Raw genomic sequence first — 56016 nt, forward strand, 5'->3', positions numbered from 1 at the left:
GGGCCAAGATCTCGGCCAGCCCCGAACTGGTCAAGATCACGGCCATTGCCAACAGCCGGAAAGAAAAGGAAACGCTGGAACAGGAACTGACCCGCGCCGCGCCGCCCGGCCTGCGCATCGGGCTGGCGATCTCGGCGCCGCGTCCGGTAATCACGCCGTTTACCCTGCGCTATCTGGTCACGGACGAGGGCGGGCGGTTCGATGCCTGTTCGGCGCAGGATGAACAGGCCCGCGATGCCATCATCGCCGCCGCGCAACAGGCCGGGCTGACCGGGCCCTATTCCTGCACGATCGGGCTGGGCGTGCCTTCACCCCGTTGGGCCACCGCCGCCGCGCTGAGCATCAAGGCGCTGGCCGAAATCGGGCGCGGCTCGGTGACGCTGTCGGATGCCGACATCTCGTTGATCGCCGAACCCAGCACCGATCCGGCCTTGTTCGAGAGGGTCGTGGGCGAATTGGAAAACGCCCTGCCCGAGGTTTTCGCCCTGCATGCAGTGCTGCAGAAACCCGAAACCGACAAGCAGGACGGCCCGGTCGAATTCACCGCGACGCGCAGCCCGGAAGGCTTGGTGCAGCTGCGCGGGCGCCTTGGTGACGAACTGCAACGCGAGATGATCGACAGCTATGCTCGCGCTGCGTTCGGATCCGACGTGGTTCATACCGCCGCCCGCGTCGTCGACGGCCTGCCCCAATCCTGGCCCGTACGGGTCCTGGCCGGACTTGAAGCCCTGTCCTGGCTGAACAATGGCGTTCTTACAGTAACGCCAGACACGGTGGCGATTTCCGGTATGAGCCATGATGAGACTACACGGGCCCAGATCGCCGGCCTGCTGTCCGAGAAACTGGGCGAAGGGCAGGATTTCGACCTGTCGATCACCTATGAACCTGCCCCCGAGCCCGAAGACGCCCTGCCCGACCCCGAGGACTGCATCGCCCGCATCGCCCAGGTCCAGTCCGAGCGAAAGATCACATTCGAGCCGGGCTCGGCCACGGTCTCTGCCGACTCACGCGACAGTTTGAACCGGATCGCCGACATCCTGCGCGAATGCGGACCGATCCGAATGGAAATCCAGGGCCACACCGACAGTCAGGGCCGCGAGGAAATGAACCAGACTCTCAGCCAGGCACGCGCGCAGTCCATTCTGAACGAATTGCGCGCCCGGCGGGTGCCGACCTCGAGCTTTTCGGCCGTGGGGTACGGTGAAGCCCAGCCGATCGCAGACAACGGAACCGAAGAAGGCCGCGAAGAGAACCGCCGGATCGAGTTTCTCCTGATCAGGCCCGAACCGGTCGCCCCCGAGGAAACCGGGCTCGAGGCGCTGGAAACTCCGGCCGGGGCGGAAGCAACCGAGCAAGCGCAAGACAACGCACAAGAAAACGTGTCCGACACGGACGCAGAGGACCAGTAAGTTGAACAGAACCGAATTCATCATCGCCACCGCCCTGATCCTGTTCGCAGCCTTCTGCATGGGCTGGTTCGCGAACTGGCTGGTGCATCGTCTGACCCGGGTCCGGCAGAGCGACGTGGCTGATCTGGACCGCATGAGCCAGGAGTTGCACGAGGCCGAAGAAGCGCGCGATCAGGCCATCACCTATCTGCAGCAGCGCGAGGCGGAACTGACCAACCAACTGACCCAGACCGAGGCCGAGCTGGCCGCGGCCATGGACGGGCTGCGCGCCGCACGTGAGGAAGCCGAGGAATTGCGCGGCCGGATCAACAACGCCGACTGAGCGCCTACCAGCGCGACAGAGCGTCCTCGTCCTCGTCCTTGGCGGCAACCCAATCGGCCCCGGATGCAGTGATTTCCTTCTTCCAGAACGGGGCGCGGGATTTCAGGTAATCCATCAGGTATTCAGCGGCCTCGAACGCATCCTTGCGGTGCGGGGCTGCCGTTGCGACCATCATGATCCGGTCGCCCGGAGCCAGCCGCCCGTGGCGATGGATCACCAGCACGTCGCCCAGTGACCACCGGTTTTTCGCTTCCTCGGCGATCTTGGCGATGGCGCGTTCGGTCATCCCGGGATAGTGCTCGATCTCCATGCAGGCCAGATCGGTCTGCGCCAGATCACGCACGACGCCGGTAAAAGTGACGATGGCGCCATTGGCCGTGTCACCCGCGGCAAAGGCATTGGCCTCGGCCCCCAGATCGAACGGCTCTTGCTGGACGGAAATCCGCATCGCCCTACCCGCCGGTCATGGGTGGGAAAAAGGCCACTTCGCGGACACCGGTCAGGGGCGCGTCGAAATCCGACAGTTCCTGATCCAGCGCAACCCTCAGGGCCGACAGGTCGGCAAACGCCGCCGCATAGCGGTCTTCGCGGGCGCTGAGTTCCGCCACCAGATCGGACACCGTGGCGGCGCTGGTTTCGACCTTTTCCTTCGGCACGCCGATCCGCTCGCGGACCCAAGCGAAATACAAGACATCCATGCGTCAGCCCTCCTTCAAATAGGGCATGGCTTTACGTAGGTAGTCGTAGCCGGTGATCAATGTCAGCGTCGCCGCGACCCACAGCAGCCACAACCCGATGCGGCCCGACCAGAACATGCCATCCAGCTTCCATTGCAGGCCCGAGATGTCCTCGACCTGGCCCGACAGGATCTGGTCGATCAGGTCGGTATCCATGCCATAGGTAGACATGACGAAATAGTGCTCGAAAATGCCTTGCGAAAACAGCACGGCGATCGCCACCATCTGCGCGGTCGTCTTCCATTTGGCCAGCTTCGTGACCTTGAGAGTTCCGGCCACGTCGCCCAGATACTCACGCAGGCCCGAGACGAAGACCTCGCGGAACAGGATCACGGTGGCGGGCAGCACCAGCCAGGGCGTCCAGTGCTCGGTCGAATAGCCCACCAGGATCATTAGCGCGATCACCACCATCGCCTTGTCGGCGATCGGGTCCAGCATCGCGCCCATCTTGGTTTCCTGCTTCCACGCGCGCGCCAGATAGCCGTCGAACCAATCGGTTATGGCCGCCGACAGGAACAGGATCAGTGCGAACCAATCGGCATAGGGCCGCGTGAAATACAGAAACATCACCGCCAGGCCGGGCGCGGCCAGAAGGCGCAGCAAAGTCAGAATATTCGGCAGGTTCCACTTCATGCGCCGGACCCTACAACCATGGCCGGGAACAGAAAAGACGGCATGACAAAAAACTGCCAAGAACGCAGGTGTTTGGGCCACGTCAGATCATTCCGTCGCAGGCCGCCGATCGATGACCGTTTCCCCCTTGGCGCGGCGCGAAGAACGGGTCAGGTTGCGCGGGTATCGGCAGCCAGGAAAGATCCGCCCCGTGACCTCACATATCAGAACCGATGCGCGCGCCAACCTGACCGGCAGCGCCTGGATGATCGCGGCCATGGCTGGGTTCGCTCTGGAGGACGCGCTGTTGAAAAGTACAGCCAAAGTGCTGCCCATCTGGCAGGTTCTGGTGCTGTTCGGGCTGGGCGGGGCGCTGATTTTCGCCGGGGTCGCGTTGCTACAAGGGCGGCGGTTGCTGCACCCCGATGTCCTGTCCAAGCCGATGAAGATCCGAGTGCTGTTCGAAGTCTTCGGTCGCCTGTTCTATGTGTTGGCCATCGCCCTGACGCCGCTGTCCTCGGCCACGGTGATCCTGCAGGCCACGCCGCTGGTCGTGGTGGCGGGTGCCGCGTTGTTCTTCGGGGAAACCGTCGGCTGGCGACGCTGGAGCGCCATCATGGTCGGACTGATCGGAGTGGTGATCATCATCCAGCCAACCGGAGACAGTTTCTCGGCCCTGTCCATTCTTGCGTTGCTGGGAATGCTGGGCTTTGCCGGCCGCGATCTGGCCAGCCGCGCCGCCCCTGCCACGCTGGGGACCACCGTTCTTGGGTTTTACGGCTTTCTGTCAATTGTCGTTGCCGGTGGTCTGTACCTGGTTTTCGAGGGCGCCGCCGCGGTGCCGGTGGACGCCCAAACCGCCCTGCATCTGACCGGAGCCGTGGTGATGGGGGCGGTGGCCTATGCTTCGCTAATGCTGGCCATGCGGACGGGTGAAGTGTCGGCCGTGACCCCGTTTCGCTATACCCGCCTTCTGTTCGGCATCGGGCTGGGCGTGCTGATCTTTGACGAACGTCTGGACCAGGTCATGTGGCTGGGCAGCGCGCTGATCGTGGCCTCGGGGCTGTACATTCTGTGGCGCGGGCGCCAGCGGAATCAGCCTTTTTCGTGAAAGAAATCATAGACCTTCTGCGCCAGACCGGCCGAGATCCCGTCCACCGCCTTCAGATCCGCCAGATTGGCGCGGCTGACCGCCTTGGCGCTGCCGAAATGCGCCAGCAGTGCGCGTTTACGGGCCGCGCCCACGCCCGGGATTTCATCGAGCGGCGTCGCTCCCATCGCCTTGGCGCGTTTGGCGCGATGGGTGCCGATGGCAAAGCGGTGCGCCTCGTCCCGTAGCCGCTGAATGAAATACAGAACCGGGTCGTTGCGCTTCAGGGCAAAGGGGCGCTGGCCGATGCGGTGGAACTCTTCCTTGCCATGGTCGCGATCGACGCCCTTGGCGACACCGACCATTGGGATGTCCTCGACCCCATGCGCCTGCATGATCTCGTGCACGGCGCTCACCTGCCCCGCGCCCCCGTCGATCAGCAGCAGATCGGGCCACATGCCCTTGTCGCGGTCGGGGTCCTCTTTCAGCAGGCGGGTGAAGCGGCGGGTCAGCACCTCTTTCATCATGCCGAAATCGTCGCCCGGCGTCAGGTCGTCGCCGCGAATGTTGAACTTGCGATAGGCATTCTTGATGAACCCATCGGGACCGGCCACGATCATCGCACCCACCGCGTTGGTGCCTTGGATATGCGAGTTGTCATAGACCTCGATCCGGTTCGGCGGCGCGTCCAGATCAAAGGCCTCGGCCAGACCGCGCAGGAGCTTGGCCTGCGTCGCGCTTTCCGACATACGGCGGGCCAGCGCCTCGCGCGCGTTGCGCAGCGCGCCAGAGACCAGCTCGAGCTTTTCGCCCCGCTGCGGCACCAATATCTCGACCTTGCGGCCGGCCTTTTCGGACAGGGCCTGCTGCATCAGGTCCGCGTTTTCGATCCCGTCCGACAGGATCAGTTGGCGCGGCGGTTCCTTGTTGTCGTAGAACTGACCCAGAAAGGCCTCCATCACCTCGGCCGAGGAGACGTCGGGCCCGACCCTTGGATAGAAATCGCGGTTGCCCCAGTTCTGGTTGGCACGGATGAAGAACACCTGAACGCAGGCCTGACCGCTGTCCATGTAGAGGCCGATCACATCCGCCTCGGCCACACCGCGTGGGTTGATGCCCTGCGCCGTCTGTACCTGCGTCAGCGCGCGGATCCGGTCGCGCAGGGCGGCGGCACGCTCGAACTCCATCGCGTCCGAGGCCTCCTGCATCTGCGCGGCCAGTTCCTCTTGGATACGGGTCGAGCGTCCGGACAGGAACCGCTCGGCGTCGCGCACGCTTTCGGCATAGTCGGCCTGCGAAATCATGCCCACGCACGGCCCCGAACAGCGCTTGATCTGATAGAGCAGGCAGGGCCGGGTGCGACTGTCGAACATCGAATCCGAACAGTTGCGCAGCAGAAACGCCTTCTGCAGCTGGTTCAGCGTGCGGTTCACCGCGCCCGCGCTGGCGAAGGGGCCGAAATAGGCGCCCTTTTCCTTCTTGGCCCCGCGATGTTTCTTGATCTGCGGAAACGGGTGGTCCTTGGCGACGAGTATGTTGGGAAAGCTTTTGTCGTCGCGCAGCAGCACGTTGTATTTGGGCTTGAGCTGCTTGATCAGGTTCTGCTCCAGCAGCAGCGCCTCGGTCTCGGTCCGGGTGGTCAGGAACATCATCGACGCGGTCGAGGCGATCATCCGCTCGATCCGGGGCGAATGTCCCGGTCGGGTGTAGTTCGACACCCGCGCTCGCAGGTTGCGCGCCTTGCCGACATACAGAACCCGGCTGTCCGCATCCAGCATCCGATAGACACCCGGCGAACTGTCCAACGTCTTCACATAGCGCTGGATGCAGGCGTAACCCGTGATTTCAGGATCAGCTTGAGATCTGTTGTCCGCGGTCATGCTCATCAGATACGATTCTCTGCCCGTGGCTGCAATCTTGCGCGCCCCAGATCAAGAGAAAACAAATCCACGATTCCTGTGGATAACTGTGCGGACAAGTTTCCCTGAACTGGAATTCTTCCTTGAATCCTTGCGTTTTCTCCGCCTTGCACAAAAAATAGGCGGAATATCAAGCTATTGTTTTTGCATGAAATTTTTTTGACCGGCGTACAAGTGCATGAAAAAAAAGGCCTTTTTGTAACGGACATGTAACACGATCGCGAGCGGTGCAAAACTTGCACCGGATTCACCTATTCTACGCCCAGAACGTCCGGCGTCTGCCAGCCCAGATGCTGCCCGCCGTCGACGCACAATAACTGCCCCGTGACCGCATGCGCATCGAGGAAATAGCCGAGCGCGGCAGTGATGTCCGACGGGTTTGCCCCCCGTTCCAGAATGGTGTTCCTGCGCTGCGCCTGAAAATGTTCGGGGCTTTGTCGGTGGCCCTGCAAGGTCGGACCCGGCCCGATCGCATTGACGCGGATCGTCGGGGTCAGCGCCTGCGCCGCGGTGCGGGTCAGGGCCCACAACCCCATCTTGGCAATGGTGTATGACATGAATTCGGGCGTCAGCTTGCGCACCCGCATGTCGATCATGTTGACGACCAGACCAGTCGCCACCGGCTCGCCACTGTCGTCGATTGCGGGCTCGAGACCCTGCCGCGCCATGGCCTGTGTCAGCACGAAGGGGGCCCGCAGGTTGCTCTCCATGTGCCGGTCCCAACTTTGGCGCGTTGCGGTATGGATGTTGTCGTATTCAAAAATCGAGGCGTTGTTGACCAGGCAGGTGATCGGCCCGCCCAGCGCCTCGGCCGCGCGCGGCAACAGGGCCTCGACCTGGGACTCCTCCAGCAGATCGGCTTGCAACGCAGCCGACTTGCGGCCCTGGGATTCGATCTGGGACACGACCTCGGACGCCGCCCCTTGCGAGGTCGCGTAATGTACGGCCACATCCATGCCACGTTGCGCAAGATAAAGCGCCATCGCCCGCCCCAGGCGGGCACCCGCACCGGTCACCAATGCTCGGGTCATACGCAGCCTCCCCAGGTCAGATCACGCCAGCAGCGCCACGAGATAGGCCGCATAAAGAAACGTCAAGATAAAGCCCCAGGTGCGGGTAATGTCGCGCTTGAAAAACACGAACGGAACCAGCAGAAGCGACGCAGCCAGCATGACCCACAAGTCGAATCGCAGAAATTCGGGATCGACCGGGATGCGCCCGAACAGCGTAGCGATGCCGACGATGGCCAGCAGGTTGAACATGTTCGACCCAATCACGTTGCCCAGCGCAACATCCGCCTGCCGACGCAACGCCGCCATCACCGTCGTCGCCAGTTCCGGCAACGAGGTGCCGACGGCCACCAATGTCAGACCGATCACGGTTTCGCTGATACCATAGGTGCGGGCAATGATCGTGGCGTTGTCCACCAGCAGATGCGCCCCCATCGGCAGGCCGACCAGCCCCAGGATCAGGAACATCGCGACCTTCCAATAGGGCATGTCCGGGTCGGCCTCTTCCAGAAGCTCAATCTCTTCCTGCGCGGTGCAGGCGTTTCGATGAGCCCGCGCCTCGCGGAAGGCGTTCAGCAGTATCAGGGCCAGCCCCGCCAGCAGAATCGCGCCGCTGAACAGGGTGAACACGCCGCAGAAAGCAAGCCCGATGAAAAGAACCGAGGCCAGGATCATGTAGATGAAGTTCCTGCGGGTGTCGCATTCGCTGCTGTGGATGGTTGCCAACAGCGCCGGAATGCCCAGGACCAGCAGGATGTTGGCCGTGTTCGACCCCACCACATTGCCCAGCGCGATACCGGGCGCATGTTCCTGAACTGCCTTGATCGCGATCAGCAATTCGGGCGCCGAGGTACCGAAGGCCACGATCGTCAGGCTGACGATCAATGCCGGCACGCCCAGCCGCAGGCTGAGGTTCACCGCGCCACGCACCAGCGCGTCGCCCGCCAGCAAGAGGATCAACAGACCAAGGCCGGAAAGCAGCCACGCCGTCATCCACGGCCTCCTTTTTCACATGCACAGGGGCCTTTACCAATGCGGAACCGCCCGCACCGCGGGCATTTGGCCGAGCTCAGACGTCTCTGACCGGGAAAGCGCAGCTTACCGAACATCGCCAGCACGCCCATCGCGATCAGGAAAAGAGTGACAGCCTTGATGATCATGTCACATGCCGAAACGCGCGAAGGCCGCGCGCTCCTCGAGCATAGCCAGCGCGTCTTGGGCCATTTCCGCCCCGAAACGCGACCAGATCGGCCTACGCAGGCCATAGCGGCGGAACCAGACCTTGTCGCCGAACAGCTCCTGCATCTTGGGTTTCAGATGCGCGATGCCGTCGATCAGGCCCAGATCCTGCGCGCGCCGCGCCAGCCAGACCTCGCCGGTGAACAGATCGGCCGTTTCATCCAACCGATCGCCCCGGCGGGCTTTGACATGCGCGATGAAGTTGTGATGGATATCCTCGAGCAGCCCCTTCAGCCGCGCGACATCCTCGGGCTTTTCCGGGGCGAAAGGGTCCAGCATGGATTTCGACTGACCCGCCGTATGTACGCGCCGCTCGATGCCCTGACGCGCGATGAAGACATGCGCACCGAACCCCGAGGAAATCACCCCGATCGACCCCAGAACCGAGCTGTCGTCGGCCCAGATCCGGTCCGCCGAGGCCGCCAGCCAATAGCCACCCGAGGCCGCCACGTCCTCGACGAAGGCATGCACGGGCACGTTCAGCTCGTCGGCGAGCCGACGGATTCGCGCGCCGATCAGAGAACTTTGCACCGGAGATCCGCCGGGCGAGTTGATCTCGAGCGCGACGGCGGCAGGCTTGCCCTTGCGGAATGCCTTTTCAAGAACCGGCGCCAGCACGGTATCGCTCATCGAGGCGCGACCGGCCATGCCGATGGCGCCCGACAGACGGACCACGGCAACGACGGGGTGCTTTTTCAGAAACGGCAGGCTGAGTTTCATGGGTGCCGATGTAGAGTGCGCCCAACCCGTAAACAAGGGACCGGAACCGGCGGAAACGCGACGTGACTGAAATTCGCGGCCGTGATCGGCAAAAATGCAACGCCCTAGCTGCGGATGCGCCATCCGGTTTTGAAGATCCAGCCGATCACCGCAAGGCAGATGCCGGTAAAGGCAAGGATCGCCAGCAGGCTAAGCAGGATGGGCACGTCAGACAGCCCGTAGAACGACCAGCGAAAACCCGAAATCAAATAGACCACCGGATTGAACAGCGAGATCGTCTGCCACACCGGCGGCAGCATCGAGATCGAGTAGAACGTGCCGCCCAGAAAGATCAGCGGCGTCACCACCAGCTGCGGCACCAGCGACATCTGTTCGAAATTGCTGGCCCAGATACCCACGATGAAACCCAGCAGCGAAAAGCTGAGGCAGGACAGGATCAGGAAAGCGGCCATGGCAAAGGGGTGTTCAATGCGGATATCCACAAAGAAGGTCGCCGTGACCAGGATCACCAACCCCACGAACAGCGCCTTGGTGGCCGCCGCGCCGACATAGCCGATCACGATCTCGATGAAATTCACAGGGGCCGAAAGCAATTCATAGATCGTGCCCAGGAACTTGGGAAAATAGATGCCGAAGGACGCGTTCGAGATCGACAGCATCACCACCGACAGCATGATCAGCCCCGGCACGATGAAGGCGCCGTAGGATACGCCCTCGATCTCCTGGATCCGGCTGCCGATGGCGGTTCCGAATACCACGAAATAGAGCGAGGTGGACAGGACCGGCGACAGAAAGCTCTGCGCGAGGGTGCGGAAGAACCGGGCCATTTCGAACCGGTAGATGGCGGCGATGGCAGTCCAGTTCATGCGACGTCTCCGGACACGAGCGTGACGAATATCTCCTCGAGGCTCGATTGCCGGGTCTGCACGTCGCGAAGTATCAGCCCGGCCTCGGCCACGTCGTTCAACAGGGTGGTGATGCCGGTGCGTTCGGCATTGGTGTCATAGGTATAGATCAGCGCATCCCCCTGCCCGTTCAGCACCAGGTTGTGATGGGCCAATCTGTCGGGAATGGACGGGATCGTGCAGGTCAGCATGACCTCGATCTGCTTCTTGCCCATCTGCGCCATCAACGTCTTCTTGTCCTGAACCAGCAGCAGCTCACCCTTGTCGATCACGCCCACGCGGTCGGCGATGGCCTCCGCCTCTTCGATGTAGTGCGTGGTCAGGATGATGGTGACGCCGGCGGCCTTCAGCTCGTCGACGATGGCCCACATGTCCTTGCGCAGCTCGACATCCACGCCGGCAGTGGGTTCATCCAGAAACAACACTCGCGGCTCGTGCGCCAGCGCCTTGGCGATGAGCACCCGCCGCTTCATGCCGCCCGATAGTTCCTTGATCGCGTTCTTGCGCTTGTCCCACAGCGACAGCTTGCGCAGGATCTCCTCGATCCGGGCGCTGTCTTGGCCCAGGCCGAACAACCCGCGGGAAAAGCGGACGGTGTTCCAGACCTTCTCGAACGGCTCCAGCGCGATTTCCTGCGGCACAAGGCCGATCATCCGACGCGCGGCCCGGAAATCGGCCTGAATGTCGTGCCCGCCCACGGTGACGGTGCCAGAGGTCGGCGTGGTGATCCCGCAGATGGTCGAGATCAGCGTGGTCTTGCCGGCGCCGTTGGGCCCCAGAAGTGCCAGAATTTCGCCCTGCCGGATGTCCAGCGACACGCCCTTGAGCGCCTCGAAACCGTCATCATAGGTTTTGCGCAGATCCTTGATCGAAAGAATGGTCGTCATGCGTCTTTCCCGTTCCGGCGCAGACCCTAGCGCGCCGATCCTGTCCGGAACAGGCCAAATCCGCACAAGGGCATGCGCATCCGTGCAGACCTAGTCGCGCCCGGTCAGGCGGCCCAACCACCCTTTCTTTTCGGGTTCCGCCTCGGGGTCGGCACTCTCGTCCGGTTGGGCGGGGCCTTCGAAATGCTCCTGCAGGTTGGCGAAGAACTGGTCGGCCATCTTCTTGGCAAAGCCGTCGATCAAGCGGCTGCCCAGTTGCGCCAGCTTGCCGCCAACCTTGGCCTCGACGTCATAGGACAGAACGGTTCCGCCGCTGTCGCTGGGGGCGAAGGTCACCGTGGCGCCGCCCTTGGCAAAGCCCGCGGCCCCGCCCTTGCCTTCCCCCTCGATGGTCAGGCGCTGACCCTCGACCATGTCCGACATGGTCACCGTCCCCTTGAAGGTCGCCTTCACCGGGCCGACCTTCTGCACCACGGTGGCCTCGTACCCGTCGGACGGATTGCCGGTGACCTCTTGCGCGCCGGGGACGCAGGCTTTCAGGACCTCGGGGTCCAGCAGAGCCGCAAAGACATCCGCAGGCGCCGCCTGAATCTCGCGCGTGTCACTCATCTGCATGGGTGCGCCCCCTTTCTTGCCTGGCATGGTTCCCAAAAGACCTAGCCCCGAAAGACGGTAGCTTGCAACAGCCATCATGCGCGGGTGGCGCGGTGCGCCTGCCGCAGGTCGACCTGTGCCTGCAATTCGGCAACCCGCTTCTGGACCAGATCGACATGCAGCCGCGCGTCATACTGGCCCTGCCGGTAAGCGGCCGGCAATCGAAGCTCGGCCAGCCGTTCATCCAGTTCGTGCAGACGCGCCTGCATGTCCCCAAGCTGATCCGGCGACGGGTCGGCGGCAAGCTCAAGCTCGATCTGCCGGATTTCGGGGTAATGCTGCCAGACACGCCACCGTTGCAGATAGGCATAGGCCTTGGGCAGTACACGCACCAAAGGCACCACGATGAAAAAGAATGGCAGAAACAGCAGCAACACGCGGTTGACCTGGGCCGCGATCCAATAGGGCAGAAGATTGTGCCACGTGCTGGGACCTTCGTCGATCAACCTTCGCGCGGCACTACTGACCGGCAGGCCCGTTCCCTCGACTCCCGGAAATTCTCCTGCATCGGTGATGATGCCCCGCGCCCGATGCAACTCGATCGCGGCCATCGTCAGACGGTTGACCTGGGCGGGATGAATGTCGGCCTGCACGACCAATCGCGCTTGCAGCGCGATCAGCTTGACCGGCCGCGGCGGCAGGACCGGATCCAGTGACATTCCGCCGGCCGGAACCGTGACCACCGTCGCATAGGACAACCGGCGCGAGATCGCCTCGACATGCTCCAGTTCAAGCACCTTCAGCCCCGGCTCCTGATAGGCCGCTAGCAGGTAGGGCGCCTCGATCGGGGCAACGAAGACCGCGATATCCAACCTGTTGTCCAGCAAGGCCTCGGCAGCCTGATCATAATCGAGCGACACATGGATGTTGCCCGCCTCGGACAGGCCGACCACACGCTCGAAATCGCGAAAGGCATCGGCCGTGCCTGACCCGTCCGCGCCACGGTTGATACTAAGGTCTCGCCAAAGCGCCGGGTTGCTGGGAATACTGGCATCCGCGCGCGTCATGAATATCATCGGTTCGTAGAAAACCGTTCCGATTGCTTCGACCTTGTCGGGATCGACCACGATGCCGCCTTGCAGCAGCGCGGCATTTGCCTCGCCGCTTTCGATCAGACGGGCATTCTCGACCGAACCCGCAGTTTCCAGAATCTCCACCCGGATCTCGTCACGCGCCAGAATCTCGGCATAGTCCTGCGCGATCTGCTCATAGGCCCCGCCGCTCGGGCCTCCGGCCATCCGCAGGCTGCCCGGAGGGTGCAGATGCAGGACGATCGCGGTCAATGCCGCCGCCACCAGCGCCGCGCCGATCATGATCCAAAGCCGCATTCCAGCCCTCGCTCCACATCCCGCCGAAAACGCTAGGCCAGCCGACCCTGGCTTGCAAGCGCCCCGAAGACCGGGCCGTTCATCGGTTTTTTCACCCAACGCCACGTTTTCGGCACCCAGCCCTTGCATTCGCATGGCCAAGCCGAAAGCATCGCGAACCGGGAGGATACATATGCTCAACGGATTCCGCGTCGTCGAAATCGAGGGGCTTGGCCCCGGCCCGTTCGCCGCCATGCTGCTGGCGGATCTGGGGGCCGATGTCGTGACCATCCACCGCAAGGGGGGTGCCGTCACACCGGGCATGCCGGACCGATCCGTGCTGGACCGGGGCAAACGCTCGATCGCGCTCGACCTCAAGGACCCCGACGACCTCGAAATCGCCCGGCGCCTGATCGCATCCGCCGATGCGTTGATCGAGGGCTTCCGGCCCGGCGTGATGGAGAAGCTGGGCTTGGGGCCCGATACCTGCCACGCTCTGAACCCGGCGCTGGTCTATGGCCGCATGACTGGCTGGGGCCAGGACAGCCCGCTTTCCGACACCGCAGGACATGATCTGAACTACATCGCCCTGTCCGGAGCGCTCTGGTACGGCTCACCACCCGGCATCGAGCCGATGACCCCGGCCACGCTGGTCGGCGATATCGGCGGCGGCGCGATGTATTTGGTCACCGGCATACTGGCCGGGCTGCTAAACGCGCGCGCAACCGGCACGGGCACGGTCGTCGACGCCGCCATCTACGACGGGTCCGCGCATATGATGAACCTGCTGATGAGCCTGGGCCAGACCGGCAACCTGTCCGACACGCGCGGCCAGAGCCTGTTGGACGGCCCGCATTGGAGCCGCACCTACACCTGCGCGGATGGCGGCTTTGTTTCGGTCCAATGTCTCGAACCGAAATTCTATGCCCAATTCCTGGAAATCCTGGGCCTGTCCCACGACCCAGCATTCCAGCAACAATACGACAGCACACGCTGGCCAGACCTGACCCGGCATCTGGCGGAAATCTTCGCAACCAAACCGCGCGACCATTGGGCCAAACTGTTTGAAGGCTCAGACGCCTGTGTCGCCCCGGTGCTCAGCCCCGACGAGGCCGCAACCCATCCGATGAATACTGCCCGCCAAACCTGGCGCGCGGCAGACGGCACCTTGCAGGCCGCCGCCGCCCCGCGCTTCTCCACCCATCAATGGCAGCCGAAACCTAGCCCGGCCCGCGGCCAACACACGACCGAAATCCTGATCGAACTCCAAGGCTCCCAAAAGACCTGACACACCCTTCATCTGGCCGAAAGTATCCCGGGGGTGAATTGGCCAACGGCCAAGAGGGGGCTGGCCCCCTCGCACGCTGCCTACCCGCTGCGCACCGTGTCGATCATCAACTGCACATTTTCCGGGTCGGCATCCGGTGTTATCCCGTGACCCAGGTTGAAAATATGCGGCCCCTTGGAAAAGGCGCGCACAATGCGACGGGTCTCATCCACCAGCGCTTGCCCGCCGGTGACCATGTGCGACGAGGCCAGGTTGCCTTGCACGCAGCCATCTACCTGCACCTGTTCGGCCGCCCATTCCGGCGCAACCGAGTTGTCCAGCGCCACGCAATCGACGCCGGTGGCCTTCGCGAAACCGACATAACCCTCGCCCGCCTCACGCGGGAAACCGATAACCGGAATGCCCGGGTGGCGTTCCTTGAGCGCCTCGGTGATGATCCGGCACGGCTCGACCGCGTATTTGGTGAAAGCCTCACCTTTCAGCGACCCGGCCCAGCTGTCGAAAATCTTGACCACCTCGGCCCCCGCTTCGATCTGAGCCGACAGATATTCGATCGTGGCCGCCGTGATCCGGTCCATCAACGCCTCGAACAGCGCAGTGTTTTCCTCACGCAGGGCGTGGGCGGGACCCTGATCGGGGGTGCCACGCCCGGCGATCATATAGGTCGCAACGGTCCACGGGGCGCCGGCAAAGCCGATCAGCGTCGTCTCGGACGGCAGTTCGCGCGACAGGATACGCACGGTTTCATAGACGGGCGACAGGGTTTCGTGGATCGTATCAACGGGTTTCAAGGCGTCGAAATCCGATTGCTGCGTGATCGTCGACAGGCGCGGCCCTTCACCGGTGACGAACCAAAGATCGGCGCCCAGCGCCTGCGGCACCAGAAGGATGTCGGCAAAAAGGATCGCGGCATCGAACCCATAGCGGCGGATCGGCTGCAGCGTCACCTCGGCCGCCAGATCGGGGGTGTAGCACAGCGACAGGAAATCGCCCGCCTGTTCCCGCGTCGCGCGGTATTCGGGCAGATAGCGTCCGGCCTGTCGCATCATCCAGATCGGCGGCGTGTCCAGTACCTCGCCCGCCAGCGCCCGCAGCAGTTTCTTGTTCTCGGCCATGTCAGCCCCCACTATTCCGGTTCGCGCAACGGGTCCGCCTTCAGCGGCAAAATGTCAAGCGTGGCCCCCATTGTCAGGGCAATGTGACGCGACTAAAGCTGTGCCCATGACTTTGACCCTGCCCACCCCCGCATCGCCGCTGAAGATCGGCACCCGTGGTTCGCCGCTGGCGCTGGCCCAGGCCCATGAAACCCGTCAGCGGCTGTGCGATGCCTTCGACCTGCCCGAACAGGCATTCGAGATCGTGGTGATCAAGACCACTGGCGACAACCGCGCCATGATCGACGCGGACCGCCCATTGAAAGAGATCGGAAACAAGGGCCTGTTCACCAAGGAAATCGAAGAGGCGATGCTGGGTGGGGACATCGACATCGCCGTGCACTCGACCAAGGACATGCCCGTCGAACAGCCGCAGGGGCTGGTGCTAGACACGTTCCTGCCGCGCGAGGACGTGCGCGATGCCTTCATCTCGCCTCGCCTCAGCTCGATCCTTGACCTGCCCGAGGGCGCGGTCGTCGGCACCTCGTCGCTGCGGCGGCGGGCACAATTGTTGCACCGCCGACCCGATCTGAACGTGGTCGAATTCCGGGGCAACGTGCAGACCCGGCTGAAGAAGCTGGCCGATGGTGTGGCCCAATGCACGTTCCTGGCCATGGCCGGCCTCCGCCGCCTGAACATGCAGGACGTGCCTGCCACCGCGATCTCGCCGGACGACATGCTGCCGGCCATCGCGCAAGGCACGATCGGCATCGAACGCCGCGCGGACGACAGCCGGGCCGCCGCAATGCTGGAGGCCATCCATCACGCGGAAACCGCCCAACGCCTGACGGCGGAACGCGCCTTGCTGGCCGCCCTGGACGGGTCCTGCGAAACGCCAATCGCCGGCTTGGCCGAGATAGCGGATGGCCAGCTGCGTCTGCGCGGCGAAGTCCTGCGCCCCGACGGCTCCGAATCGATCTCCGAAACTTTGACCGGCGCCATCGAAGACGCGTTAGAGATGGGCCGCGCCATGGCAACCAGATTGCTTGGGCAAGCAGGGCCGGGCTTTTTCGATTGGCGCAAAATTTAGAAAAATTTCGGGAATGTGAACTGCTTCACTGTCGCGGAAGTTGATCCCCGGCATAACTGGTATACCGGATCGAGCAAGTCGCTGGTCTCGAATGTATCGAAGATTTTATTTCGTATTCTTTGTAGTTGGTATTCGAGGGGGCGAGACCGGATTGACGGCCTGATCGAGACGGACCGTTGCCAAAATGCTGGCAGCGGTCCGTCGACGACCGCACCAAAGGTACGACCAGATTGGTAACTGGTCGCAGACGGGAAAACTGGGCCGAATCGACCTCATTCGTCGCGCCTGTGTTTGACGTGGTTGAACTTTGCGGAGGAACGTTTTGCCATTGCGTGCAGCTTGTCCTCGTTCCGTCCGCCTTTTGGTTGGAGCAATCGCGGAAACAGACATCGTGCTCGCAACCTCTCAGCAACTGTTTCTGTTCGCGATTCATCCCTAACAAGCCAATGAGATGACACGAGTCATCCCGTCGAGTTTCTAACGTTCACAAAAAATGGATCTTTGCTGGAAAATCGCCTTGTATCCGGGTGTCGGGCAAGGATATACCCGCCAACGGAGACGTGGCCGAGTGGTCGAAGGCGCTCCCCTGCTAAGGGAGTAGGCGGGAAACCGTCTCGAGGGTTCGAATCCCTTCGTCTCCGCCACCCATCCTCACATTGAGATTTTCTCAAGCCTTTGTCTTTGAGTGTTTTTTTGCCATTCCGCAAAGTAGCCCGCTCTACTTTGGCCAATTCTGCTATACAAATCGCTTTACATTTTTTTTCTTTACATTGCTTGCCAGGCAGTGAAGTGACAATGGCTATCACAACCAGGGAAAAAAGCTTTCTTTATACAAAGGGGTTCGAGGGTCAGGGTTCATAACAATAGGTAACGGTCGCGGCCAGAGCGATGGCCGCGAGGAAAACCTTTGAACAGCAATCATAACGCGTCGCCAGTCCTTGAGTCTGCCTAACATGATCTCAATGCGGTTGCGTCGTTTGCAGCGGCGCTTGTCGTACTTGATCGGTTTCTTTCGCTGTTTCCGGCCAGGGATGCATGCGTGTATCCCTTTGTCTTTCAACGCTTCTTTGAACCAATCCGCGTCATAGCCGCGGTCGCCAAGCAACTAATCCACATTCGGCAGGCAGCTAAGCAGCGCCCGCGCGCCGACGTAGTCTCTGACTTGACCGATGGTGACGAACAGGTCAATTGGTCGTCCCTGGCTGTCGCAGATGGCATGCAGCTTGGTGTTCATGCCGCCCTTGGTTTGGCCCCTCTCGGCAGATTGCTTTGCAATCGCCTGCCGGAGAACGGATCAGGCGTCCACACCCTCCTTTTTGACGCCCATGCCGGTCGCGGTGCGGTGTGCCTTCAGATAGGTGGCATCGATCATCACGGTCTTCGTCTCGCCATGTTCGGCGGCCAGACCAGACATCATCCGGCCGAAGATGCCCTTGTCGCTCCTACGCTTCCAGCGATTGTAGAGTGTCTTGTGCGGACCATAAGCTGCAGGCGCATAGCGCCATCTTAACCCATTGCGATTGATGAAAATAATACCGCTTCACACACGCCGATCATCGACGCGGGGTTTGCCGTGGGGCTTCGGAAAGAGAGGCTCAAGACGCGCCATCTGCGCATCTGTCAGCCAGAAAAGATCAGACATGTTCACCGCTCGTTTTTGAACCATGAAACACGCCGTCACCCAGAACCCAAGGGGTCCTGACCCTAGCGACTGGAAAAGCGTTTTTACAGTAAGTTCAAATCAAGGTGTTCTGTTCAAAGAAGCATTGTCTTGCTGAGGTGCTCCCCGTTTCTTCGGTGTCAGAGAATTTCATCCTCATCGAACATCGGGTCGTCTTCCAATTGCGCGCTGAGGTCTTCTACCGACTCGCCAGCCTGCTCAACTGACTCAACACGGCCAAGGTGGAACACGGCGTCGCCTTCGTTGACCACGGGCATCACTGCCCGGCCGACAATCAGCCCGTCGAACGGGGCAAGTATTTCCATCTCCTGCTCTCCGAACGGGTCCGAGACCGACCCCATCAGGTCGCCCTTGCGCACCAGTTCACCGTCGGCTTTGTAGACGCGAAGGACGCCCCCCATCGGTGCGCGCAGCCATTTGCTGGAGTTGCAGAAATGCGGCTTGGCCTTGGGTTTTGAGATGCCTTTTACAGGAACCATCTTCATGTGCCGCATCACGCGCAGGATACCCGCGAGCCCCGCCCGTATCGACAGCTCGTCGAACCGCAGGCCTTCGCCGGCCTCGTAGAGCAGAACATCCGTTCCGGCGTCCTTGGCGGCGGCGCGCAGTGAACCATCGCGCAACGGTGATTTCATGACGATTGGCGCACCGAAAACCTCGGCCAGTTCCTTGGTGCGTGGGTTGTCCGGCGAGATCCGGATCTGCGGGTAATTCGTCCGATGGATCGCGGCCGAGTGCAGGTCGATCCCCAGATCGGATCGCGCCACGATCTCGGTCATGAAAAGATGCGCCAGCCGGGACGCAAGCGATCCATGTTCGCTGCCCGGAAAGACGCGGTTTAGGTCCCGCCGGTCGGGCAGGTAGCGCGAATGGCTGATGAACCCGAATGTGTTGACGATCGGAACCGCGATCAGCGTGCCCCTGAGCGTGGACAGGTTGGGCGCGCGCAACAGACGGCGAATGATCTCGACGCCGATAACCTCGTCTCCATGCACGCCGCCGCTGACGAACAGCGTGGGGCCATCATACCGGCCATGCACGACATGGGCCGACATGGTGATCGGCGTGTGATCCGACAGCACGCTGACCGGCAGATCCACGGTGAGCCGGGACCCCGGCGCCACCTTGGTTTTTCCGATCGTGAAATGAGGCCGCGTCTTCATGGATCAGCCTTTGCCTTTGGTCTTGGTCGCCCCGGCTTTGGCGTTCTTTTCAAGGAACTCGATCATTTTGCCGGCGATGTCTAGGCCGGTCGCCTTTTCAACGCCCTCCAGGCCGGGCGACGAGTTGACCTCCATCACCACCGGGCCGTGATTGGCGCGCAGCATGTCCACGCCGCAGGCGTTCAGGCCCATGGTCTTGGCGGCGCGCACGGCCGTGGCGCGTTCCTCGGGTGTCAGCTTGACCACCTGCGCCGATCCGCCTCGGTGCAGGTTCGAGCGGAAGTCGCCCTCGGCCCCGGTGCGCTTCATGGCGGCCACCACCTTGCCACCGATCACGATGGCACGAATATCGGTTCCGCCGGCCTCTTTGATGAATTCCTGCAGCATGATGTTCACGCCGGCGCCGCGAAACGCCTCGACCACGGATTTCGCCGACCGGTTGGTATCGGCCAGAACCACGCCGATGCCCTGGGTGCCTTCCAGCAGCTTGATCACGATCGGCGCGCCGCCGGCCAGCTTCAGCACCTCTTCCGTCTGTTTCGGGTCATGGGCGAAGGTGGTGACAGGCAGGCCGATACCGTCGCGCGCCAGCAGCTGCATCGAGCGCAGCTTGTCCCGCGACCGTCCGATCGCCACGCTTTCGTTCAGCGGGTAGACGCCCATCATCTCGAACTGGCGCAGCACGGCCGTGCCGTAGAACGTGACCGAGGCCCCGATCCGCGGGATCACCGCGTCATAGCCCGTGAGCTTCTGCCCGTTGTAGTAGATCTCGGGGCGGCGGCTGGCGATGTTCATGTAGCATCGCAGCGTGTCGATGATGTCCAGCTCGTGCCCGCGCTCTTCGGCGGCGGCCTTCAGGCGCTGGTGGGTATACAGTTTGGCATTGCGCGCCAGCATGGCAATTTTCATTGGCTTACCTTTACTCTGCGTTTCCTGGGTTTCTTGCGCAGCAGGTGCGCGCGATTGGTGTGCACGGCGATGGAATGTTGTTTCAGCGCCGCGCGGCCGACGATCATTTGAAACTTCATGTTGCTGCGGTCGGTCAAAGACACATCCAGCGGCCAGGTTTCATCGCCGACCCTGATGGTCGTCCGGATGACGATCCGGTTCTCGGGCACCCCGCTTGTGTTCTTGATGTCCCTCCTTTCCTTGATGGGCGCTTCGATCTTTACGAGGCCGTCGCCAGCCGTGTCCTCGGTCAGAAACGACACCCATTGATGGCCGTCGCGCAGAAACCGTTTGATCTCCATCGCGTGCAGGGCCGAGGTCAGCGCCCCGGTGTCGATCTTGGCCTTGATGTTGTTCAGCGGCAGGTCGGGTAGATCGACGTATTCCATCCAACCTATGATCCGCGTCGTATTGTCCATGGTCCCGTCCTGTTTCTGTTTCATGTGTCACACCAACCACGGCATCAGCAATGTCGCCAGGCTGAGCACGAAGAAGAACCCGGCCATGTCGGTGATCGTGGTCAGCAGCGGCCCGCTGGCGGCAGCCGGGTCCTGACCCAGACGCTTGAGCAGCAACGGGACCACGCCGCCGATCGACACGGCCAGCATCGTGTTCAGGGCCAGCGCGACGCCGATCACGATCCCCAGCGCAGGGTTGCCCTTCCAAAGCCACGCGACCACCCCGATCAGGATCCCCAGCGCGATTCCGTTGATGACCCCGACCGAGATTTCCTTGACCCAGACCCTAAAGGCATCCATCGGGCGCACCAGGCCAAGGCTGAGTTCGCGCATGGTGACGCCCACCGCCTGGTTGCCGGAACAGCCGCTCATGTCCGAGACCATCGGCAGGAAGATAGCCAGCGCGATGACGGCCGCCAGGGTTTCCTCGTAGGCTGAGATCACGCTGGCCGCGATGATGTTCAGCCCGATATTCGCGGTCAGCCATGCCAGACGGCGGCGCGACCGCAGCATCAGCGGCATCGAGCGCAGCTCGTCGCCCACCACACCCTGACGCTTCAGGCTTTCGCTTTCCGACCGTTCGCGGATCGCGTCGGCTACCGCCGTCCGCGACACCACCCCGACCAGGACGCCGTTTTCATCGACGACCGGCACGCCCAGGAACGGGTGCTCGTCAAACACGTCCTCAAGCTGGTCCAGCGGTGCATCCAAAGGAACCGTCAAGGGCGGCACCATGATCGTGGTCAGCTTGTCGCTTCGCTTCGCCGTCAGCAGGCTGCGCAGCGAGACCACACCGACCGCGCGCCCGTCCGCATCGACGATATACGGGTGCTGACCACGATACCGCTCGAAATCCTCATCGTCCGATGCCAACTGGCGCAGAACGTTGCCGACGGTCTGATCGTCGCGGAACTTGAACACCTCGGACATCATGAGGCCGCCCGCGGTGTCGTCGTCATAGGCGCTCAGGCGACGGACATCGGCGGCCTCTTCCTCGTCCATTTCTGACAGGATGGCCTCGGCGTCCTCTTCTTCCAGTTCGCCGATCACGTCGGCCTGGATGTCGGAATCCAGCTGCTCGATGATCTCGGCCGCACGATCCGGTTCCAGCCGTTCGACCAGTTCGACGGCCATCTCGTTGGGGGCTTCCTCGATCAGGTCGGCTGCCAGTTCGACCGGTAGGATCTGCAGAACCGTATCCCGCTCCACCGGCGTCAACTGCAACAGCTCGCGCAGCGCCTCGCTGCTGGTCAGCGGGTCCAGCAAGGCAACAAGATCTTCGGCGCGCGCTTCATCCGCCGCGGCCTTGATCCGCTGGGACAGATCTTCGGGTTCCAGAACGGTTTCTGTTGAATCGGTCATCGTCTCGTTGCCTCGCCTGTTGCGCCCGATGTATATTGGTGATAATTTTTTGTCTATAGGCAAAAAATTATGGCTTAATGGCATGAAGGAACTGGAACAGGTCGCAGAAAAGCTGGCTGAACTCTATGGGCGGGAATTCGGCGGAAAATCTTCGGGTCGATACCGGATTCCGCAAAAACTGCTGCGGGAGTTGTGCGGGCGTCGACGTCTTTACGAGGACGACGTGACGGCGTTGTCTCGCGCATTGCTCGAGAAGGGTTATGTACTGATTGATATGGACAGCTTTTTCGTGGTCATGAGTGCGAATTCGTTTGTCAACTACAGGCGGGTGGGCAAGGACGTGTTGCACGGATCGGTTCCACCCGAATGACGGCGCAACCGTTTCAGGGCGGAACGATGAACACTGATGACCTGATTGCCTGTCCCGTGTGCGATGTGCTGCATCGTGACCAGGACGTGCCAAAGTACCGGATCGCCAGATGCGCGTGCTGCGGCTCGGTGCTGGCCGCGCCCAAATCGGGTGCGATGACACGTGTCACCATGCTGTCGGTGACCGCGTTGATACTGCTTGTGGCCGCGGCAGGCTTTCCGTTTCTTGAACTCAACGCGCAGGGGCTGTCGCATCGCGCGTCGGTGTACGATGCCGTTCTGGCATTCTCGCAGGGGCCGATGGCCATTTTGTCTTTTGCCACGGCCTTCCTGATCGTGTTGCTGCCGGCGGCGCGGTTCTGTGCGCTGATCTACACGCTGGCGCCGATGGCCTTGGGGTGGCGTCCCGCCAAACACGCGGTGGAAGTCTATCGCTGGGCGGAATGGATCAAGCCCTGGGCCATGGCCGAGATCTTCATAATCGGGGTGGCGGTTGCGCTGGTCAAAGTGTCGGGCCTGGCCCGGGTCGATTTGGGGCCGGCGTTTTGGTCCTTTGCGGCGCTGCTGGTGGTCACGGTGATGACCGACAGCGCAATCTGCAGGATGACGGTATGGAAAACACTGAAAACGCGCAGCGATTCCTGACCGCCAGCCGCGCAGGGTTCATAGGCTGCCGGATGTGCGGGGCCGTCAATCCCGGGGGCTCCGGGGTTTGCACCCTGTGCGGCAGCGCGATTGCGCCGCCGGATCCGGCCAGCTTGCAAGCCGTTTGGGCCTGGCTGGCTGCCGGGCTGATTGCCTATGTCCCAGCCAATGTCTACCCGATGCTGCGCACGACCACGCTGGGGCACAGTTCGGAAAGCACGCTGATCGGCGGCATTGTCGAACTGTTTGCCCATGGCGCTTTCGGGGTCGGTTTCATCGTGTTTTTCGCCAGCATCTTCATCCCGATCGCAAAATTCGTGGCCATCGGATATCTGGCGATTTCGGTGCGCCGCCCGTCGACTCTGGACAGCCACAGCCGGCTGGTTCTGTTCGAGATTGTCGAGTTCATCGGCCGCTGGTCGATGATCGACGTGTTTGTCGTGGCGATCCTGACCGCGCTGGTCCAGCTTGACTTTGCAGCCAGCATCAGCCCCGGTATTGCCGCGGTAAGTTTCGCATTGTCGGTTGCTTTTACCATGCTGGCGGCCCAGAGTTTTGATCCGCGGCTAATTTGGGCCGCCAACAGCCGGAGCGCTGAATGACCCCCCCTGAACCTGCCGATCTGGATGTTGCGGAACCGCGCCCGTCGATGTGGCGCAACCTGTCGCCGATCTGGCTTGTGCCGCTGGTGGCCTTGCTGGTTTCGCTGGGCGTGGCGTGGAAATCCTATGCCGATCGCGGCATTCTGATCGAGATCACTTTCGAAAACGCCTCGGGGATCACCCCGGATGACACAACCGTCCGCTATCGGGACGTGGTGATCGGCAAGGTCGAGGATGTGGGATTTGCCGATGACCTGTCGCGCGTGTCCGTATGGGCCCGCATCGACAAGGAGATTGCACCCTACCTTGACGAGGACGCGACCTTTTGGGTCGTGCGCCCCGAGGTCAGCGCGCGCGGCGTATCCGGCCTCAGCACCGTCTTGTCCGGCGTTTATATCGAAGGTGCTTGGGATCAGACCACCGGCAAGGCGCGCACCCGCTTCGATGGTGCGGACAGCCCACCCCTGGCCCATCCCGGTCGGGCCGGCCGGCGGATCACGCTGCGCACCGAGGATGGCCGCATGGTCTCCGAAGGCGCCCCGGTCTTGTTTCGCGGGATCGAGGTCGGACGGCTGGAACGCCCGCGTCTGACGGTCAGTGGCGACAGCATCGTGGTCGACGCCTTCATCGAGGCCCCGCATGACCGCCGCATCAACTCGGCAACGCGGTTCTGGGATTCGTCCGGGTTTTCGGTCTCAATCGGGGCAGGTGGGCTGTCGCTGGACGTGGACAGCATCGCCTCGCTGGTTGCAGGCGGCATCGAATTCGACACGGTGTTCGAGGGCGGCAGGCCGGTCAGTTCCGGCGCGGTCTTCGACATCTATCCCGACGAAGCGTCTGCCCGACGCACGGCGTTCGCCCGGTCGCGATCCGGCGGGGTCGAGGTTGCCGTTGCCTTCGATGAATCCGTTGCCGGCCTGACCAATGGCGCCGCCGTCAAGCTGGGCGGGGTTACGGTCGGCGAGGTCGGCAGTGTGAATGCGGTGATCGAGAACGAAAGCGACGAAGCCGAGGTGCGGCTGGTCGTGAAGCTGTTGCTTGACCCCGCGCTGATGGGACTGCCGCAAGGTGCGGGCGGAGAGGAGGTTTTCGATTTTCTCGAACAGGCCGTCATCAACGGCATGCGGGCTCGTCTTGCCTCGTCCGGGTTGTTCAGTTCCGAGTTGTTCGTCGAACTGGCGACGCTGGAGGATGCTGACCCGGCGGAATTCCAGCGCGATGCCGAGCCGTTCCCGCTGCTGCCAAGCGCCCCGTCGGATTTGCCGGATTTCACGGCCACCGCAGAAGGGGCGTTGGAGCGGATCAGCAACCTGCCGATCGAGGAGTTGATTTCACAGGCCGTCGACACCTTGGCCGGCATCGAGGCGCTGGTTTCGGATGAAAACATCCGCCAGGCCCCACAGGCGGCGGTGGCGCTGTTGCAGGACACCCGCGCGCTCGTGTCGGATCCAGAGACGCAGGCCTTGCCGGCCGAGCTGCGGGCGGCGATTGCCGACCTGCGGTCCATAATGGCCGAACTGGAGCGGGGTCAGGCGGTCGCCAATCTGGCCTCTGCGCTGGAACAGGGCAGCAAGATCACGGCGAATCTGGCCGCGACCTCGGAAGAACTGCCCGCCCTGGTCGATGAATTCCGCACGCTCGCTGCCAAGGCCAACGCGCTGGAAGCCGAAGAGTTGATCCAGGCCGCCAATCAGTTGATGTCCAGTGCCGACGCTTTGATCGGAACCGATGACGCCCGTGCGCTCCCCGGGGCGATGGTCGAGGCGCTCGACGAGGTGCGGGCGACCCTGACCAGCCTGCGCGAGGGCGAAATGGTGGACAATGCCAACGCCGCGATGGCCTCGGCCCGCAGCGCCGCCGAAGCCGTTTCGGCGGCGACCGAGGATCTGCCGTCCCTAACCGCCCGGCTGGAGCGCCTGCTTGCCCAGTCCGAAGCCCTGCTGGCCGCTTACGGGGACAACTCGACGTTCAATACCGAGACGCTGAGCGTTCTGCGCGAGGTCAAGGCCGCCGCGCAGGCGGTGTCTTTGCTGGCCCGCAAGATCGAACGGAACCCGAATTCCCTGGTTTTTGGAAAATGACATGAAAAAAGCTGCGATACTGCTTTTGCCGATTGCCCTTTTGTCGGCCTGTTCAGGCGCAAACGATCCGCGCTACTTGATTGCGGCACCTCCTGGGGAGCGCACCGCCAACCTGCGGTCGCGCACGATCGAGGTGAGGCAGGTCTCGTTGCCGGCCTACGCCGCAGGATCGGATATCGTGGCGCAAGGCGAAGGCGGGGCGCTGTTCACGCAGGATCGCGCGCAATGGGCCGATGATCCGGCGCGTGGCATGACTTCGGCCCTGGCACGCGGACTGAGCGAACGAACTGGCGCATCGGTCGCGGCCGAGCCCTGGCCGCTGAATACCGGCCCGGATGTCCGGCTGGATGTGCGTGTCGATCAGGCCTATGCCCGCGCCGACGGCAATTTCGAATTGTCGGGCCAATACGCGGTCTCATCACCTGAAGGAACCGTTCGCGAGTTCGTGCGGCGTTTCGATATCGTGACGCCGATTGTCGGATCAGGCGCGCCGGCCACTGCCAATGCGTTGGGCCGAGCGCTGGCCGAGTTGTCCAGGCAGATATCGCAAGCGATGTGAGGGGAAGTCGCCGCTGAGGGGCCTCGGGGCAGCTACCTCGATCTAAAAGTACAGGACGCACGATAGTCACGGCGCACCATGAAGCGTGGGATCTACAAACCCTCGCGGGGTGTGAGTATCGGCTTCCAGAAATCTCCCAAAGAACTGGCATGGCGCTCGAGTACGACGCCACGCGCAGACTTTTGAGCAAATCGCGCAAGCTTATGCGGCGAGCGCAAGCTTATGGGCGGCCATACATCACCTCAGAAATCCAGGTTCTCGACGCTCAGCGCGTTTTTCTGGATGAACTCGCGGCGCGGCTCAACAACGTCGCCCATCAGCTTTGTGAACAAATCATCTGCCTCGACCATGTCATCGACACGCACCTGCAACAGCGTCCGCGCGTCGGGGTCCAGCGTGGTTTCCCAAAGCTGATCGGGATTCATCTCACCCAAGCCCTTGTACCGCTGCAGCGACAGACCCTTTTCACCCTCTTCCAGGATCGCGCGCAACAGGTCCAGCGGGCCGTGGATCACCTGTACCCGATCCCGTCGGACCAAAGTGGCCGGCAGGCTATAGACCTCTTGCAGGCTCTGGGTGAAGCTGCCGGTCTTGCGCGCCTCGCCGGATCGCAGCATCGGGCCATCCAGCGTCCGCACTTCCTCGACGCCGCGCAGAATGCGGGCCAGGCGGATACCGTGATCCTGCGTGATCCGGCCCTGCCAGCCGCGCTCGTATTCCAGCGCGATCAGATCCAGCCGCGCGGCGACCTTGTCGGCCACGCCCTGAAGGTCGGCATCCACCGCGCCCGGTACGAAGGCTCCCGCAACCGCGGCCTGTTCCAGGATATGCCGCGGGTAGTGCGTCGGGAATGCATCCAGCACGCGTTTGAGTTGCCGTGCCTCGTCGACCACGCGGGCCAGATCCTGCCCCACGATTTCTTCGCCCGACCCCAGCCTGAGCACCGCGCCCTCGATCCCCTGGTTGATCAGATAGTCGTCCAGAGCGGCCTGATCCTTCAGGTAGACCTCGGACTTGCCACGCGAAACCTTGTAGAGCGGCGGCTGCGCAATATAGAGATAGCCGCCTTCGATCAACTCGGGCATCTGCCGATAGAAGAAGGTCAAGAGCAGGGTGCGGATATGCGCGCCGTCAACGTCGGCATCGGTCATGATGACGATCTTGTGGTAGCGCAGCTTCGAAATGTCGAATTCGTCCCGCCCGATCCCGGTGCCCAGCGCCATCACGAGGTTGCCGATCTCCTGACTGGACAGCATCCGGTCGAAGCGCGCGCGCTCCACGTTCAGGATCTTGCCGCGCAGGGGCAGAACCGCCTGCGTCAGACGATCGCGGCCGGTCTGGGCCGAACCACCGGCCGAGTCCCCCTCGACCAGGAACAGTTCGGTCTTGGACGGATCCTTCTCGGAACAATCCTTGAGCTTGCCGGCCAGATAGTTCACGTCCATCGCCGTCTTGCGGCGTGTCAGTTCGCGCGCCTTGCGGGCGGCCTCGCGCGCCAGCGCGGCCTCGATGATCTTGCTGACGATGGTCTTGGCCTCGTTGGGGTTTTCCTCGAACCACTCGGCCAGTTTCTCGTTCATCAGCCCTTCGACCGCAGGGCGCACCTCGGAGCTGACCAGCTTGTCCTTGGTCTGGCTCGAGAATTTCGGGTCGGGCACCTTGACCGACAGCACGCAGGTCAGACCTTCGCGCGCGTCATCGCCGGTAAAGTTGACCTTTTCTTTCTTCGCGATCCCGCTGGACTGGGCATAGTTGTTGATCGTGCGCGTCAGGGCGGCGCGGAAACCGGCCACATGGGTGCCGCCATCCCGCTGCGGGATGTTGTTGGTGAAGGGCAGGACCGTCTCGTGATAGCTGTCGTTCCACCACATCGCGATCTCGACGCCGATCTCGTCGCGCTCGCCCGTGATATAGATGGGCTCGGGCATCATCGGCGTCTTCGAGCGGTCGAGATACTTCACGAACTCCTTGACGCCACCCTCGTAGAACAGCTCGGTCTCCAGCCGCTCGGCCGGGCGCTCGTCGATCAGAATGATCCGCACGCCCGAATTCAGGAAGGCCAACTCGCGCAGTCGCTTTTCCAGCGTCTCGAAGGAATAGTCGAGGTTCGAGAACGTGTCGGTCGAGGCCAGGAACCGCACCTCGGTTCCGGTCCGGTCGCCACATTCGCCAACCACCTTCAGGTGCTCGGCGGTCTCGCCGCGTTCGAACCGGGCGAAATGTTCCTTGCCGTTGCGCCAGATGCGCAACTCCAGCCAGTCGGACAGGGCGTTTACCACCGACACGCCCACGCCGTGCAGGCCGCCCGACACCTTGTAGGAGTTCGAGTCGAATTTCCCGCCGGCGTGCAGCTGGGTCATGATGACCTCGGCCGCCGAGACGCCTTCTTCGGGGTGGATGTCCACCGGAATCCCGCGACCATTGTCGCTGACCGAGACGCTGGAATCGGCGTGAATCTTGACCGTCACATGGTCGGCGTGACCGGCCAGAGCCTCGTCGATGCCGTTGTCCACGACCTCGTACACCATGTGGTGCAGGCCCGAGCCGTCGTCGGTGTCGCCGATATACATCCCGGGGCGTTTGCGGACAGCCTCCAACCCCTTGAGAACCTTGATAGATTCCGCGCCGTATTCCTGATTTGCCTGTGCGTCTTCGGACATGCCGTCAGTACCTATATTATTTTGGTAACTTATACGTTCTCTGGTGGGGAATGTCACGTCATCCCCCCAGATTTTGTGCCGGTTCTTTCGGGCGCGGGCCGAGTTGCTCGGCCGACCTCAGACGGTCACAACCGATCCAGATCGGCGGCGATGTCAGCGGCGATTTGGCGGGCATCGACATCGCCGCGCTCGGCCGACAGGCGCAGGCCCAAAAGGTCGGATTGATAGCGCGCCGCCAGCCGTTCGGGATCATGGTCGGCTCCGATCTGCCCTTCCGCCTGCGCCTGCCGGAACAGATCGGCGAAACAGGCTTTCATTCGCGACAGATGGGTTGCGGCCAGTTGCGCCAGATCGTGGTCCTTTGCGCTCAACTCGGCATAGGTCTTGGCCAGCATGCAGGCCTTTGCGGGCGCACTCGCAGCCTCGACGACCAAACGCGGCTGGTTTTTGAGCGCACCCAGCGGCCCCAGCTCCCGGGCCAGGGCGTCAAGCCGGGCAATACCTTCATCCGCATAGCGCTCCAGCGTCAGGGCATACAAGGCATCCTTTGACCCGAAGGCGGCGTAAAAACTGCCTGGCTTCAACTTCAACGCACGCTCGAGATCCTTCAGGGACGTGCCCGCCCAGCCCTGACGCCAGAACAGGTCTCGGGCCTGCGCGATCAGCGCGTCACGGTCATAGGCAGGTTTGCGGGGCATGTGATCACCAATTCTTGAACGATTACTCAAATATATACTTGAGTGATCGCTCAATAAAGCCTATTTCGGACTCAGCCGCCAGAAAAGGAGACCCGAAATGGCCGAATTCCCCTCGCATGACCTGAACACCGCCCCCGAAGGCTCAAAACCCCTGCTCGAGAAATCGCAGGCCGCGTTTGGCCGCCTGCCGGGCCTGCACAAGGTCATGGCCGAAAGCCCTCAGCACCTTGAGGCCTATCAGGTTCTACACCACCTGTTCCTGCAGACCGATTTCGACAATGACGAGAAAACCGTCGTCTGGCAGACCATCAACGTGGAAAACGAGTGCCACTATTGCGTTCCGGCCCATACCGGCATCGCCAAGATGATGAAGGTGTCGGATGAGATCACCGAAGCGCTGCGCAATGAAACCCCGCTGCCCTCGCCCAAGCTCGAGGCGCTGCGGACGTTCACGCTTCAGGTGATGAACCAACGCGGCAACGTGACCGACGCGCAGTTGCAGGCGTTCTTCGATGCGGGTTATTCGCACCGCGCTGTTCTGGACGTGATCCTGGGACTGGCGCAGAAAACCATGTCGAACTACGTCAACCACATGGCCCGGACACCGGTGGACGAAGTGATGCGTCCGTTCCTGTGGGAACGCAAGGTCGGCGAGCCGGCCTGATCCGGTCAGGCGGGGGTGACGGTCGAGCCGTCACCCGCGTCATTGACCACGAAAGACTGCGCCCGATCGCCCAGTTCGGTAAACAGCTCGGGGCCTGTTCCGGTCATCCAGGCCTGCGCCCCCAGCGCGCAGATTTCATCATACAGCGCCGCCCGGCGGTCTGCGTCCAGATGGGCCGCCACCTCGTCCAGCAACAGGATCGGCGGCGCCCCGACCTGCGCGGCCAGCGCCCGCGCATTGGACAGAATCAGCGACACCAGAAGCGCCTTCTGCTCTCCGGTCGAACACTCACTGGCCGCAACGCCTTTGGCCGCATAGACCCCATGCAGATCTGACCGGTGCGGCCCCACCAATGTGCGCCCCGCCGACAGGTCGCGGAACCGGCTTTCGGCCAACGCCTCCAACAGATCCTGCGCGCTTTCGGGCATGTCCCCTTCGGACTGAACAAGTTCCAGTTCCGCCGAGGGAAAGGCGGTCTCGGCCTGTTCCTGCGCCGAGCGCAACTGCGCCAAAGCCTTGAGCCGCGCAGCGTGGATGCGATGCCCGGTTTCGGCCATCTGCGCCTCGAGCGCCGCGTACCAATGCGCGTCACGCACCTGCTCTTTCAGCAGGCGGTTCCGTTCGCGCATGGCCTTTTCATAGGTCAACGCCGCCTCGGCATGGCTTGGGTCGAAACTCAGCGTCACCCGGTCCAGAAAGCGCCGTCGGCCTTCGGCGCCTTCGATCCAAAGCCGGTCCATCGCGGGCATCAGCCAGACGACCCGCGACAGCTTGCCCAGATCGATCTGGCTGGCTGCCTTTCCGTCGATCCGAACCTGCCGCGCCGCACCTCCCTCCGACCAGGTTTCGATCTCGGACCGGCGGCCCTGAACGTCCAGCAGACCGCTCAGCTTCCAGCCCAGCGCCTCGGGTCGGCGCGTCATCTCGGCGGCACTGGCCCGGCGCATGCCGCGGCCGGGCGAAAACAGGGATACTGCTTCGAGGATATTGGTCTTGCCGGCCCCGTTCGGTCCGTACAAGGCCACCGGCCGCCCGTCCAGCGCCAATCGCGCCAGCTTGTGCGACCGAAAATGCGAGACCGTCAATTCGGTCAGGGCCAAAGCCATGACCCCTCCCTTCATCCTTGCACAAACACGCGCTCCGGACGCACCCCGCGCCCGCGCGATCAGACGCGCATCGGCATCACGACATAGACCGCGCTCTGGTCATTGCCTTCGCGCATCAGGGTCGGGTCGCCCGCCGAGTTGAACAGGAACACCGCGTTCTCGCGGTCCACCTGGCTTGCGATTTCCAGCAGGTATTTGGCGTTGAACCCGATTTCCAACCGTTCGTCGCCATAGGCCACGGCCAGTTCTTCCTCGGCCGCGCCGCTGTCGGGCGCATTCACCGACAGGACCAGCTTGTCGTTTTCCAACTGCAGTTTGACCGCACGGGACCGCTCGGACGATACGGTGGCCACCCGGTCGACGGCCTGGGCAAATTCTGCCGCGTCCACTTCCAGCTTGCGGGTGTTGTTCTGCGGAATCACGCGGGTGTAGTCGGGGAAGGTTCCATCGATCACCTTCGAGGTCAGCGTGATGTCGGGCGTGGCAAAGCGCACCTTGGTTTCGCTGACCGACACCGCAATATCCATGTCGTCATCTTCCAAAAGCTTGCGCAGCTCACCCACCGTTTTGCGCGGAACGATCACGCCCGGCATGTCCTCGGCCCCCGCCGGAAGATCGGCGTCAATCCGGGCCAGGCGGTGGCCGTCGGTGGCCACGCAACGCAGAACCTTTCCGCCTTCGGGGCCATCGGCCACATGCATGTAGACACCGTTCAGGTAATACCGCGTCTCTTCGGTCGAGATGGCGAATTTCGACTTGTCGAACAGCCGCCGCAGCAGGGCCGCCGAAGCGGTGAAGTTCGACTGGTATTCCGAGGACGCCATCACTGGGAAATCCTCTTTCGGCAGGGTTGCCAGCGAGAAGTTCGACCGCCCCGCCTCGACCGTCAGTCGGCCAGCCGCGCTGTCGGCGGTCAACGTGACCAGCGCGCCATCGGGCAGCTTGCGCACGATCTCGTGCAGGGTCGTGGCCGCAACCGTGGTTGCACCCGCCTTCTCGACCTGCGCGGGGGCCTTGTCGACCACCTCGATATCCAGATCGGTCGCGCGGAACAGAACCTGATCGCCCTCGGCCTCGATCAGCACGTTGGCCAGGATTGGAATCGTGTTGCGGCGCTCCACAACGGATTGGGCCTGCGAAACGGCCTTGAGCAGCGTGCCGCGTTCGATGCTGATCTTCATACCCTCAATTCCTCTGATTTGAGTGCTTACATGGGCGGGACTGGCAAGTTAGCGGTTCAGCCCTGAGGCACAAGGATTTTTTACCGTTTTCTGTGTCGGAACGTGCAAACCGTCAAGGTCCCGCGCAGCCCTGTACTGCAGTTCCGGGGAAATCGTGGAAAAATGCGCACAGAAAAACCGCCCCCGCGCAGGGCCGGGGCGGTTTGCCGAATTGCAGGGGCTCAGGCTTCGAGCGCGCGGCGCAGCATCTCGACATCTTCGGCGATCTGACCGTCGGTCAGCTTCAGCTCTTCGATGCGTTTGACGCCGTGCATGACGGTGGTGTGGTCACGCCCGCCAAAGCGGCGGCCAATCTCGGGCAGCGACCGGCTGGTCAGCTGCTTGCACAGATACATCGCCACCTGACGCGGCCGGGCATAGGACCGCAGGCGTTTCGGCCCGATGATGTCGGACAGGCGAATGTTGTAATAGTCGGAAACCTTGCGCTGGATCTCTTCGACGGTGATCTTGCGCTCGGAGGCGCGCAGCACGTCGGCCAGACAGTCCTGCGTAAGCTCCATGTCGATCTCGCGACCGACCAGCGAGGCAAAGGCGAACAGCCGGGTCAGTGCCCCTTCCAGAACGCGCACGTTGGTCGAGATGCGATGGGCCAGGAATTCCAGAACGCCATCGGCGATTTTCAGATCGGGATAGGTTTTGGTGTGTTGCTGGACCTTGGTCTGCAGAATGCCCAGGCGCAATTCGTAATCGGTGGGATGCAGGTCAACCACCAGGCCGCATTGCAGGCGCGACTTGACCCGCTCTTCCAGGTCCTTGATCTCACCCGGCGCGCGGTCGGCCGAGATGATGATCTGCTTGTTCTGATCCACCAGCGCGTTGAAAGTGTGGAAGAATTCCTCCTGCGTCGAATCCTTGCCAGCGATGAACTGCACGTCATCGACCATCAGCACGTCGACCGAGCGGAACAGGTGTTTGAAATCCATCATTCGGCGTTCGCGCAGTGCCTGTACGAAACGGTACATGAACTGTTCAGCCGACAGGTACAGCACGTTTAGCTCGGGGCGTTTGGTCTTCAGCTCCCACGCGATGGCGTGCATCAGGTGCGTCTTGCCCAGTCCGACGCCGCCATACAGAACCAGCGGGTTGAAGGTGACGGGGCCGCCTTCCGAAACACGGCGCGCGGCGGCATGGGCCAGTTCGTTGGGCTTGCCGACGACGAAGCTGTCGAAGGTAAAGCGCGTGTCCAGCGGTGCGGCCTGCAACGACTCGAGCGCATCATTCGCGACCGACGCTTCAACTGGCATGTCGATTTCGGCAGGCTGGGGCTTGTTTTCCACGGCGGGGGCTGCGGGGCGTGCGGGCGAATTCGCGGCCACGCGGAACGCCAGGCGCTGGACCGATTCTCCGGCCGTGTTCAGTTCGTACAGGATGAGGTCAGCGAAATTCTGGCTGACGTAGTTGCCCATGAAGTTGGTCGGAACTGAAAATACGGCCACGCCACCTTTCAATTCCTGAAATTCCAGAGGTTCGATCCAGGTCGTAAAATTGTTCCGGCCCACAGCCTTGAGCAATTTATTACGCAGTTGTCCCCATTTTTCTTGTGTCATCCAGCGCCTCACGCATCCCATCTTTATTGGCCAGCCGGCCTTTTTTTTGTAACCGGTCTCCCGGCTCTTTCGCGTTCACTCGACAACAGCTTCCTGTTCGCCAAAACCGGTCGGTCTGGCGTCAGAAACGTGCTTTCCGCCAACGCTCTGTTCTGGCACATCCGAAGCCACGGATGCTGGGCCGGCAGAGCGCGCCACAGATTGCAATTTATTGACAGGGCCAAGATCACCGGCAGACCCGAGATCCCGAGCAGATCGACGAACCCGGCAGAACCGGTCGCCGACATTCGTCCCCGAACCCTTCCGATGCCCGTCGGTCAGATCGCGGAAACAGCCTGTCCCCCCAAGCGAGTGAATCGCTGAATATGTCGTAGCAAGAGGCAGAGGGGCCGGGCAACGAAACTCTGATATTGACTCGGGTCTTCGGGCGAAAGAATCTCTCGGTTTTGTGAAGGCGCGGCATTCTGGCAACAACGCAAAAGGCGCCGCACGGGGCGACGCCTTTTTGTTCGTAAATCGTCAACGATTGTTGACGTAAAGTCAGCCCAGCGCTTTGACCCGTGCCGACAGGCGCGACATTTTGCGGGCTGCAGTGTTCTTGTGGAACACGCCTTTGGTGACGCCACGCATCAGTTCGGGCTGGGCCGCGCGCAGGGCTGCGGTTGCGGCTTCCTTGTCGCCGGATGCGATTGCTTCTTCGACCTTGCGCAGGAAGGTGCGGATGCGCGAACGACGTGCTTTGTTGATTGCATAACGCTTCTCGTTCTGACGAGCGCGCTTCTTTGCCTGGGGCGAGTTTGCCATGTGTCTCTGACCTTTGTTCGGTACGTTTGTCTAGGGTTGCACGTCACGGATATCCCCGCACCGGATCAGAAATCACGAGTGTGAATCGGGCCAAGCGGGCCGCACGCGCATGTATGGTCGCGGTCAATAGCCAAGTTTTCAGTCTTTGCCAAGCCGATTCTCGGCCTTGTTGCCCGCCGGAAAAAAGGCGGGCAGCGCCCGCCTGATCCAACGGTCCTGTCGGCGCCACTTATTTGTCGCGGAACTGGGCCGCGCGCTTTTCAAGGAATGCGGCCATGCCCTCTTTCTGATCCTCGGTGGCGAACATCGAGTGGAATACGCGCCGCTCGAACAGCATGCCCTCGCTCAGCGGCACCTCGTAGCTACGGTTGACCGCCTCTTTCGCGGCCATCGCGGTCAGCAGCGATTTCTCGGCAATCTTCTGGGCCGCGCCGGTCGCCTCTTCAATCAGCTTCTTGGCCGGCACCACGCGCGACACGAGGCCCGAGCGCTCGGCCTCTTCGGCATCCATGAACCGGCCGGTCAGGTTCATGTCCATCGCCTTGGACTTGCCCACGAACCGCGTCAGGCGCTGGCTGCCGCCCATCCCGGCGATGACGCCCAGATTGATTTCCGGCTGGCCGAACTTGGCGGTGTCTGCAGCGATAATGAAATCGCACATCATGGCCAGCTCGCACCCGCCGCCCAGCGCATAGCCCGCGACCGCCGCGATGATCGGCTTGCGGATCGCGGTGATCCGGTCGTTGGCGTCTGCAAAAAGGTTGGTGGTGTAGACATCGACAAAGCTCATTTCGGACATCTCCTTGATGTCCGCGCCCGCGGCGAATGCCTTTTCCGATCCGGTGATGACGATGCAGCGCACCTTGTCATTGGTATCCGCGTCCTCGAGCGCCTCACACAGCTCACCCAGAAGCTGAGTGTTCAGCGCGTTCAACGCATCGGGTCTGTTGAGCTTGATAAGGGCGACGTGGTCTTCGATTTCGACGATGATCGTCTCAAAAGCCATGAGGTCTGAGCTTTCGGTTGTTCCGTTCAGGTCCAATTCCTTACCACGCGAAAAACTCGGATCAAGCTATCTTTGGCATTGCGCGCAATAGAAGGTCGACCGCCCAGACTGGGTGATTCTGCGGATCTCGGCCCCGCAGCCTTCGGTCCGGCAAGGCCGCCCCTCGCGCCCGTAGACGTCGAAACTGTGCTGAAAATATCCAAGCTCTCCATCAGCTTGCCGGAAATCGCGCAGTGAGGATCCACCGGCCTCGATGGCCTCGGTCAGCACCGTCCGGATCACCGGAACCAGGGCTCCGACACGCCCGGCCGAGATCTGACCCGCCTTGCGACGTGGCGACACTCTGGCGCGGTAGAGCGCCTCGCAGACATAGATGTTTCCCAGCCCGGCAACGATTCTCTGATCCAGCAGCGCCGCCTTGACCGGTGTGGACCGGCCGCGGAAGGCGTCGATCAGATAGGTTTCGTTGAAATCGTTGCCCAGAGGTTCCGGCCCCAGCACGGCCAGCAGCTTGTGCTGCTCGGCGGTGGCCGTGGGCATCAGATCCATCGCCCCGAACCGGCGCGGGTCATTGAAGGTGATGCGCGCACCATTGGCCATGTGAAACACCACGTGGTCATGCTTCTGCGGCATCGGATGATGATGTACGAACTGTCCCAGCGGATCGCCCGACACGGTCATGCGGCCCGACATGCCCAAGTGAATCAACAGAGTCTCGCCGCCGCTCAGATCGGCCAGGATATATTTCGACCGCCGCCGCAGACGCTCGACCCGCTGGGCGGTCAACCGTTCGGCCATTCGCTCGGGGAACGGCCAGCGCAGATCGGGGCGGTTCACGTCCGCCCTTTCGATCACCACGCCTTTCATCGCCGGGGCAAGGCCGCGTCTTACTGTCTCGACCTCGGGCAATTCGGGCATTAGACGGCTCCTATTCCAAAGGGCCGCATTGTGCCCCGGTTTCCAGGCCCTATAACAGAGACGAAATTCGACGAACGGCAAGGCTTATGTCCGACAACAGCGACAAGACCACTCATTTCGGTTTCGAAACCGTCCCCGAGGCCGAAAAGGCCGGGCGCGTGCAGGGCGTATTCAACTCGGTCGCGTCGAAATACGACGTAATGAACGACGTGATGTCGATGGGCATCCACCGGGTCTGGAAGGACGCGATGATGGACTGGCTGGCGCCACGCCCTGGCCAGCGCCTGTTGGACGTGGCGGGCGGTACGGGCGACATCTCATTCAGGTTCCTCAAACGCGCGGGCCACGGCCATGCCACCGTTCTGGATCTGACCGAGCCGATGCTGATCGAGGGCCGCAAGCGCGCTGAGGCTGCGCAGATGGCCGACAGCCTGGACTGGGTGGTCGGCGACGCGATGGCCCTGCCCTTCGAGGACAACACCTTCGACGTCTACACCATTTCCTTCGGCATCCGGAACGTGACCCGTCCGCAAGAGGCTCTGAACGAGGCCTACCGCGTGCTCAAACCCGGCGGGCGACTGATGGTGCTGGAGTTCAGCCAGCTGCCCAATGACGGGCTGCAGAAACTCTATGACCTCTACAGCTTCAACGTGATCCCGCGCATGGGGCAGCTGATCGCGAATGACCGCGACAGCTATCAATACCTGGTTGAATCGATCCGCAAGTTCCCAGATCAGGATACCTTTCTGGGCATGGTGCGCGCCGCCGGGTTCGAGAACGCGAAATACCGCAACCTCAGCATGGGCATCGCCGCCCTACATTCCGGCTGGAAGATCTGACGCATGCGCGGCCCCCACAACATCATCCGCCTGATCCGTACGGGCGCCACGCTGGAACGCACCGGCGCCATGAACGTGGTGCTGGACGCGTTCGAGGCTCCGCGCGCATTGCGGATCCTTGCCCACACCTTAGGCAAACCGTTCCAATGGCTGGGCTACAAGGGCGACCAGAACATGCCGCCGGCCACCCGGGCGCTGACCGCCCTGGGCCCGGCCTACATCAAGTTCGGTCAGGTCCTGTCCACGCGCCCCGATGTCGTCGGCGAAGAGCTGGCCGAACAGCTCCGCGTCCTGCAGGACAAGCTGCCCCCCTTTCCACGCGACGTGGCCATGGCCGAGGTGGAAAAGGAGCTGGGCCAACCGCTGGACGAGATGTTCTCGGAGTTCAGCGAACCGATCGCGGCCGCCTCGATCGCGCAGGTCCACAAGGCCAAACTGGCCAGCACAGGCGAGGACGTGGCCGTCAAGGTCCTGCGCCCCGGCATCGAACGCGCGTTCCGCAAGGATGTGGATGCGTTCTATTTCGCCGCCCGGATCGTCCAGCTTTTCGCCCCCGGTGCGCGCCGTCTGCGCCCGATGGAAGTGATCGAGCATTTCGACGGCGTCGTCCGCGGCGAACTGGATCTCCGGCTCGAAAGTTCGGCGGCTTCGGAATTTGCCGCCAACACGCAGAACGACGAAGGCTTCTGGCTGCCGCCCGTGGTTTGGTCTCTGTCCGCGCGCCGGGTCATGACGCTCAGCTGGGCCGATGGTATCCCGCTGGGTGACAACGCCGCGCTGGACGCCGCCAATCACGACCGCCGCGACCTGGCCAACCGCGTGCTGCGCCTGTTCCTGCTGCACGCCCTGCGCGACGGCTTCTTCCACGCCGACATGCACCAAGGCAACCTCAAGGTCGCCGCGAATGGGGACATCATCGCCTATGACTTCGGCATCATGGGCCATATCGACGAATACACCCGCCGCGTCTATGCCGAAATCCTCTTCGGCTTCATCCGCCGCGACTACAAGCGCGTGGCCGAGGTGCATTTCGAAGCAGGCTACGTCCCGGCCGACGAGGACGTTGATGAATTCGCCCGCGCCCTGCGCGCAGTGGGCGAGCCGATTTTCGGCATGGACGCCACCCATATCTCGATGGGCCGTCTGCTGAACTACCTGTTCGAGGTGACCGAACGCTTCGGCATGGAAACCCGCACCGAACTGATTCTGCTGCAACGCACGATGGTGGTGGTCGAAGGCGTCGCCCGCTCGCTCGACCCGCATATCAACATCTGGGAAGTCGCCCGCCCTGTGGTCGAGGACTATATCAGGCAGTCCATCGGCCCCCGCGCCGCCCTGCGTGATTTTGGAAAAACAGCGCTGGTTCTTGCGCGATTCGGCCCACGCCTGCCTGATCTGGTCGAGAACGCCCTGATCGCCCAGACCCGCAACGGTGATCCATCCGGTTCAGATTTCTGGCCCAAGGCCATTCCCGCCGCGATCGGAGCAGCCGCCGGGGCAGTGGCCGTCCTGATCCTTTCGGGCTTTGGCTGAAAGGCGCCGTCGCTTCATCTGGCCAAAAATATCCTCGGGGGGAATCGCGCCCCGGCGCGATGGGGGGGCAGACAGCCCCCCTGCCCAGCCCAGGATCAGAGCCGTTCGATGGCGATGGCAATCCCCTGCCCGCCACCGATGCACATGGTGATAAGCCCTTTCGACCCGCCGATGCGTTCCAACTCGTACAGAGTCTTCAGCGTGATGATCGCCCCGGTGGCGCCCACCGGATGACCCAGGGCGATGGCCCCGCCATTCGGGTTCACCTTTGCCGGATCCAGCCCCAGTTCCTTGTTCACCGCCAGCGCCTGGGCGGCAAAAGCCTCGTTGCTTTCGATCACGTCGAAATCGCCCGCCGACAAGCCGGTCCGTTCCAACAGGTTGCGCACGGCCGGAACCGGGCCGATTCCCATTACCTCGGGACGAACACCAGCATGGGCATAACCCAGGATGCGCGCCTTGGGCGTCAGGCCGGCTTTCTCGGCGGCACCCGCCGTGGCCAGAACCATTGCCGCCGCGCCGTCATTGATGCCCGAGGCGTTGCCCGCGGTCACACGCCCATCCTTCTGGAACACCGGCCGCAGCCCGGCCAGGGCCTCGGCCGTGGTGGCCTTGGGATGCTCGTCGACCTTGAAGTCGACCATGTCGCGCTTGACCTTGACCTGCACCGGCGCGATCTGGCTGTCGAAATAGCCCGCCTCGATCGCGGCCGCGGCCCGTTGCTGGCTGGTCAGCGCAAACGCGTCCATCTCCTCGCGCGTGATCTGGTGCTCATCGGCCACGTTCTCGGCGGTGACGCCCATGTGCCCAGTACCAAAGGGGCAGTTCAGCGCGCCCAGCATCATGTCCAGCGACTTGATGTCGCCCATCTTGGCACCCCAACGCGCCTGCGGAACGATATAAGGGCTGCGCGACATGTTCTCGGCGCCGCCGGCCACGGCAAACTCGGCATCCCCCAGCATCAGCGACTGCGCCGCTGACACGATGGCCTGCGCACCCGACCCGCACAGCCGGTTGACGTTCATCGCCGGGGTGGCATTCGGAATGCCCGCCTGCATCGCTGCAACGCGCGACAGGTACATGTCGCGCGGCTCGGTGTTGATAACATGCCCGAACACCACATGCCCGATCTGGTCGCCTGCGACGCCGGATTTCTCAAGCGCGGCCTTGGTCACGACGGTGGCCAGATCGATCGGCGCGGTCGCGGCCAGCGACCCTCCGAACGTACCGATTGCGGTGCGGGCACCATCCAGAATCACGATGTCGGTCATGTCTCTCTCCTCTTGGATTTGCGCGCAGTATGCACCCGCAGTATGGGCCTGTCGCGCGGGACGTTCCGTCATCGGCGGAATTGACAATTCCCGCCCGGACGCGCAAAAAATTCCGCCATGACGGAAAACTCAGACGATATCCTGACACGCCTGCCCGCCCGACTGAAAGAGGCCCGGCGCGCCAAGGGGCTGTCACTGGAAGCGGTGGCCAATCTCAGCGGCGTGTCCCGGTCGATGGTCAGCCAGATCGAACGCGGCGAAAGCAGCCCCACCATTGCGACATTGTGGAACCTGACACGTGCGCTTAACGTAGACTTTGCCGGGCTTCTGGATGAAGAGGTTCAGGGCGACACAATCGAAGTACTGAAACAGTCCGATGTGCCCAGTATCGACAATATGGGGTATGGCTGTCGGATCGGAATCCTTTCCCCGCCAGAAGATGCCGGTGGGCACGAAGTGTACGATATCTGGTTCGAGCCGGACGGAAAACTGATCAGCCAACCGCATGCAAAAGGCTCTCGTGAACATTTGACTGTTTTGATGGGATCGGTCGAGATTGAATCCGGCACTGCAACTGAGGTTCTGCATCAAGGCGACACAGGGCGTTATGCAGCGGATGTTGCGCACTCGATCACTGCGCATAATGGACCGGCACGCGTTTTTCTAATTGTGAAAACCGGTCGATAGGATCGACCGGCCGCCTGAACAGGCGGCCAGTCCGGATTGATAAATTATTCCTCGTCGGGTAGGTCGTTTGCGCCGCGGGTTCCTCCACGGTTGGAAACCTGGCCGTCTGTACCGGTAATGCTGCTGAGGCTGCTTCCAACATTGCCCCAGCCGCCGTTTCCGCCGCCGCTCACCGCCGAAGCGGTTCCTTTGCCTTTGCTTCCAAAGTCTCGACCAAGCGTGGCCGCACCACCCGAAACAGCCCCGGCCATCGACTGAGCAAGCCCACTGTTACCACCACCGGTATTACCTTTGCCAGGCCCCGCGAAAGCCGCTGTTGCACCGAACATCAGAGCCAGCGCCGCGGCTGATGAAATCTTAATCATATCGTTTCCCTCCCAGTTGATATGCAAATGAATACGCGGCGTGGAAAAAAGCGGATCACATTGAGTTCAGCAAAAAGTTATCACTTAAAGCTTCCCTCAATCCGTAATATAAGAAAATTCTCCGTAATACTGAAATTCTCCTATTTCGGAAATACATCCGCTATGATAGACACCGGGGAGCTATGGAGGCCCAGATGGCAAATGCATTCCTATCTCACATCACGGACACCCTCTCGCAGATCAAGGCGGAAGGCCTGTACAAGACGGAACGAATGATCACCTCGCCCCAGGGCGGCGAGATCACGGTGGGCGGACGTCAGGTCATCAACCTGTGCGCCAACAATTACTTGGGTCTGGCCGACCATCCGGCGCTGATCGAGGCCGCGAAGAGTGCGATGGAGCCCAAAGGGTTCGGCATGGCCTCGGTGCGGTTCATCTGCGGCACGCAGGACATCCACCGCGAGCTTGAGCATCGGCTGGCCAAGTTTCTGGGCAAGGACGATTCGATCCTGTTCGCGGCCTGTTTCGACGCCAATGGCGGGTTGTTCGAACCCCTGCTGGGACCCGAGGATGCCATCATCTCGGACAGTCTGAACCACGCCTCGATCATCGACGGGATCCGACTGTGCAAGGCCAAACGCTATCGCTACATGAACAATGACATGAACGATCTCGAAGCCTGGTTGAAACAGGCCCGCGCCGACGGGGCGCGGCATATCATGATCGCGACCGATGGTGTGTTCTCGATGGACGGCTATCTGGCCAACCTGCCCAAGATCCGCGAACTGGCCGACAAATATGATGCCGTCGTCATGGTCGATGACTGCCACGCCACGGGCTTCATGGGGCCGCGCGGCGCGGGCACGCCGGATCACTTCGGCGTCGATGTGGACATCCTGACGGGGACGCTGGGCAAGGCACTTGGGGGGGCAATCGGCGGTTACATCGCCGGGCCGCAAGCAGTGATCGACCTTCTGCGGCAGCGGGCGCGGCCCTATCTGTTCTCGAATTCGCTGCCGCCGTCCATCGTCGCTGCCGGGCTCGAGGCGATCCGCCTGGTCGAAGACGGCGACATGCTGCGCAAGCAGCTGTTCGGCAATGCCAAATACTGGCGCGCCGGGCTGGAAAAGCTGGGGTTCGACCTGCTTCCGGGGGAACATCCGATCATCCCCGTAATGCTGGGCGAGGCGCAGTTGGCGCAGGACATGGCCGCCCACCTGTTCGACGAAGGGGTCTATGTCTCGGGCTTCTTCTTTCCGGTGGTCCCGCGTGGCCAGGCCCGCATTCGCACCCAGATGAACGCAGCGCTGACCCGCGACGAGCTGGACCGCGCCTTGGCGGCCTTTGGCAAGGTCGGCAAAGAATTGGGGGTGATCTGATGCGGCCCAACACGATGAAGGCGCTTGAGAAGTCCAAGCCCGAAGAAGGGCTGTGGATGGTGCAGGCCCCGGTCCCCGAGATCGGCCCCGACGAGGTTCTGATCCGCGTGAAGAAGACCGGGATCTGCGGCACCGACATCCATATCTGGAACTGGGATGATTGGGCGGCGCACACGGTGCCCGTCCCCATGATCACCGGCCACGAATTCGCCGGCGAGATCGTCGAGCTGGGCCGCAATGTGACCGGGTTGAAGATCGGCCAGCGCTGCTCGGGCGAGGGCCACCTGATCGGCACCGACAGCCGCCAGAGCCGCGCGGGCAAGTTCCACCTCGACCCGGGCACGCGCGGGATCGGGGTGAACGAACAGGGTGCCTTTGCCCAATATCTCAAGCTGCCGGCCTTCAACGTGGTGCCCCTGCCCGACGACATTCCGGACGAGATCGGCGCGATACTCGACCCGCTGGGCAATGCCGTGCACACCGCGCTGAGCTTCGATCTGCTGGGCGAGGACGTGTTGATCACCGGCGCGGGCCCGATCGGGATCATGGCCGCCGCAGTGGCCCGCCACGCAGGCGCCCGGCATGTGGTGATCACCGACATCAACCCCGATCGGCTGGCGCTGGCGCAGCATGTCGTACCCTCGGTCCGGGCGGTGAATGTGGCCGAGGAAGACCTGCAATCGGTGATTTCCGACCTGGGCATGAGTCAGGGTTTTGACGTGGGGCTGGAAATGTCGGGCTCGCAGGCGGCGCTGGACCAGATGGTCGAGGCGCTGGTGATGGGCGGCAAGATCGCCCTGCTGGGCATTCCGCCCGGCAAATCGCCCGTCGACTGGAGCCGCATCGTGTTCAAGGCGATCACCATCAAGGGCGTCTACGGCCGCGAGATGTTCGAAACCTGGTACAAGATGATCGCGATGCTGCAGAACGGGCTGGATGTCAGCCGGGTCATCACCCATCGCTTTGCCGTCGATGATTTTGCGCAGGGCTTTGCCGCCATGAAGTCGGGAAAATCGGGCAAGGTGGTGCTGGATTGGACCTGACCCTCTGGATAGTTGCCAACGCACCTTCTAGACAGGTGCGCACACATGCCGGGGAGGAAATGAGATGGCCGACAAAGCCAAGGGCGACCGCCCGCTGGAACGCGGAATCGAAGACACGCTGGTGACCGATTTCGCGGATACCCACCGCAAAAGCTATGGCGACTTCCTGCAGCTCAAGACCCTGCTGAACCTGCAAAAAACCTTTCAGGACCCGGCCCAACCCGATGAAATTCTGTTCATCATCATCCACCAGGTCAGCGAGCTGTGGCTGAAACTGATGCACCATCAGCTGGTCGAGGTGCGCCGGTTCCTGCAGCAGGATGAGTTCGGCCCTGCGATGAAGAACTTGGACCGGATCAAGGCGATCCAGCGGCAGTTGATCGCCGCGTGGGAAACCCTGCTGACCATGACGCCCGCTGACTATATGACCTTCCGCAAGGCGCTGGGCAATTCATCCGGCTTCCAAAGCTATGGCTATCGCCAGATCGAATTCATCCTGGGCAATAAGGACACCGCCACTCTGAAGGTGCACGAGCACGACCCCGAAGTGATGGAGATGCTGACCGCCGCCCTGGTCAAGCCGTCGCTGTATGACGAGGTTTTGCACATGCTGGCGCGGCAGGGGTTTGACGTGCCGCAGGACCTGTTGGACCGGGACTATTCAAAGACCTATTCAGGTGATCCGCGCATCGTGAAAATCTGGGCCGAGATCTACCGGAACACTGGCCGGTACTGGGACCTGTATGCGCTGGGCGAAAAGCTGATGGATGTGGAATCGCTGTTCCAGCGTTGGCGCTTCGACCATGCGACCGCCGTCGAACGTGTGATCGGCATGCAGCCCGGCACCGGCGGCTCCAGCGGCGTGGCCTTCCTGCGCAAGGCGCTGGACTTGCGGTTTTTCCACGATCTCTATGACGTACGCAGTGACCTGATGTATGGCGGACAGGGCTGAGCCATGCTGTATCGCGGATTTTCCCAAAGCGAGCTGGAACGCGAATACGCGCCCAGTTCGATGATCGGCGGCGACCTTGCGCCCTATCTGGCGGCCTATTCGGCGCTTAGCGCACAGGCACGGTCGCAACTGACGGTGCAAGAAAACCTCGGCTATGGCGAAACGCCCGCGCAGGTGCTGGATTTCTTTCCCGCCCGAACGCCCGGCGCACCGCTGCATGTGTTCATCCATGGCGGCTATTGGCAGGCGCTCAGCCAGCGCGATTCGGCGATGATGGCGCCCGCGCTGGTCGAAGGCGGGCAGGCCTTTGCAACGGTGAACTACACGCTCGCCCCCGACGCGCGGCTGCGTCAGATGGTCGATGAATGTCGGACCGCGCTGATATGGCTGGCCACCCGGGCCAAGTCGCTGGGGTTCAACGCCTCGCATGTCACCCTGTCCGGGCACAGCGCCGGTGCGCATCTGGCGGCGATGGTCATGGCGACATCGGCCGACCAATTCGCCCGGATAGGCTTGCGGGTGCGCGAAGTCATCCTGATCAGCGGCGTCTACGACCTGGAACCGATCAGCCTCACCCCGGTCAACGATCCGCTGCAGTTGACCCCGGTCGAGCTGCACGACCTGTCCCCCATCCTGAACCTGCCGGCGCCCGGGCCGCGCTATCGGGTCACGGTGGGCGAGCGGGACACCGGCGAGTTCATCCGCCAGAGCCGCGACTATGCCGAAGCGTTGCGCAAGGCCGGCCATGCCGTCAGCTTTGATCTGCAGCCGGGCACGCACCATTTCGACATCATCCTCAAGGACGCGACGTTTCTGAACGACCACCCCTGAAAACGAAAACGGCGGCCCCTAGGAACCGCCGTTTCTTTCGATTTCGGCCGGATCAATCCAGCGTGCGGGTCACTTCCTCGCGCTCGAAGATCTCGATCACGTCGCCGGGGCGGATATCGTCGTAGTTCTCGAACGCCATACCGCATTCCTGCCCCGACTGCACCTCGGCCACTTCGTCCTTGAAGCGTTTCAGCGTCTTCAGCGTGCCTTCGTGGATCACCACGTTGTCGCGCAGCAGACGCACGCCGGCCGAACGGCGGGCAACACCCTCGGTGACCAGACAGCCGGCAACCTTGCCGACGCCGGTGACCTTGAACACTTCCTTGATCTCGGCATAACCGATGAACTTCTCTCGGATCTCGGCGCTCAGCAGGCCCGAGGCGGCGGCTTTGACGTCATCCACCAGGTCGTAGATCACCGAGTAGTAGCGGATTTCCACACCCTTCTGGTTGGCGGTGTTGCGCGCCGAGGCATTGGCCCGCACGTTGAAGCCAAAGACCGGAGCCCCCGACGCTTCGGCCAGGCCGATATCGGTTTCGGTGATGGCGCCGACGCCAGAGTGCAGCACGCGCACGCGCACCTCGTCGTTGCCGATCTTCTCCATCGCCTGCACGATCGCCTCGGCCGAGCCCTGCACGTCGGCCTTGACCAGAATGGGCAGCTCGGCCACGTTCTCGTCTTCCTTGGCCTTCTGCATCAGCTGTTCCAGCGTGGTCGCGGCACCGGCGGCGGCGCGCTTGTCCTTGGCGACCTGCGCACGGTACTCGGCGATCTCGCGGGCCTGCGCCTCGGTCTCGGTCACGTTCAGAACGTCACCGGCCTCGGGCGTACCGTTGAGACCCAGGACCTCGACCGGAACCGAAGGCCCGGCTTCCTGGACGCGCTCGCCTTTGTCGTTGATCAGTGCGCGGACCTTGCCGTACTGCTCGCCTACGACGAAGATGTCGCCTTGGCGCAGCGTGCCCTTCTGGACCAGCACAGTCGCAACCGGGCCACGGCCCACGTCCAGCTGCGCCTCGATCACGGCACCTTGTGCGGCGCGGTTCGGGTTGGCCTTCAGCTCGAGGATCTCGGCCTGCAGCGCGATGGCTTCCAACAGATCGTCCAGGCCCTGGCCCGTGATGGCCGAAACCTCGACATCCTGAACGTCGCCGGACATCTTCTCTACGATCACCTCGTGCTGCAGCAGGTCGGTGCGCACCTTGTCCGGGTTGGCTTCGGGCTTGTCGATCTTGTTGATCGCCACGATCATCGGAACACCGGCAGCCTTGGCGTGATTGATCGCCTCGACGGTCTGCGGCATCACCGCGTCATCGGCGGCAACCACCAGAACCACGATATCGGTCACCTGTGCCCCGCGCGAGCGCATCGAGGTAAAGGCCGCGTGGCCCGGCGTATCCAGGAAGGTCAGCGTGGTGCCGTCGTTGGTCTGCACCTGATAGGCACCGATATGCTGGGTGATTCCACCGGCCTCGCCCGACACGACCTTGGTGTTGCGGATCGCATCCAGCAGCGAGGTCTTGCCGTGGTCGACGTGACCCATGATGGTGATGACCGGCGGACGCGGCTGCAGGTCTTCTTCCTTGTCCTCGATATCGGCGATGACGTCTTCGACATCGGCGTCGGACACGCGCACGACCTTATGGCCGAATTCCTCGATGATCAGTTCGGCGGTGTCGGCGTCGATGCTCTGGTTCTGCGTGACCATCATGCCCATGTTCATCAGCGACTTGACGACGTCAGCCACACGTTCCGCCATGCGGTTGGCCAGTTCCGAGACCACGATCGTCTCGGGCAGCTGAACCTCGCGGATCACCTTTTCACGCTCGACCGATCCCCCCATGGCCTTCTGGCGCGCGCGCTCCTGCTTGCGCTTCATCGCGGCCATGGACCGCTGACGCCCACCTTCGCCGCCCGAAAGCGCCTGGTTCAGGGTCAGCTTGCCTGAACGGCGGCCATCGTCACGGCCTTTGCCACGGCTCTGGCGCTGTTCGCGCTCGCGGTCGGTCTTGCGCGGCGATTCGGCAGGCGCCTTGCCCGCCGGCGCGGCCTTGGCCTTGGGCGCCTCTTTCGCTGCGGCGGCCTCGGCGGCCGCACGCTGAGCGGCCGTCTCGGCCTCCTTGCGCTGGCGCTCTTCTTCTTCCGCCTTCTGGCGCGCCTTTTCTTCGGCCTCGCGCTGTTCGCGCTCTTTAGCCTCCTGTTCGGCGCGACGGCGCTCGCGCTCTTCGGCGCGCGCCTTTTCTTCGGCCTCACGCTTGGCGGCCTCTTCGGCCTCGCGTGCCTTTGCGGCCTGCAACGCCTTCAGGCGCCGCGCCATTTCGGCGTCGGAAATCCCGGCCGGCCGACGCGAAGGATCACCCGCCGGCGCAGCGCCGCCGCTGGGTTTGGTCGCTCCCGGCTTGGGAACCACCACGCGTTTGCGTTTGGTTTCCACCACGACATTCTTGGTCCGTCCGTGGCTGAAACTCTGTTTCACGTTCCCGGGGCGTGCCCCGCCACGCAGACCCAATGTCTTTTTGCCGTCACTATCGCTCATAAAGCTTCTTACCCTTCCGCGCGGCCCTTGCCGCCGTCATCCGTTTCGCGCAAGCCACGCAGGCGCTGCGCTTCCTCTACAACACGTTTGGCGAGTCCGCCAGAGGCGAGCGCCGCATGAATCACCGTTTGGCGCCCAAATGCCTGTCCAAGCTCGTCCGCGGTCAGCCAGCCGATGTATTTGCCGAAATGCGGCGTGCTCAGCTTGGACTTGCCGCGCCCCGACCCGTCAACCGCCTGGATCAGCACCCAGGCCTGTTCCCGGTCAAGCCAGGTCTTGACCTTTTCATAGCCCGCGACCGCGTCACCCGACTTGCGCGCCAGACTGATCAGTTCGACCACCCGGCGCGACAATTGTCGTTCGACCTCGTCCACCAGGTTCTGCGGCACGGTGACCTGCGCCTTGAACCCGCGCGCGAACAGCTTCTTGCCGACAGCCGTATCCAGCGCCTTGCGATCTGCCGAGACATAGACCCCACGCCCCGGCAGTTTCGCCGCGACGTCCGGAAACACCTGACCGTCCGGGCCGGTTACAAAGCGGATCAGGCCGAATTTCGGCTGCACCTCGCCCGTGGCGATGCATTTCCGCTCTGGCCCGTCGGACCGATCTTTATGGACGCCACCGCGACTCATTCACGTCATCCGAGGCCCGAGATCAGGCCTCGGCCTCCTCCTCCACCGTTTCGCCCTCAGCGTCTTCCTCGGGCTGCTCCAGCTCGGCGGGATCGACCCAGCCCAGCATGACCCGCGCGGTCATGACCAGATCCTGCGCCTCTTCCAGCGACACGCCGAAGGGTTCCAAGATACCGTCATCTTTGACCCGCTGGCCCTCAACCGTGGTCCAGCCGCCGGCCAGTTCCCAATCGGCGCAGGTGGCGAAGTCCTCGAGCGTTTTCACGCCGTCCTTGGCCAGTGCCTCAACCATCTGGGGTGTCAGGCCTTCGAATTCAATGAGGCTGTCCTCGGCGCCCAGCGCGCGGGCGTTGTCCAGCGCCGCCTTGGCCTGGGCCTCGATAACGTCGCGGGCGCGTGCCTGCAGCTCATGCGCGGTGCCTTCATCGACGCCGTCGATCACCAGCAGCTCGTCCAGTTCGACATAGGCGACCTCTTCGAGGTTGGTGAAGCCTTCCGAAACCAGAAGTTGGGCAAAGAATTCGTCCAGGTCGAGGCTGTCCATGAACAGCTTGGTCCGCGTCTCGAACTCCTTCTGGCGGCGGGCCGATTCCTCGGCCTCGGTCATGATGTCGATGTCCAGACCGGTCAGCTGGCTGGCCAGTCGCACGTTCTGACCACGCCGGCCGATCGCCAGAGACAGCTGTTCCTCAGGTACGACGACCTCGATCTTGCCGGCTTCCTCGTCCAGAACCACCTTGGAAACCTCGGCCGGCTGCAGCGCGTTCACCAGGAAGGTCGGCTGATCCTCGTTCCACGGAATGATGTCGATCTTTTCGCCCTGCAGCTCGTTCACGACGGCCTGCACGCGGCTGCCGCGCATACCGACGCAGGCACCGACAGGGTCGATGGAATTGTCATACGAGATCACGGCGATCTTGGCGCGCGATCCGGGGTCGCGGGCCACGGCCTTGATCTCGATGATGCCGTCATAGATTTCCGGCACTTCCATCTTGAACAGCTCGGCCATGAACTCGGGCGCGGTGCGCGACAGGAAGATCTGGTGACCGCGCGGTTCGCGACGGACCTCCTTGATGTAGGCGCGCACCCGGTCATTGGGGCGATAGCTTTCGCGACCGATCTTGTCGTTGCGGCGCAGAACCGCCTCGGCCCCGCCCAGATCGACGATCACGTTGCCGAATTCCTCGCGCTTGACGGCGCCGTTGATGATGGTGCCGACACGATCCTTGAAGTCTTCGTACTGGCGGTCGCGCTCGGCCTCACGGACCTTCTGCAGGATGACCTGTTTGGCCGACTGCGCGGCGATCCGGCCCATTTCCACGGGCGGAACCTCTTCCTGGAACACGTCGCCCACCTGCGGACCGGTCGAGAAATCCTCGATCGGCTGTCCGTCGCGCAGCCAGACCGCGCGGCCATCCTTGCTGGGCTCGAAATAGGCGCGCGCCTGATCGACGGTCATCTCGGCCTGATAATTCTCAAGCTCTTCCTCATCGACCACGGTGCGGACGCGGGTAAAAGTCGCCTTGCCGGTCTTGCGGTCGATCGACACGCGGATGTCCATCTCGGCACCGTATCGGCTCTTGGCGGCGCGGGCGAGCGATTCCTCCATCGCTTCGACGACCAGACCGGGGTCGATCATCTTTTCGCGGGCCACGGCCTCGGCGGTCTGCAACAGCTCAAGCTGGTTTGCTGAGGTGATTGCCATCAGTTCGTCTCCTCTTCGGACCCTTCGGTCTCAATCTCGTCGAAAGCGTTTTCGTTCAGGGCGCCGGCATCCTTGCGCTGGCGCAGCATTTCCTTGATCAGGTCATCGGTCAGAACCAGCTTGGCATCGCTCAGCCAGTCGAATTGAAGACCGATGGTGACGGTCTCTTCGCCGTTGGGGATGTTGATCAGAACCTCATCCCCCTCGACGCCGGCCAGTTCCCCCTTGAAGCGGCGGCGACCGTCGATCAGTTCGGTGGTTTCCAGCTTGGCCTCGTAGCCCTCGAACGTCTCGAAATCCTTCAGCCGCGTCAGCGGGCGGTCGATGCCGGGGCTGGACACCTCGAGCGTGTAGGCGTCAAGGATCGGGTCCTCGACATCCAGCGTGGCGCTGACCGCGTTCGAGATCTCGGCGCAATCATCCACCTCGATGCCGCCATCGGGCTTGTCGGCCATGATCTGCAGCGTGGTCTGCTTGCCGCTCATCAGGCGGATGCGGACCAACTCATACCCCAGATCCTCGATCACCGGAGTGATAATCTCGGCCAATCGTCGGTCGATCGCCGCCTTGGCTATCAGGTCGTTTGTCATATGGTGCTCTACCCTTCGATCGGGCACAAAAAAACGGGCGCGCGGCCCGTCGAATTTTCCGGTGGAGCCTCGGACCAGAAGTCCGACACGCCGCTGTTGCAACTGCATATACGCAGGACGACCCGAGTCTGCAACCCCTGCCGTCAACCAACCGACAATCGGCCTCGGTTTTCAGGCCGGGTTCAGGCTATCCACCAGCGTTCCGCGATTCGCCCATCGTCCAGTGGCGCGCCCCGCCCGATCCGGCGCGGCAGGCCTACGGTGCCGGAGATCGCCAGCGACATCTCCGATTCGCTGGGGAAGAACCGCACATCACCCAAACCACGCAGCCCTTGCGCCGCCGGCAGCACCGACACGTCCACATAACGGTCGCGCAGCGCCTCGGCGCGCACGGCCGGGTCGGGGATCACGATGATGTCGACCGCCTCCAGCCAGCCGGCATGACCATCCTTGTAGTGGCCATCTACCCGGCGCCCGCGGAAATGGCGCCCGTCTTCGGCGCGTTCGACCCGGTAACACCCGGTGCCGTTCGCCTGCTGCAGCGGCGAAACGCTCTGCCCGTCGCGGGTGATGACAAACCGGGTATCGGCCAGCAGGAAAGGCAGGCCGGGGTTGGCCTCGGCCAGTTCGATCTGGATGCGGTCCGGCGCCAGGGCTTCGGTGCGCCCGACCTCGGACAGGACCGCCAGAACATCCTCGGCCGTCAGTGCCGCACCGTCGTGAAACACCGCATCCGCACGCAGGTCGAACGTCCAGACCCGGGCCTCGGAATCGGTCTGCCAAGCGGTTGCCAACTCGCCGCGCAGAGTGCCGTCCGGCGCGATCTCGGTCAGGGTGTCGAACACCGCACCCCGGGCCAGCCGGTCCAGGCTGTCGTCACGCGGCACGGCGATGCGCAGCACGCCGCCCAATTTCGGCGTATCCGCCAGCGAGGCCCCCGTCGCGGCCAGCAGGGCTGCGGCGGCACCCGAAGTGAACAGAGCACGGCGGTCGATGCGGGTCATGCCACCTCCTGCGCGGCTCGGTCCATGATGCGCACCAGTTCGGCGCTGATCCCGGGTTCCGACAGGGCGTGACCAGCCTGCCGCACCATCTTCAGCTCTGCCTCGGGCCATTTCTCGGCCAGGCCCCAGGCCGCCTGCGGGGGGCAGATCATATCGTAACGGCCCTGCACGATATGGCCGGGAATATGCGCGATCCGGTCCATCTGATCCAAAATCTGACCGTCATATTCCAGAAACGCCTTGTTGATGAAATAGTGATTCTCGAGCCGCGCGAATGTGCGGGCATATTCGCCGGGGCTTTCACCGACGGCCCCGTTCGTGTGGATCGAGGCCAGCGCGTTTTCCCAATGCGACCAGGCGCGGGCGTACAGTATCTCGGTCGCCCGATCGCCCGAAAACAGCCGCTTGTTGTAGGCGCCGATGGTGTCGGACAGCTCCGAGTCGCGCAGCAGCGAGGTGAAGCACGCCCATTGTTCGGGCCAGAACTTGCCGGCTCCGCCGCCATAGAACCAGTCGAGCTCCGCCTGCGTGGCCAGAAACACGCCGCGCAGAACCAGGCGGGTCACCCGGTCGGGATGGGTCTGGGCATAGATCAGCGCCAGCGTGGCGCCCCAGCTGCCGCCGAATACGATCCAGTCGTCGATCTCGAACAGTTTCCGCAGACGCTCGATATCGGCCACCAGGTGCCAGGTTGTGTTGTTCTCGACCGAGGCCGTGGGCCGCGACCGGCCGCAGCCGCGCTGGTCGAACAGAATCACCCGGTAGACCTCGGGGTCGAAATAGCGCCGCATGGCCGGGCTGCAGCCGCCGCCGGGGCCCCCATGCAGAACCACCACGGGAATCCCGTCGGGATTGCCGCATTGTTCCACATAGATGCGGTGCCCGTCGCCCATATCCACCATGCGCTGGTCGAACGGATCGACCGGCGGGTAAAGATATTGCACTGCGCGCTTTTGGTCCGGGTACTTGTCCATTATGGCCCTATATAGTCCTACAGCGTAAAAGAGCACACGGAGACAGGAATGCAAGCGCATCCGAACACGGTTGACCCGTCCGAGATCGCAAAATTCGAGGCCATGGCCGCCGAATGGTGGGACCCGCACGGGAAATTCAAACCTCTGCACATGCTGAATCCGTGCCGCCTGGACTATATCACACAGCAGATCGCGGGCGAATTCGACCGGGACCTGACGGCAGCGAAACCGTTCGAGGGCCTGCGCTTGCTGGATATCGGCTGCGGCGGCGGGCTGCTGAGCGAGCCGATGGCGCGGCTGGGCGCCGATGTCGTAGGCGCCGACGCGGCCGAGCGCAACCTGCCCGTGGCCCGAATCCATGCCGAACAATCCGGCCTGCAGATCGACTATCGCCACACCACCGCCGAGGCATTGGCCGACGCGGGCGAACAGTTCGACGTGGTCCTGAACATGGAGGTGGTCGAGCATGTGGCCGATCCGCTGGCCTATCTGACCGCCACGCAACAGCTGCTGAAACCCGGCGGGCTGGAAATCTGTTCCACCATCAACCGCAACCCGAAATCCTATGCGATGGCGATTTTCGGGGCCGAGGTCGTCATGCGCTGGCTGCCGCGCGGCACGCATGAATGGTCCAAGTTCATCACCCCGGACGAGCTGTTCGATCTGCTGCGCCAGGCTGGTCTGGACCCGGTGGACCGCAAGGGGTTCGTGTTCAACCCGATCACCTGGAGCTGGTCGATCTCGGACCGGGATCTGAGCGTGAACTACGTCACCGCCAGCGTGAAGCCGGGCTGAGGCCTATTCCTCTTCCAGTTTCATGCGCAGGTCGCGCAGAACCGGCAGGGTCGCGCGCACACGCTCAAGGCCTAGTTCGCCCACGACCCGGTTGATCAGAGGTGCGATGGCCGAGATCGCCTGATCGCGCGCCCGTCGGCCTGCGGGGCTGATCGCCACCATCTTGCGGCGGGCATCGTCCCAATCGGGGCGGATGTGGATGTATCCGGCCCATTCCAGTTTGGCCAAGGTGTTGGTCATCGCCCCACGGGTCACATGGAATGTGCGGGCCAGTTGGGCAGGCGTCCGCTCGCCCCCCACGAACACCAGGTGGTTCAGCACCGAGAAATGCGAGATTTCCATTCCCTTGGGCAGAACCCGGCTCAGCCGGTTCCGCAGCAATTGGTCCGCAGTCAGGATCTCGCTGAACAGCGCGACCGCCAGGGCGTTGGTTTCGTCAGTCATTACCCGGCTCTGGATCAGGGCCCGTCGAACGGGCGAACATTTGTCAGGGACGGCACGCGCCGCCGTGCCTCTGTAACAGACCTATCATCCAGATCAAAAAAGTGAATGCCGGTCTGAGTGCCTGCGTCGATCAGCACCTCGCCCCAGGGCGATACGACCATGCTGTGCCCGTGGGTATGGCGCGTTTTGCCCCGGGTTTTGGGGTGCTCCCCGGTCTGCGCGGGGGCAATGACCCAACAGCCGGTCTCGATAGCGCGGGCGCGCAGCAGCGGTTCCCAATGGGCCGCGCCGGTCACCGGAGAGAACGCCGCCGGAACCGTCAGGATCGTGGCCCCGCCCTGTGCCAGCGCGGCGTGCAGATGCGGGAACCGGATGTCATAGCAGATGGTCATGCCGACCTTGCCGAAGGCGGTCTCGGCGATCACCGCCCGCGACCCGGGGCGATAGCTGGCCGATTCGCGAAAGGTCTCAGTCTCGGTGACCTGCACGTCGAACATGTGGATCTTGTCATAGCGCGCCACGATCCCGCCCTGCGGGTCGATCATGAAGGACCGGTTGGCGAACCGCCCGTCGGCGTCATGTGTCTTCAGCCCCAGCGATCCGATCAGCAGCCATACGCCCAATTCCGCCGCCTGTTCGCGCAGGCCCGCCAGGGTGATGTCGTCTTCTTCGTGCTGCAGCACCTCGCGCTGGCGCGTTGCGCTGGTCGAGACGCAGTTGGTGACCTCGGGCGTCAGGATGAACCGCGCGCCCCGGTCCGCGGCCTCGGCCATCATGGCACGCACCATGTCCAGGTTCGCGGCCGGGTCGTCCGACGAGGTGATCTGCAGCAGGGCGGTTTTCATCAGGCGGCCAACAGCGGGTCCAGCTTGCCGGCCTGTTCGAGTTCGTACAGGTCGTCGCAGCCACCGACATGGGTGTCACCAATGAAGATCTGCGGCACCGTGCGCCGTCCGCCCGCCCGCTGGATCATCTCGGGCTTGCGTTTGGGGTTCATCAGAACGTCGATCTCCTCATAGGCGACGCCTTTCTGATTCAACAGCCGTTTGGCCGCGTGGCAAAAGCCGCACAGCGGCGATGTATAGATGACAACCGGTTTCATGGTCCGTTCCCTTGGATTTCGCGCAATCTAGGGGGAATTAGGCATCCTTGGCAACGCGCGCCAGTACCAACACGGAAATATCATCCGCCCCGGCCACCCGGCAGGCGCGGGCGCAGGCCGCCAAGGTCGCGCCCGATGTCATCACGTCATCGACCAGCAGCACGTGGCGCCCCTTCAGGCGGTCCGCCCGCCTCGGATGCACGGTGATCGCATCGCGCAGCGTTTCGGCCCGCTCGGCGGCCGTTTTCCCTTCCAGCGCAGGGGTGCGCCGGCTGCGTAACAGCAGGTCAGGGCAAACCGGCAGCCCGACCACCTTGCCCAGATGCTGCGCCAGCAGCGCGGACTGATTGTACCGACGCTTCAACAGGCGCGACCAGTGCAGCGGCACCGGCGCAATCAGCATGTCCGACCGAAGCAGAGAGCGCCCGGCTTGTGCCATCCATTGCGCCGCGGGTCTGGCGAGTTCCGTCCGGTCGCCATGTTTCAGTGCCAAAACCAGCGCCCGCGCCTTGCTAGCGTAAAGCAGCGCGGCGCCCCCC

General features: G+C 62.8%; 55 protein-coding genes, 1 tRNA gene and 1 pseudogene (1 of these 57 only partly in view). 20 read left to right on the forward strand and 37 right to left on the reverse strand.

Annotated elements, in window-relative coordinates; all coding sequences use genetic code 11:
* On the forward strand, positions 1–1409 hold a 1409-nt coding region (locus AC2FME_RS15470; protein WP_496800920.1), incomplete at its 5' end, for an OmpA family protein.
* A gap of 1 nt (position 1410) precedes the next feature.
* The gene (locus tag AC2FME_RS15475; protein ID WP_496681830.1) at positions 1411–1731 is read left to right on the forward strand and encodes a hypothetical protein; all 321 of its coding nucleotides are present in this window, start codon (positions 1411–1413) and stop codon (positions 1729–1731) included.
* Positions 1732–1735: 4 nt separating this feature from the next.
* Here the strand turns inward: AC2FME_RS15475 and AC2FME_RS15480 are convergent, their stop codons facing one another.
* Genes AC2FME_RS15480 through pgsA form a run of 3 tightly spaced genes read right to left on the reverse strand, consistent with a single transcriptional unit; the run spans position 1736 to position 3101 of the window.
* Entirely contained in the window at positions 1736–2179 is a 444-nt protein-coding gene (locus tag AC2FME_RS15480; protein ID WP_170342340.1) for a molybdenum cofactor biosynthesis protein MoaE, read from the reverse strand.
* A gap of 4 nt (positions 2180–2183) precedes the next feature.
* Positions 2184–2429, reverse strand: a complete 246-nt coding sequence (gene moaD, locus AC2FME_RS15485) for a molybdopterin converting factor subunit 1 (protein WP_496681834.1) — start codon at positions 2427–2429, stop codon at positions 2184–2186.
* A gap of 3 nt (positions 2430–2432) precedes the next feature.
* Positions 2433–3101 carry a CDP-diacylglycerol--glycerol-3-phosphate 3-phosphatidyltransferase gene (gene pgsA / locus AC2FME_RS15490; protein ID WP_496800921.1) on the reverse strand — a complete coding sequence of 223 codons (669 nt, stop codon included), beginning with the start codon at positions 3099–3101 and terminating at the stop codon, positions 2433–2435.
* Positions 3102–3291: 190 nt separating this feature from the next.
* On the opposite strand from pgsA, the gene AC2FME_RS15495 reads away from it, so the two are divergent.
* Positions 3292–4191, forward strand: a complete 900-nt coding sequence (locus AC2FME_RS15495; RefSeq protein ID WP_496800944.1) for a DMT family transporter — start codon at positions 3292–3294, stop codon at positions 4189–4191.
* On the opposite strand, the gene uvrC is transcribed toward AC2FME_RS15495, so the two are convergent.
* The 8 genes from uvrC to AC2FME_RS15535 all read right to left on the reverse strand — a co-directional run bounded on the left by uvrC (position 4176) and on the right by AC2FME_RS15535 (position 12832).
* Positions 4176–6050 carry an excinuclease ABC subunit UvrC gene (gene uvrC / locus AC2FME_RS15500; protein WP_496712243.1) on the reverse strand — a complete coding sequence of 625 codons (1875 nt, stop codon included), beginning with the start codon at positions 6048–6050 and terminating at the stop codon, positions 4176–4178. The genes AC2FME_RS15495 and uvrC overlap by 16 nt on opposite strands.
* 290 nt (positions 6051–6340) lie before the next feature.
* Positions 6341–7120 carry an SDR family oxidoreductase gene (locus AC2FME_RS15505; protein ID WP_496800922.1) on the reverse strand — a complete coding sequence of 260 codons (780 nt, stop codon included), beginning with the start codon at positions 7118–7120 and terminating at the stop codon, positions 6341–6343.
* A 21-nt stretch (positions 7121–7141) separates the two neighbouring features.
* A complete protein-coding gene (locus AC2FME_RS15510) occupies positions 7142–8092 on the reverse strand; it encodes a calcium/sodium antiporter (protein ID WP_496687591.1) in 951 nt (316 codons plus the stop codon).
* Between the two features lie 168 nt (positions 8093–8260).
* Positions 8261–9058 carry a S49 family peptidase gene (locus AC2FME_RS15515; RefSeq protein ID WP_496800923.1) on the reverse strand — a complete coding sequence of 266 codons (798 nt, stop codon included), beginning with the start codon at positions 9056–9058 and terminating at the stop codon, positions 8261–8263.
* Between the two features lie 104 nt (positions 9059–9162).
* A complete protein-coding gene (locus tag AC2FME_RS15520; RefSeq protein ID WP_496681845.1) occupies positions 9163–9924 on the reverse strand; it encodes an ABC transporter permease in 762 nt (253 codons plus the stop codon).
* Positions 9921–10850 carry an ABC transporter ATP-binding protein gene (locus AC2FME_RS15525; RefSeq protein WP_496681847.1) on the reverse strand — a complete coding sequence of 310 codons (930 nt, stop codon included), beginning with the start codon at positions 10848–10850 and terminating at the stop codon, positions 9921–9923. Before AC2FME_RS15525 ends, AC2FME_RS15520 begins: the two co-directional genes overlap by 4 nt.
* Before the next feature lie 90 nt (positions 10851–10940).
* Positions 10941–11465: an SRPBCC family protein gene (locus AC2FME_RS15530; RefSeq protein WP_496800924.1), complete on the reverse strand. Its 525-nt coding sequence runs from the start codon at positions 11463–11465 to the stop codon at positions 10941–10943.
* A 74-nt stretch (positions 11466–11539) separates the two neighbouring features.
* Complete coding sequence (locus AC2FME_RS15535) at positions 11540–12832, reverse strand: TAXI family TRAP transporter solute-binding subunit (RefSeq protein ID WP_496800925.1); 1293 nt, start codon at positions 12830–12832, stop codon at positions 11540–11542.
* A gap of 172 nt (positions 12833–13004) precedes the next feature.
* On the opposite strand from AC2FME_RS15535, the gene AC2FME_RS15540 reads away from it, so the two are divergent.
* On the forward strand, positions 13005–14099 hold the full coding sequence (locus AC2FME_RS15540) for a CaiB/BaiF CoA transferase family protein (RefSeq protein ID WP_496800926.1): 1095 nt from the start codon (positions 13005–13007) through the stop codon (positions 14097–14099).
* 80 nt (positions 14100–14179) lie between these two features.
* Here the strand turns inward: AC2FME_RS15540 and hemE are convergent, their stop codons facing one another.
* Positions 14180–15214, reverse strand: a complete 1035-nt coding sequence (gene hemE / locus AC2FME_RS15545; protein WP_496687577.1) for a uroporphyrinogen decarboxylase — start codon at positions 15212–15214, stop codon at positions 14180–14182.
* Positions 15215–15320: 106 nt separating this feature from the next.
* On the opposite strand from hemE, the gene hemC reads away from it, so the two are divergent.
* Together hemC and AC2FME_RS15555 are read left to right on the forward strand one after the other, a co-directional pair.
* The gene (gene hemC / locus AC2FME_RS15550) at positions 15321–16283 is read left to right on the forward strand and encodes a hydroxymethylbilane synthase (protein WP_496800927.1); all 963 of its coding nucleotides are present in this window, start codon (positions 15321–15323) and stop codon (positions 16281–16283) included.
* A gap of 554 nt (positions 16284–16837) precedes the next feature.
* Positions 16838–16927, forward strand: a tRNA-Ser gene (locus tag AC2FME_RS15555).
* Between the two features lie 204 nt (positions 16928–17131).
* Here AC2FME_RS15555 and AC2FME_RS15560 read toward each other — a convergent pair.
* The 5 genes and pseudogenes from AC2FME_RS15560 to mgtE form a co-directional block, all read right to left on the reverse strand.
* Positions 17132–17925, reverse strand: a pseudogene (locus AC2FME_RS15560) (IS5 family transposase).
* A 158-nt stretch (positions 17926–18083) separates the two neighbouring features.
* Positions 18084–19127, reverse strand: a complete 1044-nt coding sequence (locus tag AC2FME_RS15565; protein ID WP_496800928.1) for a succinylglutamate desuccinylase/aspartoacylase family protein — start codon at positions 19125–19127, stop codon at positions 18084–18086.
* Between the two features lie 3 nt (positions 19128–19130).
* Positions 19131–20036 carry a 30S ribosomal protein S6--L-glutamate ligase gene (gene rimK, locus AC2FME_RS15570; protein ID WP_496681862.1) on the reverse strand — a complete coding sequence of 302 codons (906 nt, stop codon included), beginning with the start codon at positions 20034–20036 and terminating at the stop codon, positions 19131–19133.
* On the reverse strand, positions 20033–20518 hold the full coding sequence (locus tag AC2FME_RS15575; protein ID WP_496681863.1) for an ATP-dependent zinc protease family protein: 486 nt from the start codon (positions 20516–20518) through the stop codon (positions 20033–20035). Before AC2FME_RS15575 ends, rimK begins: the two co-directional genes overlap by 4 nt.
* A 3-nt stretch (positions 20519–20521) precedes the next feature.
* The gene (mgtE, locus tag AC2FME_RS15580; protein WP_496687572.1) at positions 20522–21895 is read right to left on the reverse strand and encodes a magnesium transporter; all 1374 of its coding nucleotides are present in this window, start codon (positions 21893–21895) and stop codon (positions 20522–20524) included.
* Between the two features lie 82 nt (positions 21896–21977).
* Here mgtE and AC2FME_RS15585 point away from each other — a divergent pair, with 82 nt between their 5' ends.
* From AC2FME_RS15585 to AC2FME_RS15605, 5 genes are read left to right on the forward strand one after another with little or no spacing between them, the layout of a single operon-like run.
* Positions 21978–22265, forward strand: coding sequence for a hypothetical protein (locus AC2FME_RS15585; RefSeq protein WP_496800929.1), 288 nt, complete (start codon positions 21978–21980; stop codon positions 22263–22265).
* A gap of 26 nt (positions 22266–22291) precedes the next feature.
* Positions 22292–22909: a paraquat-inducible protein A gene (locus tag AC2FME_RS15590; protein WP_496800930.1), complete on the forward strand. Its 618-nt coding sequence runs from the start codon at positions 22292–22294 to the stop codon at positions 22907–22909.
* Complete coding sequence (locus AC2FME_RS15595; RefSeq protein ID WP_496687568.1) at positions 22876–23511, forward strand: paraquat-inducible protein A; 636 nt, start codon at positions 22876–22878, stop codon at positions 23509–23511. Before AC2FME_RS15590 ends, AC2FME_RS15595 begins: the two co-directional genes overlap by 34 nt.
* On the forward strand, positions 23508–25592 hold the full coding sequence (locus tag AC2FME_RS15600) for an MlaD family protein (RefSeq protein ID WP_496800931.1): 2085 nt from the start codon (positions 23508–23510) through the stop codon (positions 25590–25592). The genes AC2FME_RS15595 and AC2FME_RS15600 overlap by 4 nt, the downstream gene beginning before the upstream one ends.
* Before the next feature lies 1 nt (position 25593).
* A complete protein-coding gene (locus AC2FME_RS15605) occupies positions 25594–26151 on the forward strand; it encodes a PqiC family protein (RefSeq protein WP_496796833.1) in 558 nt (185 codons plus the stop codon).
* A gap of 242 nt (positions 26152–26393) precedes the next feature.
* Here AC2FME_RS15605 and gyrB read toward each other — a convergent pair whose 3' ends face one another.
* Together gyrB and AC2FME_RS15615 are read right to left on the reverse strand one after the other, a co-directional pair.
* Positions 26394–28811: a DNA topoisomerase (ATP-hydrolyzing) subunit B gene (gene gyrB, locus AC2FME_RS15610; RefSeq protein WP_496687563.1), complete on the reverse strand. Its 2418-nt coding sequence runs from the start codon at positions 28809–28811 to the stop codon at positions 26394–26396.
* Positions 28812–28936: 125 nt separating this feature from the next.
* Entirely contained in the window at positions 28937–29509 is a 573-nt protein-coding gene (locus AC2FME_RS15615) for a TetR/AcrR family transcriptional regulator (RefSeq protein WP_496800932.1), read from the reverse strand.
* A gap of 97 nt (positions 29510–29606) precedes the next feature.
* On the opposite strand from AC2FME_RS15615, the gene AC2FME_RS15620 reads away from it, so the two are divergent.
* On the forward strand, positions 29607–30173 hold the full coding sequence (locus tag AC2FME_RS15620; protein WP_496687559.1) for a carboxymuconolactone decarboxylase family protein: 567 nt from the start codon (positions 29607–29609) through the stop codon (positions 30171–30173).
* Between the two features lie 5 nt (positions 30174–30178).
* On the opposite strand, the gene recF is transcribed toward AC2FME_RS15620, so the two are convergent.
* The 6 genes from recF to mutM form a co-directional block, all read right to left on the reverse strand.
* Complete coding sequence (gene recF / locus AC2FME_RS15625; RefSeq protein ID WP_496687557.1) at positions 30179–31279, reverse strand: DNA replication/repair protein RecF; 1101 nt, start codon at positions 31277–31279, stop codon at positions 30179–30181.
* Between the two features lie 59 nt (positions 31280–31338).
* Positions 31339–32460, reverse strand: coding sequence for a DNA polymerase III subunit beta (gene dnaN, locus AC2FME_RS15630; RefSeq protein WP_496712189.1), 1122 nt, complete (start codon positions 32458–32460; stop codon positions 31339–31341).
* 221 nt (positions 32461–32681) lie between these two features.
* The gene (gene dnaA / locus AC2FME_RS15635) at positions 32682–34067 is read right to left on the reverse strand and encodes a chromosomal replication initiator protein DnaA (RefSeq protein ID WP_496712191.1); all 1386 of its coding nucleotides are present in this window, start codon (positions 34065–34067) and stop codon (positions 32682–32684) included.
* Positions 34068–34607: 540 nt separating this feature from the next.
* A complete protein-coding gene (gene rpsT / locus AC2FME_RS15640) occupies positions 34608–34871 on the reverse strand; it encodes a 30S ribosomal protein S20 (RefSeq protein WP_005979273.1) in 264 nt (87 codons plus the stop codon).
* A 229-nt stretch (positions 34872–35100) separates the two neighbouring features.
* Positions 35101–35877 carry an acryloyl-CoA hydratase gene (gene acuK / locus AC2FME_RS15645; RefSeq protein WP_073279647.1) on the reverse strand — a complete coding sequence of 259 codons (777 nt, stop codon included), beginning with the start codon at positions 35875–35877 and terminating at the stop codon, positions 35101–35103.
* 66 nt (positions 35878–35943) lie between these two features.
* Complete coding sequence (gene mutM, locus AC2FME_RS15650) at positions 35944–36795, reverse strand: bifunctional DNA-formamidopyrimidine glycosylase/DNA-(apurinic or apyrimidinic site) lyase (RefSeq protein WP_496800933.1); 852 nt, start codon at positions 36793–36795, stop codon at positions 35944–35946.
* Positions 36796–36881: 86 nt separating this feature from the next.
* Between mutM and ubiE the strand changes: the two genes are divergently transcribed.
* Together ubiE and ubiB are read left to right on the forward strand one after the other, a co-directional pair.
* Positions 36882–37634 (forward strand): bifunctional demethylmenaquinone methyltransferase/2-methoxy-6-polyprenyl-1,4-benzoquinol methylase UbiE, encoded by a 753-nt coding sequence (gene ubiE / locus AC2FME_RS15655; RefSeq protein ID WP_496683794.1) that lies wholly within the window; start codon positions 36882–36884, stop codon positions 37632–37634.
* A 3-nt stretch (positions 37635–37637) separates the two neighbouring features.
* Positions 37638–39167, forward strand: a complete 1530-nt coding sequence (gene ubiB, locus AC2FME_RS15660; RefSeq protein WP_496800934.1) for a 2-polyprenylphenol 6-hydroxylase — start codon at positions 37638–37640, stop codon at positions 39165–39167.
* A 95-nt stretch (positions 39168–39262) separates the two neighbouring features.
* Here the strand turns inward: ubiB and AC2FME_RS15665 are convergent, their stop codons facing one another.
* Positions 39263–40438: an acetyl-CoA C-acyltransferase family protein gene (locus tag AC2FME_RS15665; protein ID WP_496796836.1), complete on the reverse strand. Its 1176-nt coding sequence runs from the start codon at positions 40436–40438 to the stop codon at positions 39263–39265.
* Positions 40439–40555: 117 nt separating this feature from the next.
* Between AC2FME_RS15665 and AC2FME_RS15670 the strand changes: the two genes are divergently transcribed.
* Positions 40556–41125 carry a helix-turn-helix domain-containing protein gene (locus AC2FME_RS15670; protein ID WP_496712199.1) on the forward strand — a complete coding sequence of 190 codons (570 nt, stop codon included), beginning with the start codon at positions 40556–40558 and terminating at the stop codon, positions 41123–41125.
* Positions 41126–41169: 44 nt separating this feature from the next.
* On the opposite strand, the gene AC2FME_RS15675 is transcribed toward AC2FME_RS15670, so the two are convergent.
* Positions 41170–41490, reverse strand: a complete 321-nt coding sequence (locus AC2FME_RS15675; protein ID WP_496683782.1) for a hypothetical protein — start codon at positions 41488–41490, stop codon at positions 41170–41172.
* A 194-nt stretch (positions 41491–41684) separates the two neighbouring features.
* Between AC2FME_RS15675 and AC2FME_RS15680 the strand changes: the two genes are divergently transcribed.
* The 4 genes from AC2FME_RS15680 (at position 41685) to AC2FME_RS15695 (ending at position 45695) form a co-directional block, all read left to right on the forward strand.
* Complete coding sequence (locus tag AC2FME_RS15680) at positions 41685–42869, forward strand: glycine C-acetyltransferase (RefSeq protein ID WP_496800935.1); 1185 nt, start codon at positions 41685–41687, stop codon at positions 42867–42869.
* A gap of 14 nt (positions 42870–42883) precedes the next feature.
* Positions 42884–43912: an L-threonine 3-dehydrogenase gene (gene tdh, locus AC2FME_RS15685; protein ID WP_496800945.1), complete on the forward strand. Its 1029-nt coding sequence runs from the start codon at positions 42884–42886 to the stop codon at positions 43910–43912.
* Positions 43913–43976: 64 nt separating this feature from the next.
* The gene (locus AC2FME_RS15690) at positions 43977–44864 is read left to right on the forward strand and encodes a tryptophan 2,3-dioxygenase (RefSeq protein ID WP_496800936.1); all 888 of its coding nucleotides are present in this window, start codon (positions 43977–43979) and stop codon (positions 44862–44864) included.
* 3 nt (positions 44865–44867) lie between these two features.
* The gene (locus tag AC2FME_RS15695) at positions 44868–45695 is read left to right on the forward strand and encodes an alpha/beta hydrolase (RefSeq protein ID WP_496800937.1); all 828 of its coding nucleotides are present in this window, start codon (positions 44868–44870) and stop codon (positions 45693–45695) included.
* Between the two features lie 52 nt (positions 45696–45747).
* Here AC2FME_RS15695 and infB read toward each other — a convergent pair whose 3' ends face one another.
* The 6 genes from infB to pip all read right to left on the reverse strand — a co-directional run bounded on the left by infB (position 45748) and on the right by pip (position 53136).
* A complete protein-coding gene (gene infB / locus AC2FME_RS15700) occupies positions 45748–48231 on the reverse strand; it encodes a translation initiation factor IF-2 (RefSeq protein ID WP_496794958.1) in 2484 nt (827 codons plus the stop codon).
* An 8-nt stretch (positions 48232–48239) separates the two neighbouring features.
* Entirely contained in the window at positions 48240–48863 is a 624-nt protein-coding gene (locus tag AC2FME_RS15705) for an RNA-binding protein (protein ID WP_496687538.1), read from the reverse strand.
* A gap of 22 nt (positions 48864–48885) precedes the next feature.
* On the reverse strand, positions 48886–50568 hold the full coding sequence (gene nusA / locus AC2FME_RS15710; protein ID WP_496800938.1) for a transcription termination factor NusA: 1683 nt from the start codon (positions 50566–50568) through the stop codon (positions 48886–48888).
* On the reverse strand, positions 50568–51158 hold the full coding sequence (gene rimP, locus AC2FME_RS15715; protein ID WP_149775996.1) for a ribosome maturation factor RimP: 591 nt from the start codon (positions 51156–51158) through the stop codon (positions 50568–50570). Before rimP ends, nusA begins: the two co-directional genes overlap by 1 nt.
* Positions 51159–51340: 182 nt before the next feature.
* Positions 51341–52162, reverse strand: a complete 822-nt coding sequence (locus tag AC2FME_RS15720; protein ID WP_496794957.1) for an ABC transporter substrate-binding protein — start codon at positions 52160–52162, stop codon at positions 51341–51343.
* Positions 52159–53136 (reverse strand): prolyl aminopeptidase, encoded by a 978-nt coding sequence (gene pip, locus AC2FME_RS15725; RefSeq protein ID WP_496800939.1) that lies wholly within the window; start codon positions 53134–53136, stop codon positions 52159–52161. The genes AC2FME_RS15720 and pip overlap by 4 nt, the downstream gene beginning before the upstream one ends.
* A 48-nt stretch (positions 53137–53184) precedes the next feature.
* Here pip and ubiG point away from each other — a divergent pair, with 48 nt between their 5' ends.
* Positions 53185–53931, forward strand: a complete 747-nt coding sequence (gene ubiG, locus AC2FME_RS15730) for a bifunctional 2-polyprenyl-6-hydroxyphenol methylase/3-demethylubiquinol 3-O-methyltransferase UbiG (RefSeq protein WP_093963628.1) — start codon at positions 53185–53187, stop codon at positions 53929–53931.
* Between the two features lie 3 nt (positions 53932–53934).
* Here the strand turns inward: ubiG and AC2FME_RS15735 are convergent, their stop codons facing one another.
* The 4 genes in view from AC2FME_RS15735 to AC2FME_RS15750 are tightly spaced (at most 37 nt apart) and all read right to left on the reverse strand, a layout consistent with a single transcriptional unit that may run on beyond the window.
* Complete coding sequence (locus tag AC2FME_RS15735; protein ID WP_093963629.1) at positions 53935–54375, reverse strand: MarR family winged helix-turn-helix transcriptional regulator; 441 nt, start codon at positions 54373–54375, stop codon at positions 53935–53937.
* Positions 54376–54389: 14 nt separating this feature from the next.
* Entirely contained in the window at positions 54390–55220 is an 831-nt protein-coding gene (locus AC2FME_RS15740; protein WP_496800940.1) for a carbon-nitrogen hydrolase family protein, read from the reverse strand.
* Positions 55220–55477, reverse strand: coding sequence for a glutaredoxin 3 (gene grxC, locus AC2FME_RS15745; RefSeq protein WP_005979317.1), 258 nt, complete (start codon positions 55475–55477; stop codon positions 55220–55222). Before grxC ends, AC2FME_RS15740 begins: the two co-directional genes overlap by 1 nt.
* A 37-nt stretch (positions 55478–55514) precedes the next feature.
* Positions 55515–56016, reverse strand: the 3' portion of a protein-coding gene (locus tag AC2FME_RS15750; protein ID WP_496800941.1) for a double zinc ribbon domain-containing protein. Its footprint extends 263 nt past the window's final position; the window shows 502 of its 765 coding nt (coding positions 264–765); its start codon lies off the right edge, out of view; its stop codon occupies positions 55515–55517.

This window comes from Ruegeria sp. BHSC026 (assembly GCF_059613065.1).

Bases quoted from the DNA above. Each gene is read 5' to 3' on its own strand.
- AC2FME_RS15480 (WP_170342340.1), bottom strand. From the start codon at position 2,179: ATGCGGATTTCCGTCCAGCAAGAGCCGTTCGATCTGGGGGCCGAGGCC.
- moaD (WP_496681834.1), bottom strand. From the start codon at position 2,429: ATGGATGTCTTGTATTTCGCTTGGGTCCGCGAGCGGATCGGCGTGCCG.
- pgsA (WP_496800921.1), bottom strand. From the start codon at position 3,101: ATGAAGTGGAACCTGCCGAATATTCTGACTTTGCTGCGCCTTCTGGCC.
- uvrC (WP_496712243.1), bottom strand. From the start codon at position 6,050: ATGACCGCGGACAACAGATCTCAAGCTGATCCTGAAATCACGGGTTAC.
- AC2FME_RS15505 (WP_496800922.1), bottom strand. From the start codon at position 7,120: ATGACCCGAGCATTGGTGACCGGTGCGGGTGCCCGCCTGGGGCGGGCG.
- AC2FME_RS15510 (WP_496687591.1), bottom strand. From the start codon at position 8,092: ATGACGGCGTGGCTGCTTTCCGGCCTTGGTCTGTTGATCCTCTTGCTG.
- AC2FME_RS15515 (WP_496800923.1), bottom strand. From the start codon at position 9,058: ATGAAACTCAGCCTGCCGTTTCTGAAAAAGCACCCCGTCGTTGCCGTG.
- AC2FME_RS15520 (WP_496681845.1), bottom strand. From the start codon at position 9,924: ATGAACTGGACTGCCATCGCCGCCATCTACCGGTTCGAAATGGCCCGG.
- AC2FME_RS15525 (WP_496681847.1), bottom strand. From the start codon at position 10,850: ATGACGACCATTCTTTCGATCAAGGATCTGCGCAAAACCTATGATGAC.
- AC2FME_RS15530 (WP_496800924.1), bottom strand. From the start codon at position 11,465: ATGCAGATGAGTGACACGCGCGAGATTCAGGCGGCGCCTGCGGATGTC.
- AC2FME_RS15535 (WP_496800925.1), bottom strand. From the start codon at position 12,832: ATGCGGCTTTGGATCATGATCGGCGCGGCGCTGGTGGCGGCGGCATTG.
- AC2FME_RS15540 (WP_496800926.1), top strand. From the start codon at position 13,005: ATGCTCAACGGATTCCGCGTCGTCGAAATCGAGGGGCTTGGCCCCGGC.
- hemE (WP_496687577.1), bottom strand. From the start codon at position 15,214: ATGGCCGAGAACAAGAAACTGCTGCGGGCGCTGGCGGGCGAGGTACTG.
- hemC (WP_496800927.1), top strand. From the start codon at position 15,321: ATGACTTTGACCCTGCCCACCCCCGCATCGCCGCTGAAGATCGGCACC.
- AC2FME_RS15565 (WP_496800928.1), bottom strand. From the start codon at position 19,127: ATGAAGACGCGGCCTCATTTCACGATCGGAAAAACCAAGGTGGCGCCG.
- rimK (WP_496681862.1), bottom strand. From the start codon at position 20,036: ATGAAAATTGCCATGCTGGCGCGCAATGCCAAACTGTATACCCACCAG.
- AC2FME_RS15575 (WP_496681863.1), bottom strand. From the start codon at position 20,518: ATGAAACAGAAACAGGACGGGACCATGGACAATACGACGCGGATCATA.
- mgtE (WP_496687572.1), bottom strand. From the start codon at position 21,895: ATGACCGATTCAACAGAAACCGTTCTGGAACCCGAAGATCTGTCCCAG.
- AC2FME_RS15585 (WP_496800929.1), top strand. From the start codon at position 21,978: ATGAAGGAACTGGAACAGGTCGCAGAAAAGCTGGCTGAACTCTATGGG.
- AC2FME_RS15590 (WP_496800930.1), top strand. From the start codon at position 22,292: ATGAACACTGATGACCTGATTGCCTGTCCCGTGTGCGATGTGCTGCAT.
- AC2FME_RS15595 (WP_496687568.1), top strand. From the start codon at position 22,876: ATGGAAAACACTGAAAACGCGCAGCGATTCCTGACCGCCAGCCGCGCA.
- AC2FME_RS15600 (WP_496800931.1), top strand. From the start codon at position 23,508: ATGACCCCCCCTGAACCTGCCGATCTGGATGTTGCGGAACCGCGCCCG.
- AC2FME_RS15605 (WP_496796833.1), top strand. From the start codon at position 25,594: ATGAAAAAAGCTGCGATACTGCTTTTGCCGATTGCCCTTTTGTCGGCC.
- gyrB (WP_496687563.1), bottom strand. From the start codon at position 28,811: ATGTCCGAAGACGCACAGGCAAATCAGGAATACGGCGCGGAATCTATC.
- AC2FME_RS15615 (WP_496800932.1), bottom strand. From the start codon at position 29,509: ATGCCCCGCAAACCTGCCTATGACCGTGACGCGCTGATCGCGCAGGCC.
- AC2FME_RS15620 (WP_496687559.1), top strand. From the start codon at position 29,607: ATGGCCGAATTCCCCTCGCATGACCTGAACACCGCCCCCGAAGGCTCA.
- recF (WP_496687557.1), bottom strand. From the start codon at position 31,279: ATGGCTTTGGCCCTGACCGAATTGACGGTCTCGCATTTTCGGTCGCAC.
- dnaN (WP_496712189.1), bottom strand. From the start codon at position 32,460: ATGAAGATCAGCATCGAACGCGGCACGCTGCTCAAGGCCGTTTCGCAG.
- dnaA (WP_496712191.1), bottom strand. From the start codon at position 34,067: ATGACACAAGAAAAATGGGGACAACTGCGTAATAAATTGCTCAAGGCT.
- rpsT (WP_005979273.1), bottom strand. From the start codon at position 34,871: ATGGCAAACTCGCCCCAGGCAAAGAAGCGCGCTCGTCAGAACGAGAAG.
- acuK (WP_073279647.1), bottom strand. From the start codon at position 35,877: ATGGCTTTTGAGACGATCATCGTCGAAATCGAAGACCACGTCGCCCTT.
- mutM (WP_496800933.1), bottom strand. From the start codon at position 36,795: ATGCCCGAATTGCCCGAGGTCGAGACAGTAAGACGCGGCCTTGCCCCG.
- ubiE (WP_496683794.1), top strand. From the start codon at position 36,882: ATGTCCGACAACAGCGACAAGACCACTCATTTCGGTTTCGAAACCGTC.
- ubiB (WP_496800934.1), top strand. From the start codon at position 37,638: ATGCGCGGCCCCCACAACATCATCCGCCTGATCCGTACGGGCGCCACG.
- AC2FME_RS15665 (WP_496796836.1), bottom strand. From the start codon at position 40,438: ATGACCGACATCGTGATTCTGGATGGTGCCCGCACCGCAATCGGTACG.
- AC2FME_RS15670 (WP_496712199.1), top strand. From the start codon at position 40,556: ATGACGGAAAACTCAGACGATATCCTGACACGCCTGCCCGCCCGACTG.
- AC2FME_RS15675 (WP_496683782.1), bottom strand. From the start codon at position 41,490: ATGATTAAGATTTCATCAGCCGCGGCGCTGGCTCTGATGTTCGGTGCA.
- AC2FME_RS15680 (WP_496800935.1), top strand. From the start codon at position 41,685: ATGGCAAATGCATTCCTATCTCACATCACGGACACCCTCTCGCAGATC.
- tdh (WP_496800945.1), top strand. From the start codon at position 42,884: ATGAAGGCGCTTGAGAAGTCCAAGCCCGAAGAAGGGCTGTGGATGGTG.
- AC2FME_RS15690 (WP_496800936.1), top strand. From the start codon at position 43,977: ATGGCCGACAAAGCCAAGGGCGACCGCCCGCTGGAACGCGGAATCGAA.
- AC2FME_RS15695 (WP_496800937.1), top strand. From the start codon at position 44,868: ATGCTGTATCGCGGATTTTCCCAAAGCGAGCTGGAACGCGAATACGCG.
- infB (WP_496794958.1), bottom strand. From the start codon at position 48,231: ATGAGCGATAGTGACGGCAAAAAGACATTGGGTCTGCGTGGCGGGGCA.
- AC2FME_RS15705 (WP_496687538.1), bottom strand. From the start codon at position 48,863: ATGAGTCGCGGTGGCGTCCATAAAGATCGGTCCGACGGGCCAGAGCGG.
- nusA (WP_496800938.1), bottom strand. From the start codon at position 50,568: ATGGCAATCACCTCAGCAAACCAGCTTGAGCTGTTGCAGACCGCCGAG.
- rimP (WP_149775996.1), bottom strand. From the start codon at position 51,158: ATGACAAACGACCTGATAGCCAAGGCGGCGATCGACCGACGATTGGCC.
- AC2FME_RS15720 (WP_496794957.1), bottom strand. From the start codon at position 52,162: ATGACCCGCATCGACCGCCGTGCTCTGTTCACTTCGGGTGCCGCCGCA.
- pip (WP_496800939.1), bottom strand. From the start codon at position 53,136: ATGGACAAGTACCCGGACCAAAAGCGCGCAGTGCAATATCTTTACCCG.
- ubiG (WP_093963628.1), top strand. From the start codon at position 53,185: ATGCAAGCGCATCCGAACACGGTTGACCCGTCCGAGATCGCAAAATTC.
- AC2FME_RS15735 (WP_093963629.1), bottom strand. From the start codon at position 54,375: ATGACTGACGAAACCAACGCCCTGGCGGTCGCGCTGTTCAGCGAGATC.
- AC2FME_RS15740 (WP_496800940.1), bottom strand. From the start codon at position 55,220: ATGAAAACCGCCCTGCTGCAGATCACCTCGTCGGACGACCCGGCCGCG.
- grxC (WP_005979317.1), bottom strand. From the start codon at position 55,477: ATGAAACCGGTTGTCATCTATACATCGCCGCTGTGCGGCTTTTGCCAC.